This window comes from Brevundimonas diminuta, from assembly GCF_022654015.1.
Lineage (GTDB): Bacteria > Pseudomonadota > Alphaproteobacteria > Caulobacterales > Caulobacteraceae > Brevundimonas > Brevundimonas diminuta_C.
Genome location: NZ_CP073063.1, coordinates 447,543 through 505,213, shown reverse-complemented (window position 1 = coordinate 505,213; position 57,671 = coordinate 447,543). Strand labels below are relative to the sequence as shown.

Below are 57,671 nucleotides of genomic sequence, written 5' to 3'. Positions count from 1 at the left end.
CTCGCGGGCGATGGTCTCGATCTGCAACGGCCCCATATCGGCGGCGGGCGTATCGACCATTTCGCGGGCCAGAGCGCAGGCGGCGGCGATGCGCGAGATTTCGGCGACGTCCACACCGTCCGGCGCGACCAGCCGCACGGGCGTCCGGTCCGGCCGGGCCTTATAGCGGTCGAAGACATAGCCCCCCAGCAGGAAGGCCAGGGTCGCCAGTTCCGCGTCCTGCGCGGCGACCTCAAGCCTATAGAGGCCGCCCGGGAGCCGCGCCGACAGTCCCCGCACGCTCATAGGGTCAAAGGTCGCGCCCGCGCCGACGACCACCTGGCCGATCTCACCGTCCGCGTCCGGTACGACCAACAGCTGGCCCGGCTTGCCTTCGAACCCGTGCACGGCGCCCCAGCGGCGGGCCGCGCCCTCCAACACGCCGCCCGCCTGAACGAAGCGGATCGGGATGGCGCCGTCGCCGTCTTGGGCGGACACCAGCAGGGGATGCGAGACGGACATGAGGCCCTCGAAACGAAGTTAACCATCGGTTGACGCGAACCGGCGATTCTAGGGCCGAGACCTCTAGGACCGTCTGGACCTGACCCATGTCGCGCATGCCCGCCCTTCTCGCAACCGTCGCCCTGATCGCCCTGTCCGGCACGCCGACGCTGGCGGCTGATCCGACGGCGGCGACCGCGGCCCAGGTTCGCGCGCCGTCATCCGCTGCGGTGCGGGCCACCTATGACCGGATGGACGCCCTGTCGCGCTCGGTCTTCTGGGCCTCGGAGCAGCAGGCCGATCCGACCGATGCCGTAGCGGGCGTGAAACTGGCCCAGGCCCTGCGTGAGCTGGGCCGATACGATCAGGCGGCCGAGGCCGCCCAGGCGACATTGACGCTCCAGCCCAACAATCTGGACGCCCTGCTGGAGCTGGGCCGCGCCCACATCGCGCGCGGCCAGGCCTTTTACGGCGTCGCGCCGCTGGAGCAGGCGCGCGACCTGGCGCCGCGCGATTGGCGGCCCTACTCCCTGCTGGGCGTGGCCTACGAGCAGGTGCGTCGCACCGACGACGCCCGCGCCGCCTGGAACCAGGCCCTGGCCCTGTCGCCCGACAACCCCGACGTCCTGACCAACGCGGCCACTGCCGCCCTGACGCATGGCGATGCGCCGGGCGCCGAGACCCTGCTGCGTCGCGCCGTGGCCCAGCCGACCGCCTCGGCCAAGGTGCGCCAGAACCTGGCCATGGTGCTGGGCCTTCAGGGCAAGATGGGCGAGGCCGAACAGATCCTGCGCCGCGAACTGCCCCCCGAACAGGCCGAGCAGAACCTGCAATGGCTGCGCTCGCGCAGCACGAGCGGCGCGGCGACGTCCGGCGGCGGCGCGGCGACCTCGTCACCTGCGACCGACACCGCCCGCACCTGGAATTCGCTGCAAGGCGGCTGATCCGCCCGTTGCGGTCTGACCGCCCGCATGGTGGATGAGGCCATGACCGCCCTCCCCGCGTCCCGCGCTTATCAGGCCTTCCTGTTCGACATGGACGGCACCCTGATCACATCGACCCTGGCCGCCGAGCGCGTCTGGACCCGCTGGGCCGAGCGCCACGGGCTGGATGTCGCCGCCTTCGTTCCCACCATCCACGGTGTGCGCGCGATCGACACCATTCGTCGTCAGAACCTGCCCGATATTGACCTGGACGCCGAGGTCGCCTGGGTCGAGCGCGGCGAGATCGAGGACGTGGACGGCGTCGCCCCTATTCCCGGCGCCATCGACTTCGTCAAACGCCTGCCGCCAGACCGCTGGGCCGTGGTCACGTCCGCCTCGATCCCGCTGGCGCGCGCCCGTCTTAAGGCCGCAGGCGTCACGCCGCCCGCGGTCATGGTCACCGCCGAGGATGTCGAACGCGGCAAGCCTGACCCCGCCGGCTATCTGAAGGCCGCCGCGACCCTGGGCTTCAGCATCGCCGACTGCCTGGTGTTCGAGGACGCCGAGGCCGGCATCGAGGCGGGCGAAGCGGCCGGCGCCGACGTGCTGGTCGTCACCGCCGCCTGGACCCATCCGCTGGAGACGGATCATCCCACTCTGGCGGACTATGCGGATGCGAGTTTGGAAGTCCGATCCGATGGGCGTCTCGTCCTGACGCTGTAATCCTCCCCCTTTACGCCGCGCTTCACGGGGGAGGATTGAGCGCCTATCTTCGCCCCATGATCGACGACCTCTACAGCGCCCGCATCCTGTCGCTGGCGGCGAACCTGCCGCATGCTGGGCGTTTGCCCGCGCCGCAGGGCACCGGGGAGCGGGTGGCGAAACTGTGCGGGTCACGCGCGACGGTCGATGTGACGCTGGACGACGAAGGCCGCATCGCCGACTTCGCCCAGGACGTCAAAGCCTGCGCCCTCGGCCAGGCCGCCGCCGGGGTTCTGGGTCAATCGGTGATCGGCGCGTCGGTCGATGATCTCGAGGACGCCCGCGACGCCATGATCGCCATGCTGAAATCCGGCGGCGACGGACCCGTTGGTCGGTTCGAGGATTTGCGTCTGCTGAAACAGGTCGCCGACTACCCCGCCCGCCACGCCTCGACCCTGGTCTCACTGGAGGCGACGCTGGAGGCGGTGAACAAGGCCCTCGCAGCCCGAACGCGTCTCGCCGGCGCGGCCTGACGGGCAGGACCGGTTGATCCCCCTGCTGCAACAGGGGATAAGCGCGGCGAACCTCTCAAGCCCCCGGCCCCACCACACTCCGGCAAAGGCCAAACTCCGGCAAAGGGACGTGATGTCTCTCTATGAACGCGGCGTGCGCGCGGCCCATCGGGGCTACAAGCTGACGCTGTCTCCCCTGATCGGCCAGCAGTGCCGGTTCCTGCCGACCTGTTCGGATTACGGGCGCGACGCCCTGATCCAGCACGGCCCGGTAAAGGGGGGGTGGCTCACCGTGCGCAGGCTCTGTAAATGCCATCCCTTCGGGGGATCGGGATACGACCCGGTCCCGCCAGTTAAAGACTGACACATGATCGACCTGAAATTCCCCGACGGCGCGGTGCGCCAATACCCGGCCGGTTCGACGGCGCGCGACGTCGCGACCTCGATCTCGCCGTCGCTGGCGAAGAAGGCCGTGCTGGCCGAACTGAACGGCGAGCAACGCGACATGGGCCGGGTGCTGGAGACGGGCGGCGACTTCCGACTGATCATGCGCGACGACCCCGCCGCCCTCTACACGATCCGCCACGACACGGCCCACGTCCTGGCCGAGGCGGTCCAGACCCTGTTCCCCGGCACCCAGGTCACGATCGGGCCGGCGATCGAGGACGGCTTCTACTACGACTTCTACCGCGAAGAGCCCTTCTCCACCGACGACTTCGCCGCCATCGAAAAGGAGATGGGCCGGATCGTGGATCGCGACGCTAAGTTCGAGCGCGAGGTCTGGGAGCGGGATGAGGCCATCCAATTCTTCGAGGCGCGCGGCGAGAAGTTCAAGGCTGAGCTGATCCGCGACCTGCCGGGCACCGAGACGATCACCCTGTACAAACAGGGCGACTGGATCGACCTGTGCCGGGGCCCGCACTTCCCCTCGACGCGCCACGTCGGCAAGGCGTTCAAACTGACCAAGTTGGCCGGCGCCTATTGGCGGGGCGATTCCAAGCGCGAGCAGTTGCAACGCATCTACGGCACCGCCTGGGCCACCAAGGAAGACTTGGACGCCCATCTGCAGCGTCTGGAAGAGGCCGAGAAGCGCGACCATCGCAAGGTCGGCAAGGCGATGGAACTCTTCCACATGCAGGAAGAGGGCCGGGGCATGGTCTTCTGGCATCCCAAGGGCTGGGTCCTGTGGCGCGTGCTGGAAGCCTATATGCGCCGCCGCCTGGACGCCGCCGGATACGTCGAGGTCAAGACGCCCCAAGTGCTGGACCGCAAATTCTGGGAACAGAGCGGCCACTGGGACAAGTATCGCCCCAATATGTTCGTCTGCGAGACGGTCGAGGGCGAGGAGTTGAGCCTGAAGCCGATGAACTGCCCGGGCCACGTTCAGATCTTCGACCAGGGTCAGCGGTCCTATCGCGAACTGCCGCTGCGCATGGCCGAGTTTGGGGCCTGCCATCGCTATGAGCCGTCAGGATCGCTGCACGGTCTGATGCGGGTGCGCGGTTTCACCCAGGACGACGCCCACATCTTCTGCCGCGAAGACCAGATCGTCGAGGAGACGGCCGAGTTCATCAAACTGGCCCGCAGCGTCCATGCCGACCTGGGCATGGAGACGGCCTACATCAGCCTGGGCACCCGGCCCGAAAACCGCGCCGGCACGGACGAGTTCTGGGACAAGGCCGAGACCCTGATGGCTGAGGCCGCCCGCGCCGCCGGCACCGAGCCGGTCGTGACCGAGGGCGACGGCGCCTTCTATGCGCCCAAGCTGGACTTCATCGTCAAGGACGCGATCGGCCGCGAATGGACCTGCGGCACGATCCAGCTGGACTATGTCCTGCCCGAACGTCTGAACGCCACCTACATCGCCGAGGATGGCCAGAAGCACCGCCCGGTCATGCTGCACCGCGCGATCCTGGGCTCATTCGAGCGCTTCATCGGCATCATGATCGAGAACTACGCCGGCGCCTTCCCGCTGTGGCTGGCCCCGACCCAGGCCGTCGTGGCCACAATCACCTCCGACGCCGACGACTACGCCCGCGACGTGATGGCCAGGTTCAAGGCCGCCGGCCTGCGCACCGAGATCGACCTGCGCAACGAAAAGGTCGGCTACAAGGTGCGTGAACACTCGGTCGGCAAGGTGCCGGTCATCGCGGTCGTCGGCCGCAAGGAAGCCGAAGACGGCATGGTCGCCATCCGCCGCTTGGGCTCGCAGGCCCAGACCCTGGTTACGGTCGAGGAAGCCATTCGCCTCCTGACCGACGAAGCGACCCCGCCGGATCTAAAGCGCGCCGGTTGATGGATTGTAGGCGGCTGACGGCCGCCTCCAACTGCCCTGGTTCGGGTTCCATGTTCGATTCCGGACACTTCGATAAAGAAAAGTCAGCGTTCATCGTATCTTAGCGGAGGCCGGGCCAGGCTGCTTCCCAGCCCTGCGAGATCCGAAGATGACGACGTTCAAGACCCACCCTGGCCGTTCCCTGCTCCAGCATCTGATTGCAGACGGTCACATGCGGTATCTGATCATCGCCAGTTGGGCGGTTGCCCTGTTCACCGTCACCGATTGGGCGACCACAATGTTGTGGTTTGCAGCGGCGACCGCGTCAGGCCTGCTGCGAACGTTCGCCGAACGGGTCTTGGTGATCCGAAATGAGCGACTGCACGGGCGGATCAAGCTGACGGCCGCCACCATTTCCTGCATCGCCTGGTCGGCGGCGCCGCTGCTCGCCTTCCTTTACGGCGGCGCCTATGGCGTGCCGCTGGGCGTCGCCCTTCTCATGGCCGGCTATGTGCTGGTCTTCACCCAGATGCGCGCCGCGCCCCGCGAGGCCCTGATCGCATCAGCGCCCTATTCGGTGGTCGTGGTGCTGCTGTTCGCGAAACTGTGGGGCACGCCGGGCTTTTGGGTGGTCGTCAGCATGATCCCGGTTTTGGCGCTGGCCTTGCTGATCAAGGTGGCCATCACCCAGATGAAGGACAGCGATCTGGAAGCCGTCAACCGCCGGCAGGCCGAACTGATCGCCGAGTTGGAAACCGCGCGCGATAGCGCAAACGCCGCCAGCGCCGCCAAGTCCAACTTCCTGGGCGTCATCTCTCATGAGCTTCGCACCCCGATGAACGGGGTTCTGGGGGCCGCGCAACTGTTGCAGATGTCCGAGCTCAGCGACCGCCAGAAGGAGTTCGTCGGCGTGATCCGCGATTCCGGCGAAGGGCTTATGGTGCTGCTGAACGACATACTCGACATTACCAAGATCGAATCCGGCAAGATGGAGTTGGACTTCGTCGATGTCGAAGCCGAGACCCTCGCCGCCCGGTTGACGGGTCCGTTCAAGGCCCAGGCCGAGGCGCGCGGACTGACCTTCACGACCGACATCCGCGGCCCGTTGCCGCCGCTCCTCAGAATGGACCCGCTGCGCCTGGCCCAGGTGACGCACAACCTTCTGGCCAACGCCATCAAGTTCACGCCCAAGGGCGAGGTTCGCCTGATCATCGACAGCGAGCCGGCAGGCGAGGGCCGCACGACCTTGCGGCTTGGGGTCGCCGATTCCGGCATCGGCATCGCCGCCGACGATCTGACGCGCCTGTTCCAGCCCTTCTCTCAGGTGGACGGGTCATCCACCCGCAAGTTCGGCGGCACCGGCCTGGGCCTCAGCATCTGCCAGCGTCTGGCCGCCCTGATGGACGGCGAGATCACGGTGACGTCGACCCCCGGCCAGGGATCGACCTTCACCTTGCACGCGACGTTCGACACGCCTGCGATGCAACCTATCCGCGTTGCGGCCTGATCAGTCGCGCAGCAGTTCGTTGACGCCGGTCTTGGCCCGCGTCTGCGCGTCCACCCGCTTGACGATGACGGCGCAATACAGCGACGGCCCGCCGTTCGGGTCCGGCAGCGAACCCGGCACGACCACCGAATAGGCCGGCACCTCGCCCCGGAACACTTCGCCGGTCGCCCGATCCACGATCTTGGTCGAGCCCGACAGATAGACGCCCATGGCCAGGACCGCGCCCTCGCGCACGATCACGCCCTCGGCGACCTCGGCGCGGGCGCCGATGAAGCAGCCGTCCTCGATGATGGTCGGATTGGCCTGCAGCGGCTCCAGCACGCCGCCGATGCCCGCGCCGCCCGACAGGTGCACATTCTTGCCGATCTGGGCGCAGGAGCCGACCGTGGCCCAGGCATCCACCATCGACCCCTCATCGACGAAGGCGCCGATGTTCACGAACGACGGCATCAGCACGACATTCCTGGCGATATGAGCGCCGTGACGGACGATGGCGCCGGGCACCGAACGGAAGCCGGCCGATTGATAATCCGATGCGGTCCAATCGCCGAACTTGTTGGGCACCTTGTCCCAGAAGGGACCGACAGCGACGGGATGGTCCACCGACAGCGGCATGACGGACGGCGCGCCCGCCCGCATGATCTGGTTTTCGTTTAGACGGAAGGACAGCAGCACCGCCTTCTTCAGCCACTGATGCGTGGTCCAGACGCCATCCGCGCCGCGCGAGGCGACGCGCGCCTGGCCGGAATCCAGCAGGGCCAGGGCGGTCTCGACGGCATCGCCCACCTCGCCATGCGTTGTGGCAGACACCTCGGCGCGCTGTTCCCAGGCGGCCTCGACGACGGATTCGAGATGCGACAGATCGGTCATGCGGCGTCCTTGAAGGGCAGGTCGGAGAGGAAGTCGAGAAGGTCCGGGGCCACATGGTCGATGTGCGGCCCGATCGGCTTGCCATGACCGTCGCCGATCAGCACCGTCGCCATGCCCAACGCCTTGGCCGGTTCCAGGTTCTTGGGCGTGTCCTCGAAGAAGGCGGATCGGTGCGGATCAATGTCGAATTGCTCCAGCATCCGGCGGAAGGTCGCGGGATTGGGCTTGGGCGTCAGATCCCCATCCTCGATGGCGAAGACGCCTTCGAAACAGTCGGCGACCCCGATCCGGTCCAGCACACGGTGGGCGTAATCCCGCGCGCCGTTGGTGAAGACATAGCAACGACCGGGCAGAGCCTTCAGCCGCTCGGCCAGACGTGGATTGGGCTCGACGCCATCCAGCGGCACGTCGTGCACCTCGCGCAGGAACCGTTCGGTATCGACGGCATAGTTGGCCATCAACCCGGCCAGGGTCGTGCCGTGTTCGTCCAGGAACTGGCGCTGCATCGCGGCTGCGGCCTCGGGCTCCAGCCCGACGGCCTCGACCACGAAGGCGTTGATGCGCGCCTGGACCAGCCGCATCAGACCCTGCTCGCGCGGATACAGGGTGTCGTCCATGTCGAACACCCAGGCGCGCACATGCCCAAGGGATGTGGAATGGGGGTCGATCAAGACGCCTTCACCAGGGTGCCGGCGCCGAATTCGGTGAACAACTCGACCAGCATGGCGTGCGGCCGACGCCCGTCCAGAATGACCACCGCCTCGACGCCCGCGCGAACGGCGGCCATGGCCGTCTCCAGCTTGGGGATCATGCCGCCGGTGGCGACGCCCGTGTCGATCAGGTTTTGCGTCTCGTCCAGCGTCATCTGGCGGATGATGTCGCCGTCCGCGCCTTTGACCCCCGGCACGTCCGTCAGCAACAGCATCCGCTTGGCGTTCAGCGACCCCGCCACGGCGCCCGCCACCGTGTCGGCGTTGACGTTGTAGGTCTGGCCGTCTTCGGCCACGCCGATCGGGGCGATGACCGGGACCCAGTCTTCGGTCTCGGACGCGATCAGGCCGGCGATCAGCTTGGGATCGACCTTGGTCGGTTCGCCGACATAGCCCAGATCGACCTCATGCTCGATCATGCTGTCGGGGTCGCGCTTGGTGCGGCGCGTCTTCTCGACCGTCAGCAGACCGGCGTCCTTGCCCGACAGGCCGACGCCGCGCACGTCCGCCTCCTTGCCGGCCATGGTGATCCAGTGGGCGATTTCTTTATTCACCGCGCCCGACAGCACCATCTCGGCGACCTCCATCGTCGCGGGATCGGTAACCCGCAGCCCGTCGACGAAGCTGGACTTCACCCCGGCCTTGTCCAGCATGGCGCTGATCTGCGGCCCGCCGCCATGCACCACCACCGGGTTCACGCCCATCAGCTTCAGCAGCACCACATCGGCCGCAAACTGACGCGCCACGGCGCTCTCGCCCATGGCGTGACCGCCGTACTTGATGACCACGGTCTCGCGGTCATACACCTGAATATACGGCAAGGCCTCGGCGAGCGTCTTCGCCGTCTCCCAGCTGCGTTCTTCCGACTGGCGTTCTGTTTCGTTCATCACGCGCGCGAAATAGCGGGGGATGGGGGCGGTGTCACGCTACCACGATAATTATCCTTTCCCGTTATCTCAAACTTCCAATCTTTCTGGAGAATTCTACGGAGCTGCATTTCAATAGGTTTCGAAAGGCATTAGGCCTTCGACATGAGCACAGTTTGCATCGACGGCTACAACTTAGCCCTGCCTAATGGCACAGGCATAGCGACATACGGCCGAAACCTCCTGACGTCACTGAGTTCGCTCGGCCTAAGTGGTCAGGTCCTGTATGGACCGCCAAACGCCATCAGCGCGGACAATGTACTCAACGAAGTTGCGCTTGCAGACTCCCTGAATACATCCGCAAAAGTTCGAAAAAGCCGCCGTTATATCGATACTATTTCGACGCGGTTCGGGCGAAAGGCTGTCCCCGTCCTGCCAAGCGGAGAAGTTATCTGGCCAAGTCGGTCAGGCGGTCGACCAGATGCAAAGTCCTTTTGGGCGGCTCAAAATCTGTTTCACTATGCCCAAAGGGGTTTCCAAGTTTACGGTACGCCAACCCCGGTCACATTCGAGGGTGCCCCCAAACCGGACATCATGCACTGGACGGCCACCCTGCCTCTCCACGCGACTAATGCTCTGAACATTTACACGATACACGACCTGATACCGCTCCGGCTCCCCCACAGCACGACTGAGAACAAGTCCACATACCGCCGACTTTGCAACCACATAGCCAAAAAGGCAGACCATATAGTCGTCGTTTCCGAAACCACGAGGCAGGATGTTATCCGCTTGCTGGGCGTACCGGAAGAGAGAGTCACCAACACGTATCAGGCAGTGAAGGTCCCGTTGGAGTTCCGCGAGCGTCCTCAAGAGGAGGTGGCGCTAGAGCTTGAAGGCATATTCAATCTTGGATGGAAAGACTACTTCCTCTACTTTGGTGCAATTGAGCCAAAGAAGAACGTCGGGCGGATCATCGAGGCCTACCTTTCCTCCGGCGTCAAAAAGCCTTTGATCATAGTTGGTGGGCGCTCCTGGCTAGCTGAGGGTGAGACCGCCTTGTTGGAACAGGTCAAGCGAGATGGCGGCCCGAGCGCCGATCGTATTCGACGTTATGAATATATGTCCCAATCGATGTTGATCAGCTTGATACGCGGCGCGCGTGCCACGTTGTTTCCTTCCCTATATGAGGGCTTTGGCTTGCCCGTTTTGGAGTCGATGCTCCTAGAGACGGCGGTCCTAACATCTACTACTGGATCGCTTCCCGAGGTTGGCGGCGAGGCAGCGCTGACCGTAGATCCGTACGATGTCAGCGCCATAACGAGGGGTATTCAGGCATTGGATTCAGATGATGATTTGATGCACAAGTTGGTTTCGAAAGGCACCAAGCAGGCGGCGCTATTCTCTGAAAAACGGTACGTGGATAGGCTAAGCGCCTTGTACCAAAAGTTAATGTGACATTTATTCAGTCACAAAAAACTCATCTCCCCACGGACTCTTCAGTGCAAATTCATGCGTTACGAGATCTAGCTTGACTGCAATCACGTCGTAGTAGTGGCATAAAGCCATCCCTCGTCGGTATCCAGTTTCTAGCGCTGACAGGGCCGCCGCCGCTCCACCGATTTCTTGTGAGTAAGTGTAAGGCATTCCTACATTTGTTAGAAACAACAGACCATAACCTTGCAATACCAACTGCTCGCAAACAGCAACGTACTCCAGGTAGTCTCCGCTCCTCATCTGCGCTTCACTTGGGCCTTCGAAATAAAGTATTGGGACTTCTCGACCGTTTGAAATATGCGGAAGGGCAGACTTTATGATATCCGCATCAAATCCATCAGTATCAGTCTTTATGATTACAGGGCCGCTTCTATTTGAAAGAAGATCCGAAAACGTAATGTAGGGCCCTGACCAAATATCATCCCCTTCCGACGAAATCCGAGTAGCGCCGGTTTGCTCATTTCCCGAGAACGCCACCTTTCCAACCATATCGTCTGGCACCAGCAAGCTCTTGACGAGCTCGACGTTTGCAAACTTGAGAGCGTTCCGCTTCAGCACTGCAAAAAAATTGTCAGCTGGCTCAATACAAATAGCGGGCCCGTCTGAGAAGCGACGATAGTGAGCAAGGCTGTCGCCAACATTAGCCCCAACGTCGATTAGCGTCGGCGAAGATAGCTTAGCGCTCTTTATGACGTGGTTTACCACATTCCAAGGGACATAATCATATGTGGCAGGAAGATGTGGATAAAGATAAATGTGCCCAGGTGTGACCTCTATCTGGCTTGAGCCTACGCTTGCTATCTCTGTGTACACCTAGGATTTCCTCGTCAGGACCGGTCGCAGCCATGATTGACACTGCGAGTCGGCAACCGCATATCATCTAATCCGAAAACCCCACAATAAGCTATTGGATCGAGGTAGTGGGAGAGGGCTTCGCTGGAAAGCGTTGGCCGCACGGTGAATTTGGAAGGGCGATGAGCTTGGGCAGAGTTTTGATCTGTGATCCTATGTGCGTATTGCCATTTGGACACAACGTACCAGCGATGGGCTACTTCCGACAGCTGATTCAGAATAACACTAAAGATGTATATGCTGTGTGCTGTAAAGAGCTATCGGCCGACATTGCCAAAGCCAAATGTTTAACACCGTTTTTTCGTTTTTACTACAGCCGCTATTTTCCGAATGTCCGAACTGAATCTACTATCAAAACATCGCCTTCGCCAGGTTGGTTTATAGATGATGAAGAGAGGATGGCAACCGAGGACGCCTTAGCGCTACTTAGAGAATTTGGTATTGGCGCTGAAGATACTTTGTTCCACCCGCATCTCGATTTCTACGGCGCGGTCGGTTTACTGAATGCTCTGGAAAAGTGGCCGCGAGATAGGAGACCTCGTCTTCTTTTGCGCTTTATCGGTGTGATGGAAAACGCATCCCATACATATAGGGATCCGCTTGAAGAGCTGATCGGGCGCCTCAGGCTGGCAATGGAGGACGGGATTGAAATGTCTTTCAGCGCCGAAACACCGCTTTACGCTGACGTGCTCGCGGAAAAACTAGAGTCTATTGTCACCGTAACGGCTTATCCCGAAATGTCGAAGCCGATTCCAATGCGCGAACATGGTCCGTTCGTGTTCTACTGCGCGGGGTCAGCGCGTCACGACAAAGGGTTCATGCACTTGCCGGAAATTTTCTCGGCCGTGCGGCGCCGCGATCCGGAAATGACGATCCGGTTCATCACGCAAATGCTGCCTGCGGCCGACCTCAAACACAGCGTGACTACGGCGCGAAACCTTTACGCGCTTCCTGGCGTCGAAGTGCAGGCTTCGGCCATTTCATCCGAGGAGATGATTGCGGCCTATGAACGCAGCCATGCCGTCCTTCTTCCCTATGATGCGGCCACCTACCGCTATCGTGGCTCGGCAGTTCTTATGGAAGCAGCTTTTCACGGAAGACCTGCAATTACCCTGGAGGGTACGGCATTCGCCGGGATTGCTCGCCACTACAATCTAGGCGTGGTCGTAGACAGCGTTCCTGCCATGGTAGACGCGATATTCGAGATGGCGGGGACGAGGCGGTCAGTTCTTGCTGGCCGAGCAGCGCAGGCGCGACATCGATTTCATTTGGACAATACTGCCGCATTCCAGAGCTGGTTGAAGATTTGATGAAAACGCTCCTTTTTGTGGATCACGCCTTCCACACTTCGACGGCGTCAAGTCAGTTTTTCATAGATTTGCTCAAACGACGATTCGATGTAAAAATCGCGCATATAGATCCTCCGTCGAATATTGCCGAAGAAACCATCGCACTTGCCGCAAGCATAGATGTCGTTGTGATCTGGCAGATGGACTATATCGCGCCGGTGTTCTTGGCGCTCGGGATCCCGACGGTTGTTGTCCCGATGTACGATGGTTCCGCTACGATGCCGGATTTACACTGGATATGGTCCGCCAAAGCACAGTTTGTGAATTTCAGTTTTACGCTGCATCATCGCATCGCTGGACTGGGGAATAAGTCCTTTCTGGCGCGCTATTTCATGCCGGTTGTTTCACAGAGCGAGCGGGCGACATTCAAGACTGGCCTAAGAGCGTTCCTTTGGCAGCGACGTCCTGAACACGGCATCAGCGCACCGGCCATCATGAAGTTGTTGCACGGCCAGATCGAGTCACTTCACGTGCATAACGCACCGGATGAGCCACACCTTGATACGCGTGCGTACAAGGTGTCCTCCACGTCGTCTTGCACGGTCACTCAAACAAGCTGGTTCCCTAACGCAGCCGATTATCATGCCGCCCTAGCACAAGCGAACGTGTTCATTGCCCCACGGCGCGCCGAGGGAATCGGCATGGCACTTCTAGAGGCTATGAGCCGCGGGATGCTGATCGTGGCATGCGACGAACCCACGCACAACGAATACATATCAAACTGGTTAAACGGCGTCCTTTACAACCCCGATGAAGCTCATTCGGTGACAATCACCGCGGATCAAGCCGAGTCTCTTGGTTACTTGGCATACGAAACTGCAAGAATTGGTCGACAGAACTGGGAGCTGCAAGCTCTCGAGCTTTTAGATATTGTTGAAAACTGTGAAGCGCCAAACAAAATTGACATTCCAGATATCGCCGCGTTTTCGCGAGCGCTTTCCACCTCCTATTACAGTGGCATTATCGCGTATACGACATTTCTGATAAAGCATGCGGATCTGGTAGGTTCGATGTCTGGCTGTCCCGTCGCTACGTACATCCCCGTTGGGAGTAACGAGGCATCGTCACCTCATGATATGCACCATGAACGTGGCGATGCGCCTTGGCTGGAGGGTGCCAGAGTTCCGTTAACCCCCGGGAGAGCCGACACCTACGTGAGTTCCGGCCAGCTGGAGCATGTCGGAAGCGTTGCATGGATAACGGGCCATGGCTGTGAGATTCGCTTCCGGACCGACCCAATTGCGACCGCCTTCAGCAATTTGAAACTATCCGTGGTGGTTCCCGCGGGCATGGGGAGCCAAACGCTTATCGCGACTCTGAACGAGTGGACACTAGGGGTAAGAGAACTTGCGGAGGGGGCTTCAGAAGTAAACTTTGACCTGCCGCTTCATATTCAGCGCGGCTACAGCTTGCTTCGCCTTCAAGCGACGACAGTCTGTCAAGGCGTATCCGATGATGTTTTAGTATCCTTCGGGATGAACGATATCCTGTTTTCATGAAACGCCAACTAGCCAGATTGTATCGGAGAGCTCAAAGGGCGCTCAATTCCGGAACCGTTTTGCCTCGCGAACATGCGCGTCGTGGCGATCTGGCGCGGGATAGTGGGGATTGGTCTCAGGCCCGCGAGCACTATTCGATTGCCCTCGCCGGTGATCCTTCTCTGGAAGCGATTTGGGTGCAGTTGGGCCATGCCCACAAAGTCGCATCGAACATGCCGGAAGCTGAGAAAGCCTATCGAAGGGCGCTCGCGCTCGACGCCGCTAACGCCGACACGTGGCTTCAACTCGGACACGTCTTACGGCTTCAAGGAAAGCTGAACGAAGCCCGTAAAAGCTACGAACAGTCTGCCGCGCTTTCTCCCGACAACGTCTACGCCATTCAAGAAGCTGCTAATCTCGGCGCAAGCGTAACGGCGCTAAGGCAGGCGCGAGGTGAGTTCGTGCGTGCCACGCAGACACCACGCTACGGTAATCGTACAATAGGGGACGGAACCCTTTTATTGGATATTACAGGGGCGCTTGATCACGGCCTAGTCGTAGCAGCAACCGTTACAGCTTCAATGAAGTCGCAATACGACAGAGTCGATGTCATACAGTGGCGAGAAGGTCGCTGGCATGATATTAAAGGTATACCTTACGATTTACCAGCTAGTTGCGCGGCGCTAATCGTCACCGGGCCTTGGCTACTTCACCGGCCCGAACACATCGAAGGCCTTTTGTACGATGCCAAGTCAAGGGACATTCCGATTCTTGCCGGTTTGGTAGATTTCCCGCAGCCTACTGCGGCGAATGACGATCTCAGCGGATTTAAAGTCGCGCAGGATTTCTATCTTGCCTTGTTGAACGAGGTGGCGTCTGGCGCCGTCACATTCCTTGATCTGGATCCCGGCGACATTCAGAACATTGCGCAGTCGTTTTCGGCGCAGATCGCCACCATCCGCCCAGAGCTATCTGGTCAGAAGTCTATAGATCCGAGCGGACCAATATTAGTTTGTGGTCCGGAATCTTCCGACGAAATGAAGATCGTCAAAGCGGCTCTTCCGTTATTGGATCCGAAACAGGCGTCATTATTCCGATTGATCGATTCGCACTCCGATTCCGATGTCGAGGTTAGCGCGTCTGGTGTTGTGCTGGCCGCATCGGACCCAGGAGCACGATTACTCGGCTTGAGCATAGCGAGACAAGGCCTACCGCTAGCGTTGGCCTTACGACATGGTTTGGGAGGACTGGCGCCTCGTGCCGACATGAGGCTGACGACCAGCGACATATCGTCGGTCGCGGTTCAGCTTAAAGCCTTCGCATCGCTCGTTGAGGGAAGAAGGCTGATGCGGGACGTCCCCCCCCCCCCCTACCGCGGCAATACGGTTGACGAACTACAGAAATGGAAAGTGCGCCTCGGCAACAGTCCAGCGAGGGCCCGCTTGAGTATACTTCGGAGACGCAACACCCTTCCCTTTACAGACATTGACTCGCGACTAGTCATTAAGCCCGAAAGCCTTGCGTTTCTCGATAAAGATGGTTTTCTATTGACTAAAGAACCGATTCAACTGGGCATAGTTTCTGGGAATGAACCAGTCATTGCGATGTTGCTGTTCGTTTCACCACATGGGCCTGACAGCATTTCTCTCCAAGTCGGCACAACTCATGCCACGATCGAGGCAAGGCTCCCGAGCGGAACCATGAAATGGCTAAAAGTGCGTGTGAACGCACGGAGCATCACTGAGACTATCATCGTCAAAGGTGATAAGATATTGAAAAACGACGCGTCTAGGCTTGCGGCAGTATGTATCTACCCCGCTAATCAGCCAAACGCGTGGAGTAACTTTTTAGATCAAACTTCGCGCGGCACCTATCCGCACATAACGTCTATCGCTCGAAGATTTGCGAACGGGCAGTAACGCCTGCGCATTATCTTTTCCGACCAACGATCAGTTTAACCTTTGTAATATTACGTCTGTGAGTTCTATTTCCCCAGAAAGACTACTATTTGCCAGTATCAGTCTGAGCTCGAGTTGATCTGCATTTTGGAGAGTTGCATCGATTGCGATGCTGTATCTCCCCGCGTCACTTGGGCGGAAGTTATGGTGAGAAAAGTCCTTTACCGAACCCCACTCAATCCGAAAATGCTGATTTGAAGCATCGCGGTCTACCGAAAATATGATAGTTGCTCTCCACGTACCTCGTGGCAGCCAGTGATAGGCTCCATAGAGCAGGTACCGCGCTCGCCCCGCCAGCCCGATACGTCCAGGCACCCGCCCGTCCGCAGAATGACGCCTATCCAAGGCGAACATTGTAAGTGGAAGATGAGCCGAATCGCCAGGCCTCACGGGTCCGCCAGCGAGCAAAGCGAGAAGTGGGTGCTTCGGTGTAGGACGCTCCGACTGAATCGCCTGCAGCATTTCTTTCATGCCCGGTGGATTGTCGGGAAGCACATCACTTTGATTCCGCGATACACCGTCGTAAGTTGTAGAGAGAAGACGCGAAACCGTGTCAACGTCAGCACCCTCCATCACGTTTGGTGAAGGGCTTGCGAAAACATGGAATGCTGGCGATGCGGCAAGGCCGACTGCAGCATCTCCCACAACAATTACATCAGCTGCGCGGCTGGATTCGTACTCAGGAAAGAAGAGCTGAACCTCGTGTTTGCGTGCCATCACGAGTAGCGCAGCCCTGCCAGCCTCACCCTCTAATGCTAGGCCAGGAACTACCAGACATCCAGGCGCCTTCGCGACCATCAACATCAGTGTCCCACTGTCTCACTCAGCCCGAAGCCACTTATAAACATCCACGCCCTCTTCAATGTCATCAAATAATCTCGTCTTGCCACTTTCAATAACGAGAGCTCGTTCGCAAAGATTACTGATCAGATTCATATCGTGCGACGCCATTATGAACGCTCTTTTACCGCGCTTTATAAAAAGTTCATCTTGGCATTTCTGCTGAAATCGCGCATCCCCAACTGCAACCAACTCATCTATCAAGTAACAATCGAACTCAATTGCAAGCGAAAGACCAAATGCAAGCCGGGCCCGCATGCCTGAAGAGTAGTGTTTGACGGGTTGTCGCAACGCGCTGCCCAATTCGGCGAAATCATCTACGCGACTTAGAAGGTTAGAAAAGTTTCTTTTGTATATTCGCGAAAGAAATCTAATATTGTCCAGGCCAGAGAGGCTGCCTTGAAAGCCGCCGCCAAATCCTATAGGCCAAGAACTCGACATCGACCATGTTATTTTTCCGGACGTCGGCGGGAGAATCCCACCCAGCATCTTAATCAAGGTAGATTTTCCCTGACCATTGCGTCCAAGGATAGCAATGCGCTCTTCATGTGCCAGCGTGAAGCTGAGATCAGAAAACACCTGTTTCGATCCGCTGGGATAGACCTTGGATAACTGTTCGACCATAAGGCCAACTTTTTGGCCTGCCTCGATTGTCATTACTGGCGATGCTCCTTGACGCCAGTCCAGATCAGCCAGCCCACCCCGTATAGCAACAACATTGTCCCAAAGACGGTGAGAATGGCCAGCAGTCGCTTCGGCTGTGTCGGCTTATCGGCGAGGCTAGGACTTACAACCCGCTCCAAATATAGCTGCTGACGTCGGGCATCCTGCCGCGCGCCATTAAGCGTGGCTGTTGCGGAGGCTAGGTTTCTCGAAGCTAACTCGCGCCTCCCGACAAGAAGTTCATAGTCACCCACCTGAGGCGCCAGAGAACCGTTTGCTCCCGCGATCCGTTGACGCTGCGCTTCGATTTGGCCTTCAATTGCGCGCAGACGGGCATTCAGTGCAGCGAGCTGGGGACTTTGGGGGGCTTGCGACTCGAGTTGTTGCTTCTCGGCTGAAAGCTCTGCTTGGTTCAAAAGAAGGCCACCGAGCAACTCAGAGGTTTCGGTCGCGACATTGGCAGGGTCGATGAATCGTTGGCTAGTACGGAAACGGGTTAGCTCAGCCTGAACCCGAACAACTTCTTCTTGAGCGTCCTTGACGGCCGCTTCGGCCTCTACCACAGCTGTTGCTGTAGCGCGTCGGTTCAGGCGGTTTACAAGATTCTCTCCGCCGTCCAACAAACCGTTGGCGATGGCCGTGGCGTCTTGCGGACTGAAGGCCTCGACGCGCAGCGTGCTCATGCCATTTGTCGAGTCATGGCCGACAACCACGAACCGCTGAAATCCCTCATAGAAAGTTTCGCGACTGTCACCCTCCCACGGACGGCGAAGACGCGAGAATGGATCGACGCCCGGTCTACTCAGCATGGCTCGAACATCATATTTACCCTGAAGGTCTTTCAAGGCGTCACGTGACTTAATGTATTCATGGACAGCAAAGGCATCGGTCTGGGCCGCACCAAGCCCAACTCCCTGCAGAGCGACTCCAAGAGGCGATGGCGTTTGCTGGGCTTGGGCGCGAACGATAAATCGGGCTTCCGACACGTAACGAGGCGTCGCGATGAAGGCATAGTAGATTGCAGCCACCAATGTGGGCAACACGACGACAACAACGAACGGCCATGAAACGCGTTCGCGCCAACCCTTTCGCTTTTGGCCAAGAGCTTGCCCCGAAACAGGCCCCAAGAATGTAAGTTTTGCTTCAGACATCGTCACCACAGGGACAGACCCCGTTCCTATTCCACATCAACGTACTTTAAGGCGGTTGAAAGCACGAGGAGACCGACAAAAAGAAGAACCGTTCCACAGAGGGCCGGATAGAAGGGATGATAGTACGCTTCGAAAAATTCCCCGAAAAATCCGGCGCGCACCATTTCCACAGCATTGGGCATGGGCACCAACAAGAACGCTTCTCGATAAGCCGGGGGGACAATCGATACCGTAAAAAATGCCCCAGACAATGGTATGAGCATATAAGTAAATAGCTGCGTAACGCGCTCTACCACTTCGAACCTTACAGCAAGCGCGCTAAGCAGAAGAGCGAGGCCAAATGAAAGCCAAGCCAATGACAACCACCCCCAATAAAGAAGCAGAGGAATTTTAGGGAACGACACTTGCCCCATCGCATATAAAATCACAAATACAGCCAAAAATGCTGCTGTAGTGCCCATGAATTCCACCAGCGATCTTGCGGCATACACATGGATGATTCTGACTTGGCGATGGTGAAGAAGGCCGACATTGGCCTGAATAGCGCCCAAGCTGTGTTGAATGAAATGGCGCAGAAGCAGCAAGCACATGTACCCCGTCATGACGAAGGCACCCACCCGAACGCCGTGCTCGTAGGGAGGCTTCAGCACGCTCCACATGGCGATAACGCCGATACAGAAAAGCAGAGGTTCGCCGATGACCCACAGAAATCCTAGGCCTTCCCGTCCATACCGGGTCACCATTTCGCGCATCATTAGAGCCCGGGTGATCCGCGCCTGCCTAGCGATCCCGCCGCCGAGTTCGCGGATTGAAATAATCACGCGCGCCAAAAGTCTGCCTTGAGATTGTTGCCTCTGATGCGCCTGCATACACCATATATCGGGCCAGGAAACGTTTGTTGGGCTAGGTTGCATCAATTGCTCAGAGAAAGCGAAAAACAGCCTCGCGTCAGCTATGAAGGGCGGCTATTTAGCAGCGTAGGCGCGTCCTTCACTGCGCATAGAATGCTTGAGAATAAAATGGTCCAATTTAATGGTAAGGTCGCGCTCGTCACGGGCGTTACGGGACAGGATGGTGCATATCTGTCGGAGTTGCTGTTGGAAAAAGGCTATATTGTCCACGGCTTGAAGCGGCGATCGTCATCATTCAACACGGGGCGGATCGAGCATCTCTACCAAGACCCTCATGAGAAAGACCCGCGGTTCATCCTTCACTACGGCGACCTGACGGATTCAACCAATCTGATCCGCATAGTTCAGGAAACTCAACCTGACGAGATCTACAATCTAGCAGCTATGAGCCACGTTCAGGTGTCGTTCGAAGCGCCGGAATACACGGCCAATGCCGACGGCATTGGCACCCTGCGTATCTTAGAAGCGATCCGCATTCTCGGTCTCGAGAAAAAGACGAGGTTCTACCAGGCCTCAACATCGGAGCTTTATGGTTTGGTGCAGGAAGTGCCGCAGTCAGAAACGACGCCCTTCTATCCGCGCAGCCCGTACGCCGTAGCTAAAATGTACGCTTACTGGATCGTGGTGAACTACCGTGAGGCCTATGGCATGCACGCTTCCAACGGCATCCTGTTCAATCATGAGAGTCCGCTTCGCGGCGAGACCTTTGTGACACGCAAGATAACCCGTGCGGTCGCCGCCATTAAACACGGCTTCCAAGACCGGTTGTATCTCGGAAACATCGACGCAAAGCGCGACTGGGGTCACGCACGTGAATATGTGCGCGGAATGTGGATGATGCTGCAGCAGGACAAGCCCGATGATTATGTTCTTGCAACAGGCGAGACAACGGTTATTCGCGACTTTGTCACATATGCCTTCAGCCAAATCGGCGTGGTGCTCCGCTGGGAGGGGAAGGGAATTGATGAGAAGGGGATATGTACGGCGACCGGCCGTGTCTATGTCGAGATCGATCCGCGCTATTTCCGCCCGACGGAAGTCGACCTGTTGATCGGCAACCCTGCCAAAGCCAAAGCCAAACTGGGTTGGACTCACGAGACAAAGTGGGAAGCTCTTTGCGCCGAGATGGTGGCTGCAGATTTGGTTTCAGTGTCGCGGGAGCAGCGCGGCAATGGCGAGTGAGGTCATTTTCCCGCTCAAGGGCAAACGAGTATGGGTCGCTGGCCATCGTGGCATGGTCGGCTCAGCTATCGTTCGCCGTCTAGCCAGAGAGGATTGCGAGATCATCACGGCGAGCCGCAGCGAGGTCGATCTGAGGAGCCCCGCCGACGTCAACGCCTTCCTCGCCCACAGGAAGCCGGCCGCGATATTCATGGCGGCCGCTAGAGTCGGCGGGATACTTGCAAATGACACCTATCCAGCCGACTTCCTCTACGACAACCTGATGATCGCGGCGAACGTCACCGAGGCCGCGTATCGCAACGATGTCGAGAAGATGCTATTCCTTGGTTCCAGCTGTATCTATCCGAAGTTGGCTCCTCAGCCCATTCCAGAAGACGCCCTGCTGACTGGCCAGCTAGAGCCTACCAACGAGTGGTACGCGATCGCCAAGATCGCCGGCATCAAACTGGCTCAGGCTTATCGCAAGCAGCATGGTTGCGACTTCATCAGCGCCATGCCTACAAATCTCTACGGGCCCGGGGACAACTTTGATCTGAACACCAGCCACGTCCTGCCAGCGCTTATCCGAAAAGCTCACGACGCAAAGATCACCGGCGAGGATCACATCACGATTTGGGGGACTGGCACACCGCGTCGGGAGTTCCTGCACTCTGATGATTGCGCCGATGCCTGCGTTTTCCTGATGCAGCGATACTCCGACGTTGAGCACGTCAACGTGGGGTCAGGTAGTGACATCGCGATCATCGATTTGGCGCGCCTCGTCAGCCATGTTATAAAGTTTAGCGGCAATATCCGCACCGATCCCCTTAAGCCCGACGGCACTCTGCGCAAGCTCATGAGCGGCGATAAGCTTAGGCAGCTTGGGTGGAAAGCTGATATCCCTCTAGAAGAGGGCATTGCGGCCGTATATGAGGAATTTTGCCGTCATCTCTAATCCTTAAAGTGAGGCATTATGGTGACTAGTGACGTAGAGGCTTGGTGCCGATGACGAGTGACCGACGACGTCTATTTATCCAAGCCAACAAGACTATCTCGGAACTTTACCTTAGACGCGGAACTTCGAAGTTTGTCTATGCGGACCTCATGCATAACAATCTGGAATATCTTCTTCGCTCACTTTATATAGCTCGATCTACGGCAATTATAACAGGTTGCGATCTTATTGGTATTGCCGGAAATCCAGGCGTCGTTGAAAGATCGGCGTATTTGGACCCAAAGCAATTTGACTTTGAACTCGCTGAGTCTTTTGGCGTAAAGCAAATTATTTTTGCACCAGCCCAGAGTAAGTACGAAGCGTGTTCGTTCTTCGAGCCACTCCTGGATCCAAGCTCGCGCTGCGATACAATTGGCCGAGCTTCGCTAGAAACTATTCGCAACCTTCAGAACCTGCAGGATCAGGATGGCGTGCAGATCGGCCGCATAGTTCAAGACACCTTCATGAGATCGAACCTTTGGCCCACAATTTATGAATGCGATGCCCTAAACTCCACACGCGAAGAGATTGATACTCTGAGCGGATGGCTAAGAGATATTTTCCGTGACCGACCTCCTGAGGCATTTGTTTCTGGTCACATAGATTACTCCCCATGGGGACTCGCCATGCAGCACTGCTTGGCTGAAGGCGGAAAGGGAATATACTATAGGTGCGACGTAAGAACTCCAATTTACGTCTTGGGGCATAGGGAAAATAAGGAAACGCTAAATGGATTGTTACGTCGGGCTGACGAGAGAGCTTTTCTAGAGTACCGCGATATCTCGGAGATTTCTCGAACAAGTATAGATATAAGGCACGCGTTAAACGACTCGATTTCAAAGAACTGGCGCTGGACGACTCATCCCGATGCAGGCGATCACTTTGAGTGGCCTTTTTCAACCAACCTCCCCACCGCTTGCCTATTCACCCACACGTTCACTGACCAGCCCAGCGCAGATGAATCTGTCTTCATCGACCATCTAGATTGGCTTGAAAAAACGTTGGCCCATGCCGCCGCACGAGGGGACTATAATCTGTTGGTGAAGGTTCACCCATTGGATGGTCTATTTGATCTATCGAAATCTATAGACCGCCTAGAGAATGAATTTTCAACACACAAAAATATTGTGTTTTCGCGCCAACCTATTCCGACCAGCACTATAGTTAACAAATGCTCAGTCGGCATTACAGTAAGAGGAACGCCTGGAATTGAATTCTCCGCATTGGGCCTGACAATGCTTCTCGCGGGTCGTGCCTACTACGATCATGTCGAGTGCGTTATCAGGGCCAACTCTGAACTTGAATACTTTTCTTATCTGGAAGATATATTGTTTAGCAGAAGTAAAACGTTTGATACCATTATTGCTAAAGAATATGTAGCTTTTGATCGCTACTGGGCAGCTCCTTTCTCGCCTTTACTAGGCTCTTTTAGCGCCAATCAGGATCCTGAGTTAATTTGGTCGAATGCATTATCTGCATGCCCAGCTACTGCATTTGAGATGGATGAAATTACACGATGCTTATCAGACGCGATTGGTAACTGCGAAAAATACGGCTCGGCGCGCGCCGTTCCTCGACACGCAAGTTCGCTTCTACTGAATTGATAATATTGATGAACAACTCTATAGATTGTTACATTCCTGCCAGGCTTGGAAGTTTACGAGTCCCTGCAAAGAATCTCCGCCTTCTTGGAGGTATGCCACTGATAGCGCACGCAATTAATACGCTAAAACGGACTGAAACTATCTCGTCATTTTGTGTCAACACTGAAAGTCCGATCATATCCGAAGTCGCAAGGAAATACGGGGCCGCCGTTTACGACAGGCGGCCAGACCTTGCCATTTCATCGACCTCTACGGACGAAATAATATATGATTATGCGCTTAACTCTTCTTCCGACCATCTTTTGCTCGTCAACCCCACTGCGCCCTTCCTAAAAAGTGAATCTATAGATTCCGCTGCACGGCAATACTTGAAAACAGGCCAGAATCTGTTTTCATCAACGCTAACCCGACGTCATGCGTACTATAATGGCGAGCCGCTTAATTTTTTGCCCGCATCAAAGAGCCCGAGAACTCAGGAACTCACGTCAGTCGAATTTATCAACTTCATATTCATTTTCCTAAACCGAGCAAAGATGGTCAGTGCGTATGAGAATAGTGGAAGCTGTTTATATTCTGGAGACATGCAACTTTGGCCTCTAGATGGCTTGGAAGCATGGGATATAGATGACGAGTTTGATTTCCAAATTGCACAGCTAGCGATCGATCGCCAAGTTGCCCCGAAGCCCGAATATGTACCAGAGGTGGCTTCCTTAATTCGTTCTGGCTTGCGTTTTGAGAATTAGAGGTTCAGCAGCGCCGAATCTCCGCCCTGCGCCGCAATGTTCACGCTGATCGCCTTCTCGGCGGCGTAGCGGATCAGGCTGTTCGGCCCGCCCGCCTTTGGACCAGTGCCTGACAGCCCCTCGCCGCCGAACGGCTGGACGCCGACCACTGCGCCAGTGATCGAGCGGTTGACGTAGACGTTGCCGGCGGGGACCAGGTCAACGACTTCGGCGGCGAAGGCTTCGATACGGCTGTGGACGCCGAGGGTCAGGCCGTAGCCGCGGGCGGCGAGTTTGCCGGCGACCGACTTCAGGTCGGACGGGGCGTAGCGGTAAATGTGTAGGATGGGGCCAAAGACCTCGCGTTCGAGGAAGTCGGGCGTGGGGATTTCGGCGATGGTTGGGGCGAACAGGTCGCCCTTTTCGGCGCCCATCGGCAGGGCGACGCGGGCGATGACTTTGGCTTCCTTCGACAGGCGCTCGACGTGGGCTTCCAGGGCGCGACGGGATTCGGGGTCGATAACGGGGCCGATGTCGGTCTTGGGATCTGCAGGGTCTGCGACGGTCTGGACAGCCAGAGCGCCCTTCAGGCCCTCGATCAGGGCGTCGGCCGAATCCTTTGGCACATAGAGGACGCGAAGGGCCGAGCAGCGCTGACCAGCGGAGCCGAAGGCCGACTGGATCACGTCGTCGATGACCTGTTCCTTCAGCGCCGTCGTGTCGATGAACATGCCGTTCAGGCCGCCGGTCTCGGCGATGAAGGGGATGATGGCGCCGGGCCGGGCGGCGATGGATCGGTTGATGGCGGCGGCCGTGTCGGTGCCGCCGGTGAAGGCGACGCCGTCGATGCCCGGATGGGTGACCAGGGCCGCGCCGACCGTCTCGCCACGCCCGGGGACCAGGGCCAGCAGGTCGGGGTTCAGGCCGGCCTTGTGGTAGAGGCGCACGGCCTCGGCGGCAATCAGCGGCGTCTGCTCCGCGGGCTTGGCTAGCACGGCATTGCCGGCGGCGAGGGCAGCGGCGATCTGGCCGGTGAAGATGGCCAGGGGGAAGTTCCACGGCGAGATGCAGGCGAAGACGCCCCGTCCGTGCAGGAACAGCTGGTTGGTCTCGCCGGTCGGGCCCTTCAGCGTTTCCGGGGCGGTGAAGTCACGCTCGGCCAACAGGGCGTAGTAGCGGCAGAAGTCGGCGGCCTCGCGCACCTCGGCGACGCCGTCGTTCAGGGTCTTGCCCGCCTCGCGGCTGAGCAGGGCGACCAGCCGGTCCAGATCAGCCTCCAGCACATCGGCCATGGCGCGCAGGACGATGGCGCGCTTGGCGCCGCCCTGGCGGTCCCATTTGACCTGAGCCTCGGCGGCGGCCTGGACGGCGGCGCCGATGTCAGCCGCTTCGGCTTCCGAGACATGGCCCAGCACCTGCGAGCGGTCGAAGGGATTGGTCACGGCCTGGGCGTCGATCCCGGTGCGCAGGCGGCCAGCCACGATCGGGCCGGACGTCAGCTTCGCGCGGTCGATCCCCTCCAGTGCGCGGGAATGGGCTTCACGGTCGGCGGCTTGCGAATAGTCGCGGCCGAGGGAGTTCTGACGATCGCCGTACATGTCTTTCGGAACCGGAATCTTGGGGTGACGGTCGGGCGCCTGCTCGACCAGGGAGATGGGATCGGCCGCGACGGCCGAGGCGGGCACGCGCTCGTCCAGCAGGGCGTGGACGAAGGAGGAGTTGGCGCCGTTTTCAAGCAGGCGCCGCACCAGGTAAGGCAGCAGCTCCTCGTGCCCGCCGACGGGGGCATAGGCGCGGACGATGACAGTCTCGTCAGCCCAGGCCTCGTGCGCGGCGTCGTATAGCGCCTCGCCCATGCCGTGCAGGCGCTGATGCTCGACCGCGACGCCATGATCACGCGCCATACGCCGCACGGCCGCCAGCGTATGGGCGTTGTGGCTCGCGAACTGGGAATAGATAGCCGGCGCGGCCGCGATCATGGCCTTGGCGCAGACCAGATAGTTCAGGTCGGTCGCCGCCTTGGTCGTGTAGACGGGATAGTCGGTGCGGCCGAACACCTGGGCGCGCTTGATCTCGGTGTCCCAATAGGCGCCCTTGACCAGACGCACCATCAGCCGGCGGCCGGAGCGGCGGGCGAGGTCGGCGACGCGTTCGATCGTCTCCAGGCCGCGCTTCTGATAGGCCTGAACCGCCAGACCCAGGCCCGTCCAGCCGCCCAGCGAAGGCTCGTGCGCCAGCCGGTCCAGCAGTTTCAGCGACAGAGCCAGACGGTCGGCCTCCTCGGCGTCCATCGTATAGTTGATGTCGTATTTTGCCGCGATCTGGGCCAGGCGCAGGATGCGGGGATACAGGGTCGCCCAGACGTCATCCTCATGCGTCGCCTCATAGCGGGGCGACAGGGCCGACAGTTTCACCGACACGCCGTGGCCGTGCTCCGGACCCTGACCCTTGGCCGTCTTGCCCACCGCCTCGATGGCGTCGGCGTAGATCTTCTCATAGCGGTCGGCATCGGCCACCGTCCGGGCGCCCTCGCCCAGCATGTCGAAGCTGCACAGCCAGCCTTCCTTGTTCGACCGTTTCAGCGCCGCCTGGATGGTGCGGCCGACGACGAACTGCTCGCCCATGATCTTGACGGCCGTGGCCACCGCCTGGCGAATGACCGGCTCGCCCAGTCGGCCGGCGATCCGCTTGAGGAAGCCGGGCAGGTCGCTGCGGGCCTCGTCGTTCACGTCCACCAGTTTCCCCGTCAGCATCAGGCCCCAGGTCGAGGCGTTGACGAACAGGCTGTCGGACTGACCCAGGTGGGCGGCCCAGTCGGCCGAGCCGATCTTCTCGGCGATCAAGCGGTCGCGGGTGTCCTCGTCCGGCACGCGCAGCAGAGCTTCGGCTAGACACATCAGGGCCAGACCTTCGCGGGTCCCAAGCGAGAATTGCTGCAGGAAGCTTTCGACGACCCCCTGTTTTTTCTGGCTGCGGCGGGCATGTTCGACCAGGGCCGTCGCCTCGGTGACCACATCCGCCCGTTCGGTCGCATTCAGGGGCATGCGCGCCAGATTTGCGGCGACGGCCTCACGCTCATCGCGAAACTTGTGCGCATCCAGACCGTCCCAGGCGGCCAGGCTCGAAGGCATTAAGGCGGGAGTGGTCATCGGTGACAAATCCTGTGGATTTGAGCCGTATATGCCGGAGTTCATTGAAGGTGCTTCGTATGATACAGGACTAGACCGAAGTTCATTCGGTGTGAGGCCGTGATTTCCGATGATCGATATCGACGCCGTCGATCGCCGCATCCTGCGGGTGCTTCAGACCGACGCCCGCATTTCCAACGCCGAACTGGCGCGACGCTGCAACCTGTCGCCCGCCGCCTGTTTCGAACGGGTCAAACGGCTTCGCGAAAAGAAGATCATCACCGGCTACGTCGCCATGATCGACCCGGCCCAGGTCGGCCGGGACCTGCTGATCTTTATCGAGGTCCTGCTGGACCGCACCACCGGCGACGTCTTTGAAGCCTTCGCCGCCGCCGTTCGCAGTCAGCCGGAGGTGCTGGAGTGCCACATGGTCGCCGGCGGCTTCGACTATCTGATTAAAGCCCGCGTCGGCGATATGGACGCCTACCGCGCCTTCCTGGGCGACGTTCTGGTGCGGATGCCGGGCGTCCGCGAAACCCGCACATATGCGGTGCTGGAAGAGGTGAAATCGACGACGGTGCTCCCTTTGTGACCCAACATCTGCCAGGACGTCGACAAGCGACAGCGTTTAAACTTAGTCACAACTTCGGGTCGGCGAAATCAGATGACGTGTGACAACGCCTGACCTAAGATGCTGATACACCTGACAGATCACAGCGTAGACAATGGCCATCATCTATCCCGTCATCATGTGCGGCGGCTCCGGAACACGCCTTTGGCCGGCATCGAGGCCCTCTCTGCCAAAGCAGTTCATACCGCTGGCTGGCAATCGATCTTTGTTCCAGGAAACCGTGGCTCGCGTGGCTGGGCTTTGTCAGCACGGCGGTGAATTGGTTGTTGTCGGGGGGCTGACCCACAAACGCGCCATTCTGGATCAGCTAGAGGAAATCGGCGTCAGCGCCGTCATTCTGCTGGAGCCCGAAGGGAGAGATTCTTCGGCGGCCATGGCCGCCGCTGCCGAATGGACGGCGCAGCGTGCGCCCGAAGCCATCAATCTCTTTGTGGCCTCAGACCATCACATTCCAGACGCCGAAGCGTTCCGACAGTCGGTCGGCAAAGCCGCATCTGCGGCCGCTCAGGGCCGCATTGTCACTCTGGGTGTCGTCCCGACCGAACCCTCATCCGCCTACGGATACATCGCGCCATCAGGGCCCGACCTCTCCGCCGTGTCCGCGTTCGTTGAAAAGCCCGATCAGGCGACCGCGGGTCGCTATATTTCGGAGGGCTACCTCTGGAACAGCGGCAACTTCATCGTCCGCGCCGACGTGCTGTGTCAGGAAATCGCCGAACGGGCGCCTGCGGTTAGCGAAGCCGTGCGCCTCGCGGTGGCTGACGCCGAGATCGACGGTCCATGCTTGACCTTAGGGGCCGGGTTCAAAGCAGCACCCAAAATCTCCATCGACTACGCCGTCATGGAGAAGACGACGCGCGCTTCCGTTCTGCCGGTTCGCTTCGAGTGGTCCGACTTGGGTGCCTGGGATTCGGTCCATGCATCCGGCGAAGGCGATGTGGGGCTTCACATCCTTGAGGACTCCGAGGGCTGCTTGGTTCGAGCATGCGACGGTGTGATGGTGGCTGCGATCGGCCTGCGCGATGTCGGGATCATCGTGGAACGTGATGCGGTTCTGGTAACGGATCTGAAAAAGAGTCAGGACGTAAAAAAGGTGGTGGAAAGACTGCGTAGGCTGTCACCGCAACATCTCGACTTCCCATCGGCCAGGCCCCTAGAAACTTTGGAGGCTGGCGCTTGCCGCCTGACGACCTGGCTCAGACAAGCCGCACTCCCCGTCTGGTCAAGCCTGGGGCAGGATGAGACAGGCGCATTCGAAGAGGTCCTGGCGCTCGACGGCCGACACATCGCCACATCCCGTCGCGCCCGCGTCCAAGCACGCCAGTTGCAGGTCTACGCCGAGGCTGGCCGCCAAAGGTGGCAGGGGCCATGGAAAGCCGTTGTTGAGAGCGGACTGGATCGCCTTATGTCTGCCTATCTGCGCCCAGATGGTCAGATGCGCACCTTGCTAGCGGCGGATGGATCCCCGCTGGAAGAGACTGCGATGGTTTACGACCAAGCCTTCCTGATCTTCTCCCTCGCCTGCATCTCGGGCGTGACGGCAAAGCCTTCGCTTGAAGATAAAGCCGCGGCGACCCGGGATCTGCTGATGCAAGGTGCTGATGCGGTGGGCGGGCTCAAGGAAGCTGGAAGCCATCCCTATCAATCCAACGCTCACATGCATCTTCTTGAGGCGGCCCTGGCATGGGAAGAAGTCGGCGGCGGGCCTCAGTGGACCGTGCTTGCCGACCAGATCGTGCATTTGGCCCGGACCAAGTTCATCGATGCAGAAACCGGCAACCTACGGGAGTTCTTCAATGCGGACTGGTCGCCCGCCATAGGCGACGACGGACGCTTGGTCGAACCCGGTCATCAGTTCGAATGGGCGTGGCTGATGGCGCGGTATGGCCGTAGCCGAAACGACGAGGCGGTGATCGCTGACGCCTGGAGACTTTACGAAGCCGGCCTGAAGGGCGTCGATCCGAAACGCGGCATCGCCATCGACGCCATGAACATCGACGGCAGTGTGCGTAGCCCGCGCTCGCGCCTGTGGCCTCAGACCGAATGGCTGAAGGCGTCGCTTATACTTGCCGCGCTCAGCGACGACGGGCGACGCACCAAATGTCTCGATCAGGCGGCGCGTGCGCAACGGGCCCTGTGGCTGTATCTAACGCCGCAAGGTCTGTGGCATGACAAGATGTTGGAAAATGGAAGCTTTATCGACGAGCCTGCTCCCGCAAGCTCATTCTACCACATCATGGCCGCCTATGTTCAGGTGCGCCAAGCGGTCATTGCTTTAAATCCAAACATGAGCGCCACCTTGTCTCTAGCTTGAAATCTACAGTTGATGCATTTCTTCAGACACGCCTTCAGCGTTCACCAGATGGATTTGACCGAGCAACCACGAGATCGCACGGGTCCATATTTCCAAGAATGCTGTAATCAACGGACAAAAGTTGCGCTTTGGTGGTAATCCGCCAGAAGCTGAAACCCATGCCTTGAAGTCGATTGGCGAGCTGTTGTGGGTCCGCGCGCGAACGTATCTGCACTACGTCCCATTCAATGCATAGAATGATGTCAGGCTGCTGAAGAAGATTTTCGGCTCCCGACAAAATCAACGGCTCCGACCCTTCTGCATCAATCCGAAGCAATCTTACGTTGGGCAGATCAAGATCATCCAAACGGATCGCTTCGACCTCAAGTACCTGAGTATCGCCGCCGAGCGCATTATCTCCCACGTAGACGTGGCCGCCGCCTCCATATTGGCGGGAGATCGAGAACCTGACAGCACCAGCCGTGTCGCTTGCGACTTTTTGAATGATTTGCACCCAAGACGCATAGCCGTTCAAGCGAACCGACTTGGCGGAAAGCGCAGCAAGTCTCGGATTCGCTTCGAATGTCAGAACGCTCCCGCCAGGCCCTACTCGATGAGCCATTGCCACGGTGTAAAACCCGACGTGCCCGCCAACCTCGACAACACGATCTCCGGGCCTCAGCAGGCTCAGCACAACCTTAGCGATCCAAGGCTCCCATGTTCCGTGCGCAATTAGATGCGCGCAAACACTTTCTTCCATCGGGTCAACATAAAGGAAGTGGCCACTTTTGAGCTTCGTAAGAGCCAGGCCATCGCCTAGATAGAAATATGGCCGCTCGGGCATATCGTTACGCGCAACGTCTTTTTTCGGTCTCCACAACTTGGAAACCGATTTCGACCAGTTTTTCATAACGCTTTCCGAATCCACGACGGTCACTGCCGCAGCAGAGCCAATGCGCGCCTGCCAAGCAGACCGCCGCTTATCCTATTGGCATTGACCAAACAACTGCAACCGTCTCGCCTTCGTCATTCGAACCGTCTAGAAGTTCCGCCCTTACCAACGGCTCAGGGTCCGCCCGCCTCAATGCGCATCGTTCTGGCCACCGACGCCTGGGAACCTCAGGTCAATGGCGTCGTCCGCACCCTGACCCGTACGGTCGCGGAATGTCGCGGCATGGGCCATGAGGTCGAGGTCATCGAACCCAGTCTGTTCAAGACCATCCCCTGCCCCACCTATCCGGAAATCCGGCTGGCGCTCGGAGCGGAAGAAGAAATCCGCGAGATGCTGCGGGCCTTCGAACCCGAAGCCGTCCATATCGCCACCGAAGGCCCCATCGGCATCGCCACCAGACGTATCTGCGTGGAGTGGAAGCTGCCGTTTACGACCAGCTATCACACCAAATTCCCGGAGTATGTCTCGGCGCGTTTCCCGATCCCGGTCCAGGTCGGCTACGCCTATATGAAATGGTTCCACAAGCCGTCTGGACGGCTGATGGTGGCGACGCCGACCCTGCGCGACGAGCTGGTCGAGCATGGTTTCAAGAACGTCTCCCCCTGGTCGCGGGGCGTGGACACGCATGTGTTCAATCCCGACCTGGAGCGCATATACGACGAGCTTGGCGGCAAGGACTGGCCCCGGCCCTTCTTCCTGAACGTCGGTCGTGTGGCGGTGGAGAAGAACATCGAGGCCTTCCTGCAACTTGACCTGCCCGGCACAAAGATTGTCGTGGGCGATGGCCCGGCCCGCGCAGAGCTGGAAGAGAAATATCCGGATGCCAAGTTCCTCGGCGCCAAATTCGGCGACGACCTGGCCCGCTGTTTCCGCGACGCCGACGTTTTCGTCTTCCCCAGCTGGACAGACACCTTCGGTCTGGTGATCCTCGAAGCTATGGCGGCTGGGACGCCGGTCGCCGCCTATCCGGCTCACGGCCCGATCGACATCATTCCGGGATCGAAAGCAGGCGCAATCGATAAGGACCTCAAGGCCGCCTGCCTGCAGTGCCTTGATCTCGATCGCAAGGCTGTGCGCGCCTATGCGGAAAAATTCAGCTGGCGCGCTTCGGCCGAGCAGTTCGTCGAGAATCTGCAACCCTATCCCGAACCCGAGCGCGGCCGCTTCTGGCGTCGCCTGCGGCGCATCGCTCGGATTCGCAAACGCGCCGCCGCCTGATCGATCGGCCCGTCGAGCCGCCCCAAGGACAAGCCATGATGAAACCCCGTCAGGACCTGAAGCCGAACACGGCTGCTTATGAAACCCAAGCCTTGGTCAAGCCGACCGGTTTTCGCGAATACGACGCGCGCTGGATCCTGGAAAAAGAGATCAACCTTCTCGGCATTCAGGCTCTGGGCCTTGGCCTGGCCACCTATGTCCACGAGATCGGCGTCGCGCCCAAGATCGTCACCGGCCATGACTTTCGTGGTTACAGCCTCAGCGTCAAACAGGCCCTGATCCTGGGGCTGCTGGAAGGCGGGATGGAGGTTCTGGACGTCGGCCTGGCTTTGTCACCCATGGCCTATTTCGGTCAGTTCGAACTGGACGCGTCCTGCGTCGCCATGGTCACCGCCAGCCATAACGAAAACGGCTGGACGGGTGTGAAGATGGGGGCGAACAAGCCTCTGACCTTCGGCCCCGAAGAAATGAGCCGTCTGAAAGAAATCGTTCTCAATGGTGAAGGCGTGGGCCGGCCCGGCGGCAAGCTGGTTCGGGTCGAAGACTTCCGCGAAACCTATGTCGCCGACGTGGCCTCAAAGGTACAGATCAAGCGACCACTGAAGGTCGTCTGCGCCTGCGGCAACGGTACGGCCGGCGCCTTCGCCCCCGACGCCTTGCGCCGAATGGGCGTCGAGGTGATCGAGATGGACACCGACCTCGACTATACCTTCCCGAAATATAATCCGAACCCGGAAGATCACGCCATGCTGGTGCAGATGGCCCAGCGGGTGCGTGAGACGGGCGCCGATCTGGCCCTTGGCTTCGACGGCGACGGCGACCGTTGTGGCGTCGTAGACGACACGGGCGAGGAAATCTTTGCCGATAAGATCGGCCTGATGCTGGCGCGCGACCTGTCCAAGGTCTATCCGGACAGCACCTTTGTGGTCGATGTTAAATCGACCGGCCTCTACAAGACCGACGATATCCTGAAGGCGAACGGCGCCGAGGTCGTCTACTGGAAGACCGGCCACTCCTACATCAAGCGCAAGACCGCCGAACTGGGCGCCTTGGCCGGGTTCGAGAAGTCGGGCCACTTCTTCATGGCCGGCGATCTGGGCCACGGCTACGACGACGGCCTGGTCGCGGCCGGCGCGGTGCTGGCCATGCTAGATCGCAATCCGGACAAGAAACTCAGTGAACTGAAGACAGCCTTGCCGGATGCCTGGACCAGCCTGACCATGTCGCCCCATTGCGACGACGAGCTGAAATACGGCGTGCTGGAGCGGATCGTGAAGGAGTATTCCGATCTGGCCGCAGCGGGCGGCGAAATCCTGGGCCGCAAGATCGTCGAGGCTATCACCGTCAACGGCGTTCGCGTGCACCTGGAAGACGGATCTTGGGTCTTGGTCCGCGCCTCGTCCAACAAGCCGGAGTTGGTCGTGGTGGTCGAAAGCATGCGGTCCGGAGACGACATGCGCGACCTGTTCCGCAAGGAGATCAAGCCGCGTCTGGCTGCCTATCCTGAAATCGGCGCCTTCAATCAGGAAATCTGAAACATCACAGCGGACTGAACCAAAGCGCTTCGTGACCGCTTCCCTCTCGGCTGAGGCCAGGAGGGAAGATTGCCGCGCTACTTTTTCCATACCCAGAACGGAGATTGCATCCGCGACGATCAGGGCGAGGAACTGAGGAGCGTTGACGCGGCCCGCGAGGAGGCCGTGGCCGTGCTGGGCGAAATCCTGCGCTATCGGGGCGCATCGTTCTGGACGACCCGCGCCTTCAGCGTCATCGTCACGGATGACGAGGGTCGAACGGTCGTCAGCGTCACGGCGGCTGCGTCCGATCAGGCACCCGACGGCTGGACATTGGCGGGGGACGCGTGATGACCAAGGCTGGCAGCGCCTCAAAGATCACCACGCTGGTCGATAAGTTGTCGCTTCGGGACAGGCTCAATCCCGAAGAAATCGATGCGTTGAGCGCTGTGCTCGACGCACCTAAAACCGTCTCCGCCGGATCCGATATCGTGCGCGAGCACACCCGCCCGCTACACAGCACGCTGCTGATCTCCGGCTTTTCCGCGCGTTATTCCACGCTGGAGGACGGGTCGCGCCAGATCACGGAAATCAATGTATCGGGCGACTTCATCGACCTGCACAGCCTGTTGATGAAGCAGATGGATCACGGCGTCGTCGCCCTGACCGACTGTGTGATCGCAGAAGCGCCGCACAGCGGCTTGATCGACATCACAGAGCGACATCCACACCTGGGCCGACTGCTTTGGCTGGACACCATCATCGACGCCGCCATCCATCGACAATGGCTGGTGGCCATGGGCCGGCGCAGCGGCCTGGGCCATCTGGCGCATCTGGTATGCGAGCTTTATCTGCGCCTTCAGGCCGTCGGCCAGACGGGCGATCTGACGTTCGACCTTCCCCTCACGCAAACGACGCTGGGTGATGCGCTGGGTCTATCGACCGTCCATGTCAGCCGCCTGATTTCCGAACTCCGCAGCGAAGGCGTCGTCGCTTGGTCGGGCGGGCGGATCGATATCCTCGACTGGCGTCGTCTGGCCGAAATCGCTGAGTTCGACCCCACCTATCTACGTCTGCAATGCGAGCCCGTCTGAGCGCTTAACGCATGTTATCGCACCGAACGGCGATCGGCCGTCTAGACGGGGCATGTCCCAGTCGAACCTCGCCCACGCCCTGTTGTCCGCCCTTGCGGTGAAGGGGCTCGACGAAGGCGACGCCTTCTTCGCTGAGGCTGGTGTGCGAACCTCAACGACGCAGAATGGCGAGGCTGTCGTCACACTGATTTTGTCCGGCGTCTTGGCGCGGATCAGGCCCGACGGCGCCCTGTCGCAGGGGCTGGCGTCCAGCGACGGTGTGATCAACTTCGACGCTGTATTGGGCGGGGGTGAGCCGGAGTCGGCCGTCTGGTTGACAGCTGGAAGATACCTGACCGTCTCCGCTCGCAAACTGGCGCAGAAGATCGATCGCGACAGTCTGGTCGAGATGACGTTGACTGATCTTCGCCGTCGCAACATCGCCCTTCAGGCTGAGCTGTCGCGCCACGCCGCATTGAAAGTCAGCCAGCGCCTGGCCGCCCTGTTGCTCGACGTTCACGACCGAAAGGGAGGCGACGTCCTGGCCCTTCGTCAAACCGAGCTGTCGCATCTGATGGCCGTGCGACGCGCCAGCATATCGACCGCCTGCACCGAACTTTGCGCCGCCGGCGCCGTGCGGCTGCGGCGCGGCGCGATCCAGATCACCGATGCAGAGGCCCTGCGGCGGATGACCGACGCGGCCTATTCGACCGTGACGGATTTGGCCAGGTTGCGGGGCTGATCCACGTCAGTGCCCTTCTGAACCGCGGTGTAATAGGCCAAGAGTTGCACCGGCACGGCATACACCAGGGGCGCGATCAGCGGGTGACAGTCCGGGGCGTGGATGCGGCGAATGCCGGCGCCGTGCGGATCGGGGGCCTTTTCCGGCGCGATCATGATGACCGGGCCGCCCCGCGCGGCGACCTCCTGGAGATTGGATGCGGTCTTTTCGAACACGTCGTCCAGCGGGGCCAGGGCGATGGTCGGGGTCTCTTCATCGATCAGGGCGATGGGGCCATGCTTCAACTCTCCAGCGGCATAGCCTTCGGCGTGGATATAGCTGATCTCCTTCAGCTTCAGCGCGCCCTCCATCGCCAGCGGGAACATGGCCCCGCGCCCCAGGAACAGCACGTCGTCGGCCTTTGATAGGTCGTGGGTTACGGCGCGAATGCTGTCGCCCATCGTCAGGGCCTCGGCGATCAGGCGCGGGCTCTCGAACAGGGCCTTGACCAGTTCGGCCTCGGCCGCTGCATCGATCCGGCCGCGCGCCACGCCCGCCGCCACGGCTAGGGCCAGCAGGGCCGCGACCTGTGCGGTGAAGGCCTTGGTCGAGGCGACGCCGATCTCGGGCCCGGCATGGGTGGGCCACAGGACGGCCGCTTCGCGCGCCATGGAGGACGAGTGAACATTGACGACGGCGGCGGTCTGCAAACCCTGCGCCTTGCACCAGGTCAGGCTGGCCAGGGTGTCGGCCGTCTCGCCCGACTGGCTGACGGCGACGGCTAGGGTGGATTTCGATACGGCCGGCGAGCGATAGCGGAACTCGGACGCGATCTCGACGTCGCAGGGCAGCCCGGCCAGCTTCTCGAACGCATAACGGCCGATCTGGCCGGCGTAGAAGGCGGTGCCGCAGGCGACGATCTGGATGCGGTCGATGGCGGCGAAATTGACGGGGTTGGTCTTGGCCTTTCCCGTCACCAGGTCGAGATATTCCGACAGGGTGTGCTGGACGCTGTCGGGCTGTTCATGGATCTCCTTTTCCATGAAGTGGCGATATTCGCCCTTCTCGACCATGGCCGAGGAGGCCGAGACCTGGACGATAGCGCGTTCGACCGGCTTGCCCGCCACGTCGAACATCTGGGCGCCGGCCTTGGTCACGGCGACGTAATCGCCCTCTTCCAGATAGGAAATCTTCTGCGTGAACGGACCGACCGCGAGCGCGTCCGAGCCCAGATACATCTCGTCCTCGCCCCAGCCGACCACCAACGGGCTGCCGCGCCGCGCGCCCAGGATCAGGTCGTCCGTCCCGTCGATCAGCACCGCCAGGGCATAGGCGCCGGTCAGCCGGTCGAGGGTGATCTTGAACGCCTCAAGCGGCGCACGACCCATATTCAGTTCGGCGTCCAGCAGGTGAGCGATGACCTCGGTATCGGTCTGGCTCTCGAAGACATGGCCTTCGGCCGCCAGTTCGGCTTTCAGCTCGGCGAAGTTTTCGATGATGCCGTTGTGGACCAGGGTGACACGACCAGCCTTGTGCGGGTGGGCGTTCTCGGTCGTGGGCGCGCCGTGGGTGGCCCAGCGCGTATGGCCGATGCCGACCGTCGCCGTCATCGGATCCTCGACCAGGACGGCCTCCAGATTGCGGATCTTGCCCTTGGCGCGGCGGCGCTCGACCGTGCCGTCTACGACGGCGGCGACGCCAGCGGAATCATAGCCGCGGTACTCCAGCCGTTTCAGGCTGTCGATCAGCCGGGGAACGACAGGTCCGTTGCCGGTGACGCCGATGATGCCGCACATAGCGAAGGCTCCGAAAGGTCAGGAAGGGGGCGCCGCTTTGCACTGGCGGCGATCCGGGGCTAAGCCACACATCAAGCCCCACCGGCCGTCTATGCAATCTTAAGGCGGGCCGCATCAAAAAAGGGGTTTCGGAACGTTACCCGAACCAAAGGACCTTGCCTTGGGCGACAGAAAATATTTCGGCACCGACGGCATTCGCGGACGCGCCAACACCTATCCGATGACAGCCGAGGTCGCGTTGCGCGTGGGTCTGGCCGCCGGGAAACTGTTCCGCACCGACGACGACCGCCGCCATCTGGTGGTGATCGGCAAGGATACGCGCCTGTCCGGTTATACGATCGAGCCGGCGCTGGTGGCCGGGTTTGCTTCGGTCGGAATGGACGTGCGCACCTTCGGACCCGTGCCGACGCCCGGCGTGGCCATGCTGACCCGTTCGATGCGCGCGGATTTGGGCGTGATGATCTCGGCCTCGCACAACGACTATGCCGACAACGGGATCAAGCTGTTCGGGCCGGACGGCTACAAGCTGTCGGACGAGATCGAGCTGAAGATCGAGGCCATGATGGACCAGGGCTTGGACCAGGGCCTGGCGCCGTCGAACAAGCTGGGCCGGGTCAAACGCATCGACGACGCCCAGGCGCGTTACATCGAGATCGCCAAACAGGCCTTCCCCAAGCGGCTGACGCTGCAAGGGCTGCGCATCGCCGTCGATTGCGCCAACGGCGCCGGATACAAGGTCGCGCCGACCACCCTGTTCGAACTGGGCGCCGAAGTCTTCCCCGTCGGCGTGACCCCCAACGGCACCAACATCAACGCCGAGTGCGGCTCGACCCATCCGGCGACCCTAGCCGATGCGGTCAAACGCTACCGCGCCGATATCGGCATCGCCCTTGACGGCGACGCCGACCGACTGATCGTCTGCGACGAGACAGGCCGGGTCGTGGACGGCGATCAGATCATGGCCCTGGTCGGGCTGGACTGGGCCAGGCGCGGTCTCCTGACCGGCGGCGGCGTGGTGGCCACCGTCATGTCCAACCTGGGGCTGGAGCGCAAACTGAAGTCCGAAGGCCTGACGCTGGAGCGGACCAAGGTCGGCGATCGCTATGTCATGGAACGGATGCGCGAAGGCGGCTTCAACATCGGCGGCGAGCAGTCGGGCCACATCATCCTGCACGACCACGCCACGACCGGCGACGGCCTGATGGCGGCGCTGCAGGTGCTGGCCGTCCTGGTCGAGTCCGGCAAGCCGATGAGCGAACTGGCTCGACAGTTTGATCCCGTGCCGCAAAAGCTGGAGAACGTCCGCTTCACCGCCGACAAGCCGCTGGAAAGCGACGCGGTCAAGGCCGCCATCGCCGAGGCCGAAGCGGCCTTGAGCGGTCAGGGACGGCTGCTGGTGCGTCCCTCGGGCACGGAAAAGCTGATCCGCGTCATGGCTGAGGGCGACGACGAGGCGCTGGTGAAGCGGGTGGTGGCCGCCGTCGCGGGAGCGGTGCGCTCAGCCTAGGGCTTGCATGCCGCCGGCGGGTCGCCATCGCGTTCCCACAGCTTGCAGGACCGTTCGATCTCTCCCTGGATCAGATCGCAAGGATTTGCGGCATTGCAGGGCGGCCGGGTCGCCGGGCTGACCTGGATGCAGCGCTCGACCAACCGGGCCGAGGCGGCGGCTCCGATGGCTTCGCGGCAGGGGACCTCGCTGATCGGCACCGGCTGAGCGGGCATGTCCGGTCCTTCGGGAATGCCGGTTTCGGTGTCCTCGGCCGGTTTGGTCGCTTCCTTCTCCGCAGCCGCCGGCTTGGCGGGCGCGGCAGGCGGCGGAGCGTCCGGCGCCAGCGGAACTGCGTCGATGACGTCGCTGCTTGCCGCCGTGTCGCCGGGCGCAGGCTGATCGGCTGGATCGGCGCGCTGACATCCGGCCATCAGCAGAACGCAGGCGGCCATCGAAAGCCAGGGGGATCGACGCATCGACTTGTCTCCGGTCAGGACTGACCGAACGAGGATGCCCGTCCGAGCCCCGAGGTGAAACCCCCTTATCGCTTCACCGCCGCCAAGGCCGCCTTCTGCAGGGCGAACAGTTCGGTGCAGCCGGTCTCGGCCAGCGAGAAGAGCCGGTCGAACTCGGCGCGCGAGAAGCCGCGCTTCTCGCCGGTGGCCTGGACTTCGACGATCTGGCCCGAGCCGGTCAGGACGAAGTTTGAATCCGCCTCGGCCTCGGAGTCTTCTTCGTAATCCAGGTCCAGCACCGGCACGCCGTCGCAGACACCGCACGAAACGGCCGCCACCTGGTCCGTGATCGGGTCGGCCTTCAACACACCCTCGTCGCGCAGATAGTTCAGCGCCAGGCTCATGGCGACCCAGGCGCCGGTGATCGACGCCGTGCGCGTGCCGCCGTCGGCCTGGATGACGTCGCAGTCGATCAGCACCTGACGTTCGCCGAGCGCTTTCAGGTCCACCACGGCGCGCAGGGAGCGGCCGATCAAACGCTGAATCTCTTGCGTGCGGCCGGACTGTTTGCCGGCGGCGGCCTCACGACGCCCGCGCGTGTGAGTGGCGCGGGGCAGCATGCCGTATTCGGCGGTCACCCATCCCTGCCCCGAATTGCGCATCCAGCCCGGCACCTTGTCCTCGATCGAGGCGGTCACCAGCACCTTGGTGTTGCCGAAGCTGATCAGGCAAGAACCCTCGGCATAGCGGTTGACGCCGGTCTCGATGGTGACCGGACGCAGTTGATCGTCGGTGCGTTGCGAATGGCGCATGGGAAGGGTCCTTGGAAGTCTGACCTTGGAAGCTGTGGCGGCGGTGCTTATCCTGAAACCGTGAGCCTGTATGCCCCGAAAAACCCGCCGTTCGACGCCGGCCAGTCCCTCGCAGGTCTGGCGGGGCTGGATGCGCGGGCGCGCGACATCTTCCGTCGCATTGTGGAATCCTATCTGGAGACCGGCGAGCCGGTCGGGTCGCGAACCCTGTCGCTGGGCGGGATCGCCCTGTCGCCTGCCTCGATCCGCAACACCATGCAGGATCTCACCCTCGCGGGTCTGCTGGCCGCGCCCCACACCTCGGCCGGGCGGATCCCGACCCATGCGGGCCTGCGCCTGTTCGTGGATGGCCTGCTGGAGGTCGGCGACCTGACCAAGGAAGAGCGGCGCGAGATTGACGGGCGGCTGGCGGGGCGCGGTCGGAACTTCGAGGCGGCCCTGGATGAAGCCTCGAACCTGCTGTCGGGCCTGGCCGGCGGCGCAGGCGTTGTCTCCAGCCCGGTGCGCGATTCCGGCGTCAAACATGTCGAGTTCGTCGCCCTGGGCGGGGACCAGGCCCTGGCGGTCATCGTCGCCGACGACGGCACGGTCGAAAACCGGATCATGACCCTGTCGGCCGGGGTCACGCCCTCGACCCTGGTCGAGGCCTCCAACTTCCTGAACGCCCGCCTGCGCGGCCGACCCTTCGCCGACGCCCGGCGCGAGATGACCCAAGAGCTGGAAATCGCACGGCGTGAACTGGACCAGACCGCCGCCCGTCTGGTCGAGGACGGATTCGCTGCATGGTCCGGCGGCGCAGACCGGGAGCGCGCCCTGATCGTGCGAGGTCGCGCCAATCTGCTTCAGGACCGGGAAGGCCTGGCCGATCTGGAACGGGTCCGCGTCCTGTTCGACGATCTGGAGCAGAAGGAACAGCTAATCGGCCTGCTGGACGGCGTCGATGCGGCCCAAGGCGTGCGCATTTTCATCGGCGCGGAGACACGGTTGTTTTCACTTTCGGGTTCCGCCGTGATCGCGGCGCCCTATATGAGCGGCCGACAGCGGGTTCTGGGCGCCATCGGCGTCATAGGCCCCGCAAGACTGAACTACGCCCGTGTCATTCCGTTGGTGGACTATACCGCCCGGGTGCTGGGCCGGATGCTGGACGGGAACGACAAGTGAGCGACAAGCCCCTTAACGACGAACTGAACGCCGTGGACGCCGACATGGCCGAAACCAACGCCGAACATGGCCTGGACGCCCATCCGTCAGACGATCTGGCGCCGCTGGACGCCGTGATCGCCGAGCGTGACGAGTGGAAGGACCGCGCCCTGCGCGTCGCCGCCGAGATGGAGAATCTGAAGCGCCGCTCGGAGACGCAGCAGAACGACGCCCGCGCCTTCGCGATCCAGCGCTTCGCCAAGGACCTGCTGGGCGTCGCCGACAATCTGGAACGCGCCCTGATGGCCGCGCCCAAGGACGCCGAGGGCGCAACGGCCGGTCTGGTGACCGGGCTGGAGCTGACGCAGAAGGCCTTGCTGCAAGCCTTCGACGCCAACGGCCTGAAGCGCGTGGCGCCGCAGGCCGGCGAGGCCTTCAACCCGCACCTGCACCAGGCGATGATGGAACAGCCGTCCGAGACCGTGCCTGGTGGATCGGTGATCCAGACCATGCAGTCCGGTTTCGAACTGTTCGGCCGCACCGTCCGCCCCGCCATGGTGGTCGTCGCCGCCAAGGGATCCGGCGCCCAGGCTCCCAACCCTTATGGCGCCGCCCCCGCCGCCGACGGTCAGGCCTTCGACGGCAAGGCCTGATCCGCAGTGGTCAGGCGGCGTCGGTCAGAACTGACGCCGCCAGGCTCCGATCAAGGCGAACTCCGGCGGCGCGTCTGCGACGTGACGCGGCTCACGACTGGCGACCGCCTGAAGCGTCATGCTGGATCCGTCCCACAGCTGACGTTCGCCCCCGAGGATGAAGTCGATCTGACGGCCGCTGGGCGTCGCCGAGAAGCTGCGGCGCGAATAGGTCAGCGGATCGAAATATTCGACCGGAACATCCGCCAGCATGGCCACGAAGGTTCCGCGCTCGATCCTGAGCGGTTGAGCCAGGGTGAAGCTGATCCGGTCGCAGATCATCGAACAGCCCGTCAGGAGCCCCAGCCGCCAGTTCGAACTGATCGCCGCCTGATCCATCGACAAGAACCGGCCCTCGATACGGGTCGACCCCATCCCCGCCTCGCCGATCAGGCGCAGGCCCGGCCGCAGCGTCCAGTCGCCGCCGAGCGCATAGAAGCTGGTCCGTGACGGCAGGGCGAAGTCGGACCCGCCCGGCAGGAAGGCGCCCAAGGGTCCAAGCCGTTCATCCAGAGCGCCGACGCTGAACGACAGACCGCCGTCCGCTCCGCGCCATCCGATCGCCGCGCGACTATAGGTCGAGGCTTCCTGCTCGACACGACGCAGCGGCATTCGGCGATCGCCGCCCCCGCTTTCGCCAGAAACCGTCACCGCGCCGAACCGCATGGCGCCGCGCACGGCGTGGTCGGCCTGGGCCAGGGCGGCGAAACCGTCGCCCGCTGCGCCGTTGAACGGTGATGTCGCCCCGCCCTTGCCTTGCCAGACCGAGAAGTTCATCCGGCCCGTGGCGACGTCAAGCATCGCCTCCTGACGCGGCTCGTCCCCCATCCAGGGTGCGTTATAGAGATCATGACGAGGCGCGATCGGCTCGGGGCGGGCGCTGGGCTGAGCCGCGATCAGGTTCATTCGACCGCCGCCCGGCAGGGCCAGGGTGGTCGTCGCAGTGGTGTTCTGCTCGAACGGCGCCGCCTGATAGGACCGGCTGGGTGCAGTTGGATAGGCGCCGCCCAGTTGGACGGCGAACATGCGATCGTAGGCGTCGTAAAGCACCGTGTTCAGCGCCGTCTGGCGACCGAAAGCGTCCCCGAACGCCGCGCCGACGAAGCTGCCCGGTTCGCTCATGCTGACGATGGAGCTTCCGTCGGCCATCGGCGTCGAGGTCGTTCCGACCGGTCTGAACGCGCCCGCCATGTCCAGCAGGCCGCGCCCATAAACGATGTCCGTGCCCGGATCGCCCGCATCGCGTGCGGTTGTCAGCAAGATATCCAGAGCCGCGCGCGCCGTCAGATTGGGGAAGGCCTGCATCAGCAAAGCGAGCGCGCCGGACACATGCGGCGCCGAGAAGGATGTGCCGTTGACGCGCCAGCACGACGTGCCCTCGCACCCTGTAATCACATCCTCGCCCGGCGCAGAAATATAACCGACCGCCGTATCCCCTGCTCGGTTCGAGAAGCTGGACATCGCATCAGTCGCGCCGTGCGATCCGACCGCGATAACGCTGCCGGCGAAGCGCGGGTCGATGGCGTAGCGAGCGGGCCAGCCCGGATTGGCGTTTCCGTCATTGCCAGACGAAGCCACGATCACGGCGCCCGAGTTGACCGCGCGCAGCAGCGCCGCCTCGAACGCCGATCCCAGCCGCCCATCGCCGCCCAGCGACATGTTGATGATCTTGACGCCATTGGCGACGGCGTAGTCCAGCGCGCGTACCAGATCCGAACTGCTGAAACAGACGTCCGTATTCTTGTCCGTGCAGTCGGAAATATCGGTGCGGATCGACAGGATGGTCGAGTTGTACGCCACCCCGATCGTGCCGAACCCGTTGAAGTTCGAGGCGATCACGCCCGACACGCGCGTGCCGTGACTGCTTGACGCCACATAGGGCGTATTGCGCCCTACGACGACATCGGTCGAGGCGCTGGAGATGCGCCCCTCCAACTCCGGCAAGGTATTGGCAATGCCGGAGTCGACGACTGCGACGGTGACGCCGGCTCCGGTCGCACCGGCCTGCCAGGCGGATTGGACCTTCATATTGGCCAGGCCGTAGTTCCGCAGATACTCGCTCGACGTGACCGAAGGGGGCGGAGGCGGTGGAGGCGGCGGTGGGGGAGGAGGAGGTGGCGGCGGTGGAGGAGGCGGAGGCGGAGGCGGAGGAACAGGGGGCGTGATCGTGCCGCCCCCGCCACCGCCGCCTCCTCCCCCACCGCACCCTGCGAGAGGCAGAAACAGCAGGCCCATACCCAGGACGATCGCCCCGCGAAGTCGCAATCCGTTCACGCCCTACCCTCCCATACTCGGGCTGCTCCCCGCAGCCTTCACATCAGTAACACCCTAATTCTTTAACGCTTTATCGAACGTCGCCAGCAGCTTGGACCAGCCGTCCTTCGCGTCCGCCTCCGAATAGCTGGCGCGGTAGTCAGCGTGGAAGCCGTGCTGGGCGTCGGGATAGACGACGATCTGGCTGCCGGTCTGGCCGGCCCGGGCCAGAGCGTCGCGCATCCGCTCGACGCTGGCCAATGGGATGCCCTGATCCTTGCCGCCGTACAGGCCGAGCACGGGCGCCTTCAGATCGTCGGCGATGTCGATCGGCCAGGGTTGGCCCGATGAGATTTGAACCGGAGTGGCGTCTGCGGCGGGGGCCAAGCGGCCGTACCAGGCCACGCCGGCGCCGATGGCGGCGAAGCGGGCCGCCCCCTGCCACACCACCTTGCCGCCCCAGCAGTAGCCGGTGATGCCGACCTTGCCGTCCTTGGACCACGACTGCTGGCTGGCCCATTCCAGCGTCGCCGACAGATCGCCCATCACCTGCTCATAGTTGGCCGCCCTGACGATCTGCATGATCCGCTGCATGTCCGACAGCGGCGCGGGATCCTCGATCCGGACGAAGAAGGCCGGTGCAATGGCGGCGTATCCCTGCTTGGCCAGACGGCGGCAGATATCGCGGATATATTCGTGGACGCCGAAGATTTCCGACACCACCACGACTACCGGGAACGGCCCGTCGCCCCCCGGTCGCGCCACATAGGCCGGAAGCTGAAACCCGTCCGGCGCCGCATAGGTCACGGTCTCCGTCGCCAGGCCCGCGTCATCGGTCGTGATCGGCTTGGCCTCTTTCGCCAAGGCTGCGACCGCATAGCCGGAAAACAGCAGCCCCCCGAGCGCGCCCAAGGTGCGACGGCTTAGTTTCAGGTCGTCGGCGGTCTGGCCTTCGGGACGGATCAGCACGGTCATGAGACGCTCCAACGCGGAAAAGACGTCAGAGCATCACGCCCGGCGTCGAGCGTCCAGTCACGTTAAGGCGCGCGGATCAGGAAGAAGGGCGCTCAAGCAGCGAGCGACCGGGTCGCGAGCGGTAGCGCCCTTCTCTCCAGGATCAATGCCTGAAGACCCTAACGCCGGTGAAGGCCATGGCGATGCCCTTCTCGTCGGCGGCGGCGATGACCTCGGCGTCGCGCATCGAGCCGCCCGGCTGGATCACCGCCGTGGCGCCGGCCGCGACGGCTTCCAAGAGACCGTCGGCGAAGGGGAAGAAGGCTTCAGACGCACAGGCCGATCCCTCGGCTAAGGACTGGGTCAGACCCTTGGCTTCTCCGGCTTCCTTGGCGCGGATGGCGGCGATGCGGGCGCTGTCGCGACGGTTCATCTGGCCGGCGCCAATGCCCGCAGTCTGGCCGTCCTTGGCGTAGACGATGGCGTTGGACTTGACGTGTTTGGCCACGGTGAAGGCGAACAGCATGTCCTGGATCTCGGTCGGCGTCGGCTGGCGCTTGGTGACGATCTTCAGGTCCGACGGCTTGATCAGCGACCGGTCGCGCGACTGGACCAGGAAACCGCCGCCGACCGAGCGGAACACCTCGCCCGGACCGTGCGGATCGGGCAGGCCGTCGGTGATCAGCAGACGCAGATTCTTCTTGGCGGCGAAGACGGCCTTGGCCTCGTCGTCGGCGCCGGGGGCGATGACGACCTCGGTAAAGATGCCGGTGATGGCGCGGGCGTCCTCAGCCGTGAGCGGACGGTTGACCGCGATCACGCCGCCGAAGGCCGAAACGGCGTCGCATTCCAGCGCGCGAGCATAGGCTTCGGACAGGTCCTTGCCCACCGCAACGCCGCAAGGGTTGGCGTGTTTGACGATGACCACGGCCGGCTGTTCGAACTCGGCCACCAGCTCATAGGCGGCGTCGGCGTCGGCGATATTGTTGTAACCCAGTTCCTTGCCTTGAACCTGGTCGGCATACGCCACGCCCGGACGGCGCTCGCCGGTGCGGTAGAAGGCGCCGGTCTGGTGCGGATTCTCGCCATAGCGCAGGGTCTGGGCCAGCGAGCCCGCGATGAACTTGCGAGCCGGGGCGGCATCCTCGATCTGACCGGCGAACCATCCGGAGACGGCGGCGTCATAGGCGGCGGTGCGCGCAAACGCGCGTGCGGCCAGGCGCTTGCGCAGAGCCAGATCGGTCGAGCCTTCGGTCTTCAGCGCCTCAAGGATCAGGCCGATGCTCTCGCCGTCGACGGCGACGGCGACGTAGCCGTGGTTCTTGGAGCCCGAGCGGATCATGGCCGGGCCGCCGATGTCGATGTTCTCGACCGCCGCCTCGAAGGCGCCTCCGGCCGCGACGGTGCTTTCGAACGGATAGAGGTCGATCCAGACGATATCGATGGCGCCGATGCCGTGATCGGTCATGGCCTGGGCATGGTCGGCCGCGTCACGCACGCCCAGGAGGCCGCCGTGAACGATCGGGTGCAGGGTCTTGACCCGGCCGTCCATCATCTCGGGGAAGCCGGTCAGATCAGCCACGTCCTTGACCGGCAGACCCAGCTTCTCGATCGCCGCGCGCGTCCCGCCGGTCGAGACCAGTTCGACGCCCAGATCGTGCAGCGTGCGGGCCGCATCCTCCAGCCCGGCCTTGTCGGACAGAGAGATCAGAGCGCGTTGCGGCTTGACCCGGTCAGGGGCGGGCGGAAAGTCAGGAGCGGCGGGCATGAAGCGGCGTCCGGGAAAGCTGGCGGGGGTTGGCGCGCCCTCTAGCACCGGACCGCCATTACGTCACCCTGCGAGCATCCAAAGCTTATCGCGATATCGAGGAAGTTTGCGTGACGACCTCCAAGCTCAAATAGAACACATGGTCCTGAATTAGAGCGGGATCGCTGATCGCGATTTTTTGCCGCTCGACGGCGCGGGTCAAGCTGCGCCCGAAGCCTCCATCCTTGGGCGCCTCCGCTTCAATCAGACAATTTACAGGCCTCATTTCGCGCCCGACAATGCAACTGATATCCGCCCGTGCGTTCCCTGGGCGGGAGCCGAGCTGCAGCCCTCTCAGCCAATGCTCGTCAAGCAGCGTTTCATCCACCCGTGGCATGGTGTCACGACGTTCGATTAAGGGACGATCACAGGCTGTCAAAACCCTGTCCACGTTTTTAGACTCTGTAGGAAGATCAAGCTCCATCCGCATGCGATCCGGATCACCTTCGCGGGAACGAACCGTCAGAACTCCGCCGCCCTTAAAAAAGCGCGCGTCGCGAGCGGCGGCAGTGCTGCGAAAAGCCGTACTGGGGGAAGAGGCCTGCCAGCGTCCCGCGTCGCTCCGCCCATCGGCTCGGTACAATTCCAATGTTCTAAATGTTGCTGTCGTCTGAGGGACGCCAAGCAGAACAACGCTTAGGGCTCCCGCACGGCACTGGATCACAATAGCCTGTCCTCCAGAGAACTCCACCATGGCGGCTGCGGTCCTGCTTGCAGCATCCTCGCCATACTCCCAATCATCAACAGAGAGCTCCTGAGCCTGCGCGGCAGCGCCCAAGACGGCGAGACCGACGAAAGTGAAAATTGCTGAAGAAACGGAAATAAGGAGCTTCATTGGTTCATCGCGAGCTGGCGTGTCATTGGCCATGGAACATGACAGAGCTACGAACTTACGCGAGCTGAGATTTAGATAGGATCGCCGCTCGCGCCGGCCGGGCTCAGCTTCCAGCGGATCTTTGTCTCGCTGTCGGTGCGAGCCGAGCCGCGCACCACGATCTGCAGCGAACGGCGGGTCAGGCCGGCATCGATATGGACGCTGGGCTCGATGGCCACATCCGGTCCATCGGTCCTGAACCACCAGCCCCGGCCCGAGGCGCCCCGCAGCAGGATCGAGCGTCGGTCGCGCGCCAGAGAGGCCTGAACCCCCGGCTCCAGATGGAAGCGGATGGCGTAGGGGGCCGCGATCTGGCGCACCATCTCCCTGCGGCATGGCGAGGGAAAGAGTTTTTCTTCGGCCCGCAGCTCGTCAAGCCGCTGGTCCAGATAGAGCCGGCGTTGATGGTTCAGGCCGAACAACTCATTCCAGCCGTCGTGTTCCATCTCCAGCCAGACGGCGCCGTCGCCGTCGCGCAGGTCGGTGGTCACATGGATCGGCGGTCCGACCAGGCGCGGACCCAACAGGTCGCCCTTCCAGCCGCCCAGCGGTTCGTTCAGCGACCGCTCGCCCAGGGTCAGGGTAGAGTGGGCGGGCGTCAGGCGCAGGGCCTGGCGATCCGTCGAGGCCGGCGTCCACCCCGAGCCGGTCACCAAACGATCCTTGCCGCAGGCGATCTCCAGCGCCAGCGGCTGGGCGCAGGCGGCCGCCCCCCAGGCGTCGCGCGCCGGCGGAGCGGTGTCGGCGATGATGGTGAGCAGGGGGCTGGCGATGCGCGTCAGGCCGGCGACCGCACCGGTCGCTGCAGGCGCGTCGTCGCTTCTGGCCATCGCTTCGTCATCGTGGGCGCGGGCGGCCGCGACGCGTTCGAACGTGGAGGGGCCACCGCCCTGGAAGCTGGCCAGCCGACCGTCGGGCAAGGTCAGCAGGCGCAGGCCCTGTGTCAGCCGGGCAATGGCGGCCGACACGCTCTCGGGCGTCGGTTCGGACAGTTGCGACAGGGCGTCGTCCAGCGTCAGCAGGTCGAGCAGCAGCTCGAGGCCCGCTTCAGGACTGCGCGAGGCGTGGCCGCCGTCGGCCTGCACCGTCGTCTTCAAGGCGCCGTCCAGCCGCGACAGCGCGCGGCGACGCAAGGCCTGCCCTGGCGAACCCGCCAGCACGCAGCCGCCAATGGCCGCCGCCGTCAACCGCTCGGCCCGGCTGGCCAGACCGCCGGGCGGACGCAGCAGTTGTCGGGTCTGGCGCGCTAGACTGTCGGCCAGTTTCAGCCGCTCGGCCTCGGTCGCAACAGCGCCCATCCGCCGTGCGCCGCACGCCAGATTGACGACCCGCCGCGCCAGAATTTCCGGTCCCCAGGCGAAGGGCGACCATCGTGCGAAGGCGTCGGCCCAGGCCAGGGTCAGACGCAGCGCCTCGCGCGCGCCTCGGTCGCCTTGGGCCATCAGCCCCGGCATCCAGGCGAAGGCGTGAAGCTCGACCGCAAAGGGTCGCGAAGGACTGGGCCGGTTCCACGGATCGGACGGGGACTCGACCTCCATCGAGGCGCCGGCCAGCATGAAACGCCCGGCCAGGACATTGCGCCCCGGCGCCGGATCGTGCGGGCGGAAATCGCGCGGCGTGGCGGCGAAGGCCGTCACCTTGCCTCCGCCCAGCGGCGACCCCAGCGTCAGGCCGTAACCGGGCAGGCCGTAAAGCTCGATCCACAGCTGCCGCGTCGCCAACCGTCCGGCGATGGCGGGCCACAGGCCGGGTCCGGCAGTCGTGTCGCCCGATCGAACCGGCGTGCGCACCGGCGCGCCAGGCAGGCCGGGAATCTGACCCGAGGCGACGTCCAGCGTCGTTTCCTGGCCCCGCGGGGCGAAGGGGCCGAGCGGGCTCACGCGAAGCTCTGAGCAGCCGGCGCAGCCTTCAGGGCGGCGATATTGGTCGCGTAATCGCCCTTGAACACGAACGAGCCGGCGACCAGCGCATCGGCGCCGGCGGCGACGCAGGCTGCGGCGTTGGCGGAGGTCACGCCGCCATCCACCTGAAGGTGAGCCGACGAACCGGCGCGGTCGAGAATGGCCCGCGCGCCCGCGATCTTCTTCAACGAACTGTCGATAAATTTCTGACCGCCGAAGCCCGGGTTGACCGACATGATCAGCACCAGATCGACCAGATCGACCACCTCTTCCAGGATCGACAGCGGCGTCGCCGGATTGAACACGATGCCGGCCTTGGCGCCCAGCTGGCGAATGCGACCCAGGGTGCGGTGCAGGTGCGGCCCGCTCTCAGGGTGAACGGTCAGGATGTCGGCGCCCGCCTCGCGGAACGCCTCCAGCCAAGGATCGACCGGCGCGACCATCAGGTGCACGTCAAACGGCAGGGTCGTGTGCGGTCGGATCGCCTTCACGATGTCGGGGCCGAGCGTGATGTTCGGCACGAAATGCCCGTCCATCACATCGACGTGAATCCAGTCGGCGCCCGCCGCTTCCAGCGCGCGGACTTCTTCACCCAGCCGCGCGAAATCGCTGGCGAGGATCGACGGGCAGATCAGAGGGGTAACGGCCATGGCCTTCCGGATAAGGCGGGTTGCGGGCAGGAGCAAGGCGCTCCCGCTCAGGACACTCGTTCCAGCCTGGCCGCGAAGAAGCCGTCCAGTCCGCCGTGTTCGGCCCACATGGAGGGCAGCATGCGCAGCCAGCCTTCGGGCGTCAGCGCCTCTGGCGGGGCGCCGACGGCGGCCGGATCAGCGGCGACGGTGCGGAAGGCAGGGTTGCGACGCAGGAAGGCGATGATCTGGGTCTCGCCCTCCTCGCGCTCCAGCGAGCAGGTGCAGTAGACCAGACGGCCGCCCGGCTTCACACGCTCGGCGGCGGCGTCGAGCAGGCGGTGCTGGACGTCGGCCAGCTTGGCGACCTCTGCCGGTTTGGTGGCGCGCAAGACCTCCGGATTGCGGCGGAAGGTGCCCGTCGCGGTGCAGGGCGCATCCAGCAGAACGGCGTCGAAGGTGCGGACGTCCTCCCAGTCCTCGGCCGGCACGGCGACGACCTCGGTGGTGAGGCCGGTCCGCTCAAGGTTTTGCGTCAGGCGTTTCAGACGCGGGGCCGAACGATCGAGCGCGACGACCGACGCGCCGGCGGCCGCCAGTTGCAGCGTCTTGCCTCCAGGCGCGGCGCACATGTCGAGCGCCGTCTCACCCGATTTCACGTCCAGCAGACGCCCCGGCACGGCGGCGGCTGCGTCCTGAACCCACCAGTCGCCGTCCTCGAAACCGGGCCAGCCTGCCACATCGCCGCGACGGCCGGTGCGAACCGTGCCCCCGGGCAAGGCTTCGCCCTCGACAGCGGCGGCGACCGCGGCGGGATCGACGCCTGGCTTCAGGCTGAGATCGGTCGCGGGTTCTTCGCGCGCGGCCAAGGCCAGACCCGCCAGGGCGGCCTCGCCATAGGTCGCCTTCCAGCGCGCCGCGATCCAGTCCGGCAGATTGCTTTCGGCCGTGGTCAGGCCGGGGCCTTCGCGTCCAACCCCGCGCAGCACGGCGTTGACCAGGTTCTTGTAAGGCCGGGTCTTTGGATCACGCTCGGCCAGTTTCACCGCCGTCGAGACGGCGGCGAAGGCGGGCGTTTCCAGCACCAGGGTCTGGGCCAGTGCGATGCGCATCAGGGTGCGCACGGCCTCGGGCGGCGACTTCTTCAGGCGGCGATCCAGGATCTGGTCGATCTCGCCCAGACGACGCAGGGCCGCCATGGCGACGGCGCGAGCGAAGGCGCGATCCATCGGCTCAAGCGCGCGGGCGGCGGGCTGAGACAGGGCTTCGTCCAATCCGTTGCGCTTCTCCAGCGCGGCGTTCAGCAGGATGCCGGCGACGACGCGGGCCTCCACGCCGATATCGTCCTGCGACGGCCCTTGAGCGGCTTCGGCCGGGGCCGGGCGCGGGCGGCCCTTGGTGGCCATGCGACGCCCGCGCGCCTGCGAGCTCTGCCCGCCCCGTCCCTCGGTGCTCATACCGCCACCTGCGCGCCAAGCTCGACCACGCGGCCGGGCGGGATGTGGAAGAAGTCGGTCGGATTGGCGGCGTTGCGCATCAGGAAGATAAACAGCTTGTCCTGCCACAGCGGCATACCCTGACGCGCCGACGGGATCAGCGAACGGCGACCCAGGAAGAAGCTGGTCGACATGATGTCGAACTTCAGCCCCTGTTTGCGGCACAGGCCCAGGGCGCGCGGCACGTTCGGCGTCTCCATGAAGCCGTAGGTGACCGTCACCTTCTTGAAGTCGTCGTTGATCGGCTCCATCCGCACCCGGTCGGCCTCCTTGACGCGCGGGCGCTCGGAGGTGCGCACGGTCAGGATGACGTTCTTCTCGTGCAGCACCTTGTTGTGCTTGAGATTATGCATCAGGGCGACCGGCGCGACGTCGGGATCCGAGGTCAGGAAGATGGCCATGCCCGGCGCACGGTGCGGCGGCCGGGCCTGAAGCATCTCGATCAGATCGTTCAGCGGCAGGCTGTCCTTGCGCGTCTTGGCCGTCAGGATCTGCGTCCCGCGCACCCAGGTCCACATCACCACGACCAGCAGGGCGCCCAGCACCAGCGGCATCCACGCCCCGTCCGGAATCTTCAGCAGGTTGGACGTCAGGAAGACGCTGTCGATGAAGGCGAACGGAATGAGGGTTCCGGCCACCGCCCACATCGGCCACTTCCAACCCTTGCGGATAACCGAATAGGCCATCAGCGTATTGACCAGCATGGTGCCGGTCACCGCCACGCCATAAGCGGCGGTCAGGTTATGCGAGCTCTGGAACACGACCAGCAGCACCAGCACCCCGACCATGAGGAAGGTGTTGACCGCCGGCACGAAGATCTGGCCGGCCTGGGTCTCGGAAGTGTTCTTGATGTCGATGCGCGGCAGAAGGCCCAGCTGCACCGCCTGCTGCGTCACCGAGAAGGCGCCGGTGATCACGGCCTGGGAGGCGATGACGGTCGCGGCGGTCGCCAGGATCAGCATCGGCCAATAGGCGAACTGCGGCACCATGTTCCAGAACGGGTTCTCGGACGCGGCCGGATTGTCGAGGATCAGGGCGCCCTGGCCCAGGTAGTTCAACGTCAGGCACGGCAGCACGAAGGCCAGCCAGCCCATTCGGATCGGCGCCTTTCCGAAATGGCCCATGTCGGCATAGAGGGCCTCGGCCCCCGTGACGGCCAAGAAGACGCTGCCCAGGATCACAAAGCCCAGGAAGCCGTCGTTGAGCAGAAGCATGACGCCATAGTGGGGCGAAAGGGCCCGCAGTACGCTGACGTCGTCGAAGATATGATACAGCCCCAGCGCGCCCAAGCTCAGGAACCAGACGGCGGTGATCGGGCCGAAATACTTGGCCAGGCTGGCCGTGCCGCGCGACTGGACCAGGAACAGGGCGATCAGGATGCCGGCCGAGATCGGCACGATGAAGGAATCCAGCCGCCCGGCCAGACCCGGAGCATCCTGCAAACCCTCGACAGCGGACAGGACCGAGATGGCGGGCGTGATAATGCCGTCGCCATAGAACAGGGCCGCGCCGCACACGCCGAGAATGAAGATCCAGGCGCTGCGCCGACCGACCGCGAACTGCGCCAGCGCCATCAGGGACAGGGTGCCGCCCTCGCCCTTGTTGTCGGCGCGCATCAGGAAGAAGACGTATTTGAACGTCACCACCACCATCAGCGCCCAGAAGGCCAGCGACACGACGCCGATTACGGCCAGATCGCCGCCGACGCCGGAGCGTGCATGGTCGATCGCCTCGCGCAGGGCGTAGAGCGGGCTGGTGCCGATGTCGCCAAACACCACGCCGATCGCGCCGATGGTCAGGGCCCAGAAGCCGCCGTGCTTGGCAGCCTGGCCGCCCGGGATGTGGGATTCCGGACCCGTGGCGTGGGTGGGCTTGTCCGGCGTGTTCGACGCGGGCGAGGGAGCGCTCGCGTCGTGGGGAGTGTCCCCGGCCATGCGTATCCTCCGGGTCTCCGACGCGGCGTCGGTCCCTTCAAAGCGGCGAGCCTTTAGGCTCATTCCACGCGGTCTTCAATCGCGCCGCAGCGGATTCGGTTTCGGCGTTCTGCGGCGCGATTTGTGATTCGGCCCCTGAACGCCTATTTTCGCATCAGGAACAAAACCATGTCAGACAGCCAACGCTTCCCCGTCGCCGCCCACGCCCTGGCGTATATGGCCCACAAGGGCGCATTCGGGCCTGCGCAGGCGATGCCCAGCGGCGTCCTGGCGTCCTCGATCCCGACCAATCCCGTCGTGGTGCGCCGCGTGACCGCCCTTTTGGCCAAGGCCGGTCTGATCGCCACCCGTCCGGGCGCGACCGGCGGCTCCTGGCTGTTGCGTCAGCCCGAGGACATCCGACTGGATCAGGTGCTGAAGGCGGTGAACGGCTGCGCCCACATCGGCTCGCCCCCCGCCGGCGCCAGGGGTTGCCCGATCAGCGAGCACATCCCGCGCCAGGTCGCCAAGGCCCTGACCGCCGCCGACGAGGCCGCGACCGAGGCTTTGTCCAAGATCACCATCGCCGACCTTCTGGCCGACAATCCGATCGCGCTGGCGGCCTTTGCGCCGCACAAGTCCTGCCCCGTCGCGGCCTGATTGCGCCGTGAACCGGACCGTTCTGATCACCGGCGCGTCTGCCGGCATCGGCGCGGCCCTGGCCCGGACCTATGCGGCCAAGGGCTGGAATGTGATCCTGACGGCGCGTCGCCAAGCCCCGCTGCAGGCTCTGGCTAACGAACTGACCACCGCCCACGGCGTGACCGCAACCGTCATCCCCGAAGACCTGTCGGACCCCGCGGCGCCCGAGCGGCTGGTCGCGACCATCGCGGCCCGCGGCCTGACCGTCGACGGCCTGGTCAACAATGCGGGATTCAGCCGTGTCATCGGCTTTCTGGATACCGACCTGAGCGCTCATCGCGCCATGATCCAGGTCATGCTGACCGCGCCGGTTGAGCTGTCGCGCCTGTTGCTGCCCGGCATGATCCAGCGCGGCTTCGGCCGAGTGCTTAACGTCGCCTCGCTGGCCGGCCAGATGCCCGCGACCGGGGGCGACACCCTGTATGGGCCGATCAAGAGCTTCCTGATCAAGGCGTCGCAGGGCCTGCATCTGGAGACGCAGGGGACCGGCGTGCACGTGACGGTGCTGAACCCGGGCTACACCCTGACCGAGTTCCACGACGTCAACGGCTCGCGCGAGCAGGTCTCTAGCGCCTATCCGGCCTGGATGTGGATGAACGCCGCGCGCGTGGCGCGCATCGGCTATGACGCCTGCGAGGCCAACCGTGCCAGCGTCACCCCCGGCGTCATGAACAACGTCATGGCCGGACTGGCCCGCTTCCTGCCCGATGGCCTGGCGCTCCGCATGGTGGCGAACCATGCGAAGCGGCTGGACCGGATCTGATTAGATGTGGATGGCGTGCCCGAGGGCGCGCAGGCTGGCCTCGTGGAAGGCTTCGCCCAGCGTCGGGTGGACGTGAATCGTCCCGGCGACATCTTCCAGCACGGCGCCCATCTCCAGCATCTGGGCGAAGCTGTTGGACAGTTCCGACACATGCTGGCCCACCGCCTGGATACCCAGGATGCGATGATCGCCCTTGTTCGCGATCACCCGCACGAAGCCGCCATCCTCACCCGCCTCGATGGCCAGCGCCCGGCCGATCGCGGCGAAGGGGAAGACCGACTGGATCACATCATCGCGGCCCGCGACCTCGTTCGGGCCCAAACCGGCCGAGACGATTTCCGGCTCGGTGAAACAGACCGCGGCGATGGTGACGGGGTCGAAGATGCGGTCATGGCCGGCAATGATTTCGGCGACCACTTCGCCCTGGGCCGAACCCTTGTGGGCCAGCATGGGTTCGCCGGTCAGGTCGCCGACCGCCCAGACGTTCTTCATCGAGGTGGCGCAGCGCTGGTCGATCTTCACGAACGGACCGGCCATGGCCACGCCCATGTTTTCCAGACCCCAGCCTTGCGTACGCGGACGCCGACCGACCGTGACCAGCACCTTGTCGGCGTCCAGTTGCAGCGGCTCGCCGTCCTTCGTCGTGATGGACAGCTTGCCGTCACCGAAGCCCCCGGCGCGCGCGCCCAGATGCAGTTCGACCCCGTGCTTCTCCAGCCATTTGGCGACCGGATCGGTCAGGGCCTTGTCGTAGAGCGGCAGGATGCGCTCGGCCATCTCGACGATGGCCACCTCGGCGCCCAGCTTGCGATAGGCGATGCCCAGTTCCAGGCCGATATAGCCGCCGCCCACGACGACCAGCTTCTTGGGGACGTCCGACAGGCTCAGCGCCTCGGTCGAGGAAATGACGTCGCCGCCGAACGGCAGGAAGGGCAGTTCGACCGGCTCGGACCCCGTCGCCAGGATGACGTGTTCGGCGGTGATGCGGATGTCGCCTTCGTCGGTTTTCACCACGCAGGTCTTGGCGTCGGCGAAATCGGCCCAGCCCTTAATGACCTTGACCTTGGCCTTCTTCAGTAGGGCCGCGACCCCCGCGTTCAGCTTACGGACGATGCCGTCCTTCCACGCGACCGTCTGCGCCAGGTCGATGGCCGGCGCCGCCGCCGTGATGCCCAGCGTCCCGCCGCCGGCCGCCTTGGCCACCGTCTCGAACTTGCCCGCCGCATGGATGATGGCCTTGGACGGAATACAGCCGACGTTCAGGCAGGTGCCGCCCAGCCCATCGCCGCCGTCCACCAACACGGTGTCGAGGCCCAACTGGCCGCAGCGAATGCCCGCGACATAGCCGCCGGTGCCCGCGCCAATGATGAGGACTTTGGTTTTCAGGGTCTGGGTCAACGATAGGCCTCAAGGCGGGTGCTGAACTGCGGAGGAACTTGCTGGGGCTCGAAAACGCGGACCGCACCGGATCCGGATTCCATGGCCAAAACGATGTCGCCGGGTTTGACGCGCTGAAAATCGACGCAAATCATGCCTTGATAGCCGCCCAGCGGACGGGCGGTTTCCGCAGCGGTCAGGGTGTATGTCTCTTGCGGAGCGCCTTGAAGCGTTTCCAGTCTGGCGATGGTCGCCTCGGACTGAATAACCTCGATGGTCGGCGTCCGCCTGGGTTCAGCCAAACGCTCCACCGTCGTCACGCGCCCGATGAACAGCGCCGGCCCATCGGACCGTAGCCGAGACGACCATGCCGGCGGCGGCTCGGGTATGCAGGCGTTCGCGGACGAGGCGACGACGCCAACGGCTGCTAGCAGGCTGGCGCCGAAGGTCAGCGCTTTGACTTTGAATTGCCGCATCACATTACCCTTCCAATCCCGATGATCCTCTCTCGGCGAGGAAAGAGGATCATCAAGAGCCATGGCGCCGATTTCGAGGTGATAGCCATCGGCGCGGGCAGACCTCGCTTTCCCGCTTAGAAAATGGGCATCACCCCATCCACAGTGTCGCCGGGTTCTCCAGCAGCCCCTTGATCCGCTGCACGAACACCGCCGCGTCGTGACCGTCGACGATACGGTGATCGAAACTAGACGACAGGTTCATCATCTTGCGCACGATCATCTGGCCGTCCTTGACCACGACCCGTTCGGCGATCTTGTTCGGACCGACGATGGCGACCTCGGGGTGGTTGATGATCGGGGTGTGGACCACCCCGCCCAGCGTGCCCAGCGAGGTGATGGTGATGGTCGAACCCGACAGTTCCTCACGCTTGGCCGAACCGTCTTTGGCGGCGCCCGACACACGCGCGATTTCCAGAGCCGTATCGTAGGGGTCGCGCGCCTCGGCATGGCGGACCACCGGCACCATCAGGCCATTCGGGGTCTGGGCGGCGATGCCCAGATGGACCGGGGCGTGTTGGGTCAGGACGCCGGCTTCGTCGTCATAG

50 protein-coding genes (2 of these 50 cut by a window edge) are annotated in these 57,671 nt (G+C 62.4%); 26 read left to right on the top strand and 24 right to left on the bottom strand.

The window, feature by feature from the left end:
* Positions 1-501 carry the 5' portion of a leucyl aminopeptidase family protein gene (locus KAK88_RS02385; RefSeq protein WP_242077727.1) on the bottom strand. Its footprint begins 885 nt before the window's first position, so only the first 501 of its 1,386 coding nucleotides appear in the window; the start codon lies at positions 499-501; the stop codon falls past the left edge of the window.
* Between the two features lie 86 nt (positions 502-587).
* On the opposite strand from KAK88_RS02385, the gene KAK88_RS02380 reads away from it, so the two are divergent.
* From KAK88_RS02380 to KAK88_RS02355, 6 genes are all read left to right on the top strand, one after another.
* The gene (locus KAK88_RS02380) at positions 588-1,424 is read left to right on the top strand and encodes a tetratricopeptide repeat protein (RefSeq protein ID WP_242077726.1); all 837 of its coding nucleotides are present in this window, start codon (positions 588-590) and stop codon (positions 1,422-1,424) included.
* A gap of 42 nt (positions 1,425-1,466) precedes the next feature.
* Positions 1,467-2,126, top strand: coding sequence for an HAD-IA family hydrolase (locus KAK88_RS02375; RefSeq protein ID WP_242077725.1), 660 nt, complete (start codon positions 1,467-1,469; stop codon positions 2,124-2,126).
* Positions 2,127-2,182: 56 nt separating this feature from the next.
* Positions 2,183-2,638, top strand: a complete 456-nt coding sequence (locus KAK88_RS02370; protein ID WP_242077724.1) for an iron-sulfur cluster assembly scaffold protein — start codon at positions 2,183-2,185, stop codon at positions 2,636-2,638.
* 112 nt (positions 2,639-2,750) lie between these two features.
* Complete coding sequence (gene yidD, locus KAK88_RS02365) at positions 2,751-2,981, top strand: membrane protein insertion efficiency factor YidD (RefSeq protein WP_039243812.1); 231 nt, start codon at positions 2,751-2,753, stop codon at positions 2,979-2,981.
* Positions 2,982-2,984: 3 nt separating this feature from the next.
* A complete protein-coding gene (thrS, locus tag KAK88_RS02360) occupies positions 2,985-4,913 on the top strand; it encodes a threonine--tRNA ligase (protein WP_242077723.1) in 1,929 nt (642 codons plus the stop codon).
* A gap of 148 nt (positions 4,914-5,061) precedes the next feature.
* Positions 5,062-6,399 (top strand): sensor histidine kinase, encoded by a 1,338-nt coding sequence (locus tag KAK88_RS02355; protein ID WP_242077722.1) that lies wholly within the window; start codon positions 5,062-5,064, stop codon positions 6,397-6,399.
* Here the strand turns inward: KAK88_RS02355 and dapD are convergent, their stop codons facing one another.
* From dapD to argB, 3 genes are read right to left on the bottom strand one after another with little or no spacing between them, the layout of a single operon-like run.
* Positions 6,400-7,269, bottom strand: a complete 870-nt coding sequence (gene dapD, locus KAK88_RS02350) for a 2,3,4,5-tetrahydropyridine-2,6-dicarboxylate N-succinyltransferase (protein ID WP_242077721.1) — start codon at positions 7,267-7,269, stop codon at positions 6,400-6,402.
* Entirely contained in the window at positions 7,266-7,940 is a 675-nt protein-coding gene (locus tag KAK88_RS02345) for a pyrimidine 5'-nucleotidase (RefSeq protein ID WP_242077720.1), read from the bottom strand. The genes dapD and KAK88_RS02345 overlap by 4 nt, the downstream gene beginning before the upstream one ends.
* Positions 7,937-8,866 carry an acetylglutamate kinase gene (gene argB, locus KAK88_RS02340; RefSeq protein WP_242077719.1) on the bottom strand — a complete coding sequence of 310 codons (930 nt, stop codon included), beginning with the start codon at positions 8,864-8,866 and terminating at the stop codon, positions 7,937-7,939. The genes KAK88_RS02345 and argB overlap by 4 nt, the downstream gene beginning before the upstream one ends.
* 573 nt (positions 8,867-9,439) lie before the next feature.
* On the opposite strand from argB, the gene KAK88_RS02335 reads away from it, so the two are divergent.
* The gene (locus tag KAK88_RS02335) at positions 9,440-10,303 is read left to right on the top strand and encodes a glycosyltransferase family 4 protein (protein ID WP_242077718.1); all 864 of its coding nucleotides are present in this window, start codon (positions 9,440-9,442) and stop codon (positions 10,301-10,303) included.
* Between the two features lie 3 nt (positions 10,304-10,306).
* Here KAK88_RS02335 and KAK88_RS02330 read toward each other — a convergent pair whose 3' ends face one another.
* Complete coding sequence (locus KAK88_RS02330) at positions 10,307-11,155, bottom strand: FkbM family methyltransferase (protein WP_242077717.1); 849 nt, start codon at positions 11,153-11,155, stop codon at positions 10,307-10,309.
* Between the two features lie 230 nt (positions 11,156-11,385).
* On the opposite strand from KAK88_RS02330, the gene KAK88_RS02325 reads away from it, so the two are divergent.
* Genes KAK88_RS02325 through KAK88_RS02315 form a run of 3 tightly spaced genes read left to right on the top strand, consistent with a single transcriptional unit; the run spans position 11,386 to position 15,940 of the window.
* Positions 11,386-12,504, top strand: coding sequence for a hypothetical protein (locus KAK88_RS02325; protein ID WP_242077716.1), 1,119 nt, complete (start codon positions 11,386-11,388; stop codon positions 12,502-12,504).
* Positions 12,504-14,042, top strand: coding sequence for a glycosyltransferase (locus KAK88_RS02320; RefSeq protein WP_242077715.1), 1,539 nt, complete (start codon positions 12,504-12,506; stop codon positions 14,040-14,042). Before KAK88_RS02325 ends, KAK88_RS02320 begins: the two co-directional genes overlap by 1 nt.
* Positions 14,039-15,940 (top strand): tetratricopeptide repeat protein, encoded by a 1,902-nt coding sequence (locus KAK88_RS02315; RefSeq protein ID WP_242077714.1) that lies wholly within the window; start codon positions 14,039-14,041, stop codon positions 15,938-15,940. Before KAK88_RS02320 ends, KAK88_RS02315 begins: the two co-directional genes overlap by 4 nt.
* Before the next feature lie 858 nt (positions 15,941-16,798).
* On the opposite strand, the gene KAK88_RS02310 is transcribed toward KAK88_RS02315, so the two are convergent.
* Genes KAK88_RS02310 through KAK88_RS02300 form a run of 3 tightly spaced genes read right to left on the bottom strand, consistent with a single transcriptional unit; the run spans position 16,799 to position 19,502 of the window.
* A complete protein-coding gene (locus KAK88_RS02310; RefSeq protein ID WP_242077713.1) occupies positions 16,799-17,476 on the bottom strand; it encodes an ABC transporter ATP-binding protein in 678 nt (225 codons plus the stop codon).
* Positions 17,476-18,633 (bottom strand): chain-length determining protein, encoded by a 1,158-nt coding sequence (locus KAK88_RS02305; RefSeq protein ID WP_242078546.1) that lies wholly within the window; start codon positions 18,631-18,633, stop codon positions 17,476-17,478. The genes KAK88_RS02310 and KAK88_RS02305 overlap by 1 nt, the downstream gene beginning before the upstream one ends.
* 26 nt (positions 18,634-18,659) lie before the next feature.
* On the bottom strand, positions 18,660-19,502 hold the full coding sequence (locus KAK88_RS02300; protein ID WP_242077712.1) for an ABC transporter permease: 843 nt from the start codon (positions 19,500-19,502) through the stop codon (positions 18,660-18,662).
* Between the two features lie 150 nt (positions 19,503-19,652).
* Here KAK88_RS02300 and gmd point away from each other — a divergent pair, with 150 nt between their 5' ends.
* From gmd to KAK88_RS02280, 4 genes are all read left to right on the top strand, one after another.
* Positions 19,653-20,726 carry a GDP-mannose 4,6-dehydratase gene (gene gmd, locus KAK88_RS02295; RefSeq protein WP_242078545.1) on the top strand — a complete coding sequence of 358 codons (1,074 nt, stop codon included), beginning with the start codon at positions 19,653-19,655 and terminating at the stop codon, positions 20,724-20,726.
* On the top strand, positions 20,716-21,660 hold the full coding sequence (gene fcl, locus KAK88_RS02290) for a GDP-L-fucose synthase (protein WP_242077711.1): 945 nt from the start codon (positions 20,716-20,718) through the stop codon (positions 21,658-21,660). The genes gmd and fcl overlap by 11 nt, the downstream gene beginning before the upstream one ends.
* Before the next feature lie 149 nt (positions 21,661-21,809).
* Positions 21,810-23,303 (top strand): hypothetical protein, encoded by a 1,494-nt coding sequence (locus tag KAK88_RS02285; protein WP_242077710.1) that lies wholly within the window; start codon positions 21,810-21,812, stop codon positions 23,301-23,303.
* An 8-nt stretch (positions 23,304-23,311) separates the two neighbouring features.
* Positions 23,312-24,046: a cytidylyltransferase domain-containing protein gene (locus tag KAK88_RS02280; RefSeq protein WP_242077709.1), complete on the top strand. Its 735-nt coding sequence runs from the start codon at positions 23,312-23,314 to the stop codon at positions 24,044-24,046.
* On the opposite strand, the gene putA is transcribed toward KAK88_RS02280, so the two are convergent.
* Positions 24,043-27,174 carry a bifunctional proline dehydrogenase/L-glutamate gamma-semialdehyde dehydrogenase PutA gene (gene putA, locus KAK88_RS02275; protein WP_242077708.1) on the bottom strand — a complete coding sequence of 1,044 codons (3,132 nt, stop codon included), beginning with the start codon at positions 27,172-27,174 and terminating at the stop codon, positions 24,043-24,045. The two genes, KAK88_RS02280 and putA, sit on opposite strands and share 4 nt — an antisense overlap.
* A 109-nt stretch (positions 27,175-27,283) precedes the next feature.
* On the opposite strand from putA, the gene KAK88_RS02270 reads away from it, so the two are divergent.
* On the top strand, positions 27,284-27,745 hold the full coding sequence (locus KAK88_RS02270; RefSeq protein WP_242077707.1) for an Lrp/AsnC ligand binding domain-containing protein: 462 nt from the start codon (positions 27,284-27,286) through the stop codon (positions 27,743-27,745).
* A 133-nt stretch (positions 27,746-27,878) separates the two neighbouring features.
* A complete protein-coding gene (locus KAK88_RS02265) occupies positions 27,879-30,098 on the top strand; it encodes an AGE family epimerase/isomerase (protein WP_242077706.1) in 2,220 nt (739 codons plus the stop codon).
* A 34-nt stretch (positions 30,099-30,132) separates the two neighbouring features.
* On the opposite strand, the gene KAK88_RS02260 is transcribed toward KAK88_RS02265, so the two are convergent.
* Positions 30,133-30,987 carry an FkbM family methyltransferase gene (locus KAK88_RS02260; protein ID WP_242077705.1) on the bottom strand — a complete coding sequence of 285 codons (855 nt, stop codon included), beginning with the start codon at positions 30,985-30,987 and terminating at the stop codon, positions 30,133-30,135.
* A gap of 174 nt (positions 30,988-31,161) precedes the next feature.
* On the opposite strand from KAK88_RS02260, the gene KAK88_RS02255 reads away from it, so the two are divergent.
* From KAK88_RS02255 to KAK88_RS02235, 5 genes are all read left to right on the top strand, one after another.
* Positions 31,162-32,247: a glycosyltransferase family 4 protein gene (locus KAK88_RS02255; RefSeq protein WP_242077704.1), complete on the top strand. Its 1,086-nt coding sequence runs from the start codon at positions 31,162-31,164 to the stop codon at positions 32,245-32,247.
* A 35-nt stretch (positions 32,248-32,282) separates the two neighbouring features.
* Complete coding sequence (locus tag KAK88_RS02250; protein WP_242077703.1) at positions 32,283-33,782, top strand: phosphomannomutase/phosphoglucomutase; 1,500 nt, start codon at positions 32,283-32,285, stop codon at positions 33,780-33,782.
* Between the two features lie 69 nt (positions 33,783-33,851).
* The gene (locus tag KAK88_RS02245) at positions 33,852-34,112 is read left to right on the top strand and encodes a DUF6894 family protein (protein ID WP_242077702.1); all 261 of its coding nucleotides are present in this window, start codon (positions 33,852-33,854) and stop codon (positions 34,110-34,112) included.
* Entirely contained in the window at positions 34,112-34,855 is a 744-nt protein-coding gene (locus KAK88_RS02240; RefSeq protein ID WP_242077701.1) for a Crp/Fnr family transcriptional regulator, read from the top strand. The genes KAK88_RS02245 and KAK88_RS02240 overlap by 1 nt, the downstream gene beginning before the upstream one ends.
* A 52-nt stretch (positions 34,856-34,907) precedes the next feature.
* A complete protein-coding gene (locus tag KAK88_RS02235; RefSeq protein ID WP_242077700.1) occupies positions 34,908-35,576 on the top strand; it encodes a Crp/Fnr family transcriptional regulator in 669 nt (222 codons plus the stop codon).
* Here the strand turns inward: KAK88_RS02235 and glmS are convergent.
* Complete coding sequence (glmS, locus tag KAK88_RS02230; protein WP_242077699.1) at positions 35,537-37,351, bottom strand: glutamine--fructose-6-phosphate transaminase (isomerizing); 1,815 nt, start codon at positions 37,349-37,351, stop codon at positions 35,537-35,539. The two genes, KAK88_RS02235 and glmS, sit on opposite strands and share 40 nt — an antisense overlap.
* 160 nt (positions 37,352-37,511) lie before the next feature.
* On the opposite strand from glmS, the gene glmM reads away from it, so the two are divergent.
* A complete protein-coding gene (gene glmM, locus KAK88_RS02225) occupies positions 37,512-38,858 on the top strand; it encodes a phosphoglucosamine mutase (RefSeq protein WP_242077698.1) in 1,347 nt (448 codons plus the stop codon).
* Here glmM and KAK88_RS02220 read toward each other — a convergent pair.
* Together KAK88_RS02220 and rph are read right to left on the bottom strand one after the other, a co-directional pair.
* The gene (locus KAK88_RS02220) at positions 38,855-39,316 is read right to left on the bottom strand and encodes a hypothetical protein (RefSeq protein ID WP_242077697.1); all 462 of its coding nucleotides are present in this window, start codon (positions 39,314-39,316) and stop codon (positions 38,855-38,857) included. The genes glmM and KAK88_RS02220 overlap by 4 nt on opposite strands.
* 65 nt (positions 39,317-39,381) lie before the next feature.
* On the bottom strand, positions 39,382-40,107 hold the full coding sequence (rph, locus tag KAK88_RS02215) for a ribonuclease PH (protein WP_112863132.1): 726 nt from the start codon (positions 40,105-40,107) through the stop codon (positions 39,382-39,384).
* A 66-nt stretch (positions 40,108-40,173) separates the two neighbouring features.
* Here rph and hrcA point away from each other — a divergent pair, with 66 nt between their 5' ends.
* On the top strand, positions 40,174-41,268 hold the full coding sequence (gene hrcA / locus KAK88_RS02210; RefSeq protein WP_242078544.1) for a heat-inducible transcriptional repressor HrcA: 1,095 nt from the start codon (positions 40,174-40,176) through the stop codon (positions 41,266-41,268).
* A gap of 44 nt (positions 41,269-41,312) precedes the next feature.
* Positions 41,313-41,900: a nucleotide exchange factor GrpE gene (gene grpE / locus KAK88_RS02205; protein WP_153924513.1), complete on the top strand. Its 588-nt coding sequence runs from the start codon at positions 41,313-41,315 to the stop codon at positions 41,898-41,900.
* Positions 41,901-41,924: 24 nt separating this feature from the next.
* On the opposite strand, the gene KAK88_RS02200 is transcribed toward grpE, so the two are convergent.
* The 8 genes from KAK88_RS02200 to KAK88_RS02165 all read right to left on the bottom strand — a co-directional run bounded on the left by KAK88_RS02200 (position 41,925) and on the right by KAK88_RS02165 (position 53,787).
* A complete protein-coding gene (locus tag KAK88_RS02200; RefSeq protein WP_242077696.1) occupies positions 41,925-43,967 on the bottom strand; it encodes a S8 family peptidase in 2,043 nt (680 codons plus the stop codon).
* 300 nt (positions 43,968-44,267) lie between these two features.
* Positions 44,268-45,167: a dienelactone hydrolase family protein gene (locus KAK88_RS02195; RefSeq protein ID WP_242077695.1), complete on the bottom strand. Its 900-nt coding sequence runs from the start codon at positions 45,165-45,167 to the stop codon at positions 44,268-44,270.
* Positions 45,168-45,309: 142 nt separating this feature from the next.
* Positions 45,310-46,914 carry a bifunctional phosphoribosylaminoimidazolecarboxamide formyltransferase/IMP cyclohydrolase gene (gene purH / locus KAK88_RS02190; RefSeq protein WP_242077694.1) on the bottom strand — a complete coding sequence of 535 codons (1,605 nt, stop codon included), beginning with the start codon at positions 46,912-46,914 and terminating at the stop codon, positions 45,310-45,312.
* Positions 46,915-46,999: 85 nt separating this feature from the next.
* Positions 47,000-47,821, bottom strand: a complete 822-nt coding sequence (locus KAK88_RS02185) for a hypothetical protein (protein ID WP_242077693.1) — start codon at positions 47,819-47,821, stop codon at positions 47,000-47,002.
* A 38-nt stretch (positions 47,822-47,859) separates the two neighbouring features.
* On the bottom strand, positions 47,860-49,707 hold the full coding sequence (locus KAK88_RS02180; protein WP_242077692.1) for a heparinase II/III family protein: 1,848 nt from the start codon (positions 49,705-49,707) through the stop codon (positions 47,860-47,862).
* Complete coding sequence (rpe, locus tag KAK88_RS02175; protein ID WP_242077691.1) at positions 49,704-50,378, bottom strand: ribulose-phosphate 3-epimerase; 675 nt, start codon at positions 50,376-50,378, stop codon at positions 49,704-49,706. Before rpe ends, KAK88_RS02180 begins: the two co-directional genes overlap by 4 nt.
* Before the next feature lie 47 nt (positions 50,379-50,425).
* Positions 50,426-51,763: an RsmB/NOP family class I SAM-dependent RNA methyltransferase gene (locus KAK88_RS02170; protein WP_242077690.1), complete on the bottom strand. Its 1,338-nt coding sequence runs from the start codon at positions 51,761-51,763 to the stop codon at positions 50,426-50,428.
* A 47-nt stretch (positions 51,764-51,810) separates the two neighbouring features.
* Positions 51,811-53,787: a potassium transporter Kup gene (locus KAK88_RS02165; protein ID WP_066553394.1), complete on the bottom strand. Its 1,977-nt coding sequence runs from the start codon at positions 53,785-53,787 to the stop codon at positions 51,811-51,813.
* A 168-nt stretch (positions 53,788-53,955) separates the two neighbouring features.
* Here KAK88_RS02165 and KAK88_RS02160 point away from each other — a divergent pair, with 168 nt between their 5' ends.
* Positions 53,956-54,426 (top strand): Rrf2 family transcriptional regulator, encoded by a 471-nt coding sequence (locus KAK88_RS02160; RefSeq protein WP_242077689.1) that lies wholly within the window; start codon positions 53,956-53,958, stop codon positions 54,424-54,426.
* A gap of 7 nt (positions 54,427-54,433) precedes the next feature.
* Entirely contained in the window at positions 54,434-55,231 is a 798-nt protein-coding gene (locus KAK88_RS02155; protein ID WP_242077688.1) for an SDR family NAD(P)-dependent oxidoreductase, read from the top strand.
* Here KAK88_RS02155 and lpdA read toward each other — a convergent pair whose 3' ends face one another.
* The 3 genes from lpdA to KAK88_RS02140 form a co-directional block, all read right to left on the bottom strand.
* Positions 55,232-56,629, bottom strand: coding sequence for a dihydrolipoyl dehydrogenase (gene lpdA / locus KAK88_RS02150; protein ID WP_242077687.1), 1,398 nt, complete (start codon positions 56,627-56,629; stop codon positions 55,232-55,234). It abuts the gene before it with no gap.
* Complete coding sequence (locus KAK88_RS02145; RefSeq protein WP_242077686.1) at positions 56,626-57,147, bottom strand: hypothetical protein; 522 nt, start codon at positions 57,145-57,147, stop codon at positions 56,626-56,628. Before KAK88_RS02145 ends, lpdA begins: the two co-directional genes overlap by 4 nt.
* A 67-nt stretch (positions 57,148-57,214) precedes the next feature.
* Positions 57,215-57,671, bottom strand: partial view of a 2-oxo acid dehydrogenase subunit E2 gene (locus KAK88_RS02140; protein WP_242077685.1) — the 3' end only. The gene runs 1,199 nt beyond the window's last position; the window shows 457 of its 1,656 coding nt (coding positions 1,200-1,656); the start codon falls outside the window, past its right edge — the gene reads right to left on this strand; its stop codon occupies positions 57,215-57,217.

Bases quoted from the DNA above. Each gene is read 5' to 3' on its own strand.
- KAK88_RS02380 (WP_242077726.1), top strand. From the start codon at position 588: ATGTCGCGCATGCCCGCCCTTCTCGCAACCGTCGCCCTGATCGCCCTG.
- KAK88_RS02375 (WP_242077725.1), top strand. From the start codon at position 1,467: ATGACCGCCCTCCCCGCGTCCCGCGCTTATCAGGCCTTCCTGTTCGAC.
- KAK88_RS02370 (WP_242077724.1), top strand. From the start codon at position 2,183: ATGATCGACGACCTCTACAGCGCCCGCATCCTGTCGCTGGCGGCGAAC.
- yidD (WP_039243812.1), top strand. From the start codon at position 2,751: ATGTCTCTCTATGAACGCGGCGTGCGCGCGGCCCATCGGGGCTACAAG.
- thrS (WP_242077723.1), top strand. From the start codon at position 2,985: ATGATCGACCTGAAATTCCCCGACGGCGCGGTGCGCCAATACCCGGCC.
- KAK88_RS02355 (WP_242077722.1), top strand. From the start codon at position 5,062: ATGACGACGTTCAAGACCCACCCTGGCCGTTCCCTGCTCCAGCATCTG.
- dapD (WP_242077721.1), bottom strand. From the start codon at position 7,269: ATGACCGATCTGTCGCATCTCGAATCCGTCGTCGAGGCCGCCTGGGAA.
- argB (WP_242077719.1), bottom strand. From the start codon at position 8,866: ATGAACGAAACAGAACGCCAGTCGGAAGAACGCAGCTGGGAGACGGCG.
- KAK88_RS02335 (WP_242077718.1), top strand. From the start codon at position 9,440: ATGCACTGGACGGCCACCCTGCCTCTCCACGCGACTAATGCTCTGAAC.
- KAK88_RS02325 (WP_242077716.1), top strand. From the start codon at position 11,386: ATGGGCTACTTCCGACAGCTGATTCAGAATAACACTAAAGATGTATAT.
- KAK88_RS02320 (WP_242077715.1), top strand. From the start codon at position 12,504: ATGAAAACGCTCCTTTTTGTGGATCACGCCTTCCACACTTCGACGGCG.
- KAK88_RS02315 (WP_242077714.1), top strand. From the start codon at position 14,039: ATGAAACGCCAACTAGCCAGATTGTATCGGAGAGCTCAAAGGGCGCTC.
- KAK88_RS02310 (WP_242077713.1), bottom strand. From the start codon at position 17,476: ATGACAATCGAGGCAGGCCAAAAAGTTGGCCTTATGGTCGAACAGTTA.
- KAK88_RS02305 (WP_242078546.1), bottom strand. From the start codon at position 18,633: ATGTCTGAAGCAAAACTTACATTCTTGGGGCCTGTTTCGGGGCAAGCT.
- KAK88_RS02300 (WP_242077712.1), bottom strand. From the start codon at position 19,502: ATGCAGGCGCATCAGAGGCAACAATCTCAAGGCAGACTTTTGGCGCGC.
- gmd (WP_242078545.1), top strand. From the start codon at position 19,653: ATGGTCCAATTTAATGGTAAGGTCGCGCTCGTCACGGGCGTTACGGGA.
- fcl (WP_242077711.1), top strand. From the start codon at position 20,716: ATGGCGAGTGAGGTCATTTTCCCGCTCAAGGGCAAACGAGTATGGGTC.
- KAK88_RS02285 (WP_242077710.1), top strand. From the start codon at position 21,810: ATGCATAACAATCTGGAATATCTTCTTCGCTCACTTTATATAGCTCGA.
- KAK88_RS02280 (WP_242077709.1), top strand. From the start codon at position 23,312: ATGAACAACTCTATAGATTGTTACATTCCTGCCAGGCTTGGAAGTTTA.
- putA (WP_242077708.1), bottom strand. From the start codon at position 27,174: ATGACCACTCCCGCCTTAATGCCTTCGAGCCTGGCCGCCTGGGACGGT.
- KAK88_RS02270 (WP_242077707.1), top strand. From the start codon at position 27,284: ATGATCGATATCGACGCCGTCGATCGCCGCATCCTGCGGGTGCTTCAG.
- KAK88_RS02265 (WP_242077706.1), top strand. From the start codon at position 27,879: ATGGCCATCATCTATCCCGTCATCATGTGCGGCGGCTCCGGAACACGC.
- KAK88_RS02260 (WP_242077705.1), bottom strand. From the start codon at position 30,987: ATGAAAAACTGGTCGAAATCGGTTTCCAAGTTGTGGAGACCGAAAAAA.
- KAK88_RS02255 (WP_242077704.1), top strand. From the start codon at position 31,162: ATGCGCATCGTTCTGGCCACCGACGCCTGGGAACCTCAGGTCAATGGC.
- KAK88_RS02250 (WP_242077703.1), top strand. From the start codon at position 32,283: ATGATGAAACCCCGTCAGGACCTGAAGCCGAACACGGCTGCTTATGAA.
- KAK88_RS02240 (WP_242077701.1), top strand. From the start codon at position 34,112: ATGACCAAGGCTGGCAGCGCCTCAAAGATCACCACGCTGGTCGATAAG.
- KAK88_RS02235 (WP_242077700.1), top strand. From the start codon at position 34,908: ATGTCCCAGTCGAACCTCGCCCACGCCCTGTTGTCCGCCCTTGCGGTG.
- glmS (WP_242077699.1), bottom strand. From the start codon at position 37,351: ATGTGCGGCATCATCGGCGTCACCGGCAACGGACCTGTCGTTCCCCGG.
- KAK88_RS02220 (WP_242077697.1), bottom strand. From the start codon at position 39,316: ATGCGTCGATCCCCCTGGCTTTCGATGGCCGCCTGCGTTCTGCTGATG.
- rph (WP_112863132.1), bottom strand. From the start codon at position 40,107: ATGCGCCATTCGCAACGCACCGACGATCAACTGCGTCCGGTCACCATC.
- grpE (WP_153924513.1), top strand. From the start codon at position 41,313: ATGGCCGAAACCAACGCCGAACATGGCCTGGACGCCCATCCGTCAGAC.
- KAK88_RS02200 (WP_242077696.1), bottom strand. From the start codon at position 43,967: ATGAAGGTCCAATCCGCCTGGCAGGCCGGTGCGACCGGAGCCGGCGTC.
- KAK88_RS02195 (WP_242077695.1), bottom strand. From the start codon at position 45,167: ATGACCGTGCTGATCCGTCCCGAAGGCCAGACCGCCGACGACCTGAAA.
- purH (WP_242077694.1), bottom strand. From the start codon at position 46,914: ATGCCCGCCGCTCCTGACTTTCCGCCCGCCCCTGACCGGGTCAAGCCG.
- KAK88_RS02185 (WP_242077693.1), bottom strand. From the start codon at position 47,821: ATGGCCAATGACACGCCAGCTCGCGATGAACCAATGAAGCTCCTTATT.
- rpe (WP_242077691.1), bottom strand. From the start codon at position 50,378: ATGGCCGTTACCCCTCTGATCTGCCCGTCGATCCTCGCCAGCGATTTC.
- KAK88_RS02170 (WP_242077690.1), bottom strand. From the start codon at position 51,763: ATGGCCACCAAGGGCCGCCCGCGCCCGGCCCCGGCCGAAGCCGCTCAA.
- KAK88_RS02165 (WP_066553394.1), bottom strand. From the start codon at position 53,787: ATGGCCGGGGACACTCCCCACGACGCGAGCGCTCCCTCGCCCGCGTCG.
- KAK88_RS02160 (WP_242077689.1), top strand. From the start codon at position 53,956: ATGTCAGACAGCCAACGCTTCCCCGTCGCCGCCCACGCCCTGGCGTAT.
- KAK88_RS02145 (WP_242077686.1), bottom strand. From the start codon at position 57,147: ATGGCTCTTGATGATCCTCTTTCCTCGCCGAGAGAGGATCATCGGGAT.